This is a genomic window from Colwellia sp. BRX10-9, from assembly GCF_014077405.1.
GTDB lineage: Bacteria > Pseudomonadota > Gammaproteobacteria > Enterobacterales > Alteromonadaceae > Colwellia_A.
In genome coordinates, this window is sequence record NZ_JACGVV010000021.1 from 1 (window position 1) to 57,671 (window position 57,671).

47 protein-coding genes and 1 tRNA gene (1 of these 48 running past the window's edge) are annotated in these 57,671 nt (G+C 38.5%); 16 read left to right on the top strand and 32 right to left on the bottom strand.

Annotated elements, in window-relative coordinates; translation table 11 throughout:
- Nucleotides 1–210: 210 nt before the first annotated feature.
- Complete coding sequence (locus H4J69_RS12685; protein WP_182218264.1) at nt 211–900, top strand: hypothetical protein; 690 nt, start codon at nt 211–213, stop codon at nt 898–900.
- A gap of 78 nt (nt 901–978) precedes the next feature.
- The gene (locus H4J69_RS12690) at nt 979–1,593 is read left to right on the top strand and encodes a hypothetical protein (protein WP_182244577.1); all 615 of its coding nucleotides are present in this window, start codon (nt 979–981) and stop codon (nt 1,591–1,593) included.
- Between the two features lie 255 nt (nt 1,594–1,848).
- Here H4J69_RS12690 and ppiC read toward each other — a convergent pair whose 3' ends face one another.
- Nucleotides 1,849–2,127, bottom strand: coding sequence for a peptidylprolyl isomerase PpiC (gene ppiC, locus H4J69_RS12695; protein WP_070375841.1), 279 nt, complete (start codon nt 2,125–2,127; stop codon nt 1,849–1,851).
- Nucleotides 2,128–2,252: 125 nt separating this feature from the next.
- A tRNA-Leu gene (locus H4J69_RS12700) sits at nt 2,253–2,337 on the bottom strand.
- A gap of 443 nt (nt 2,338–2,780) precedes the next feature.
- On the opposite strand from H4J69_RS12700, the gene H4J69_RS12705 reads away from it, so the two are divergent.
- Together H4J69_RS12705 and H4J69_RS12710 are read left to right on the top strand one after the other, a co-directional pair.
- Nucleotides 2,781–3,542 carry an ice-binding family protein gene (locus H4J69_RS12705; RefSeq protein ID WP_182218267.1) on the top strand — a complete coding sequence of 254 codons (762 nt, stop codon included), beginning with the start codon at nt 2,781–2,783 and terminating at the stop codon, nt 3,540–3,542.
- Between the two features lie 186 nt (nt 3,543–3,728).
- On the top strand, nt 3,729–4,229 hold the full coding sequence (locus tag H4J69_RS12710; protein WP_182218268.1) for an RDD family protein: 501 nt from the start codon (nt 3,729–3,731) through the stop codon (nt 4,227–4,229).
- 100 nt (nt 4,230–4,329) lie between these two features.
- Here H4J69_RS12710 and lptG read toward each other — a convergent pair whose 3' ends face one another.
- Together lptG and lptF are read right to left on the bottom strand one after the other, a co-directional pair.
- Nucleotides 4,330–5,397 carry an LPS export ABC transporter permease LptG gene (gene lptG / locus H4J69_RS12715; RefSeq protein WP_220467880.1) on the bottom strand — a complete coding sequence of 356 codons (1,068 nt, stop codon included), beginning with the start codon at nt 5,395–5,397 and terminating at the stop codon, nt 4,330–4,332.
- Nucleotides 5,397–6,542, bottom strand: a complete 1,146-nt coding sequence (gene lptF / locus H4J69_RS12720; RefSeq protein ID WP_182218270.1) for an LPS export ABC transporter permease LptF — start codon at nt 6,540–6,542, stop codon at nt 5,397–5,399. Before lptF ends, lptG begins: the two co-directional genes overlap by 1 nt.
- A gap of 241 nt (nt 6,543–6,783) precedes the next feature.
- Between lptF and pepA the strand changes: the two genes are divergently transcribed.
- The 4 genes from pepA (at nt 6,784) to H4J69_RS12740 (ending at nt 12,287) form a co-directional block, all read left to right on the top strand.
- Nucleotides 6,784–8,292: a leucyl aminopeptidase gene (gene pepA / locus H4J69_RS12725; RefSeq protein WP_182218272.1), complete on the top strand. Its 1,509-nt coding sequence runs from the start codon at nt 6,784–6,786 to the stop codon at nt 8,290–8,292.
- Nucleotides 8,293–8,329: 37 nt separating this feature from the next.
- Nucleotides 8,330–8,800 carry a DNA polymerase III subunit chi gene (locus H4J69_RS12730; protein WP_182172566.1) on the top strand — a complete coding sequence of 157 codons (471 nt, stop codon included), beginning with the start codon at nt 8,330–8,332 and terminating at the stop codon, nt 8,798–8,800.
- Nucleotides 8,801–8,821: 21 nt separating this feature from the next.
- Nucleotides 8,822–11,704 (top strand): valine--tRNA ligase, encoded by a 2,883-nt coding sequence (locus tag H4J69_RS12735; protein WP_182244578.1) that lies wholly within the window; start codon nt 8,822–8,824, stop codon nt 11,702–11,704.
- A gap of 373 nt (nt 11,705–12,077) precedes the next feature.
- The gene (locus tag H4J69_RS12740; protein WP_070375833.1) at nt 12,078–12,287 is read left to right on the top strand and encodes a cold-shock protein; all 210 of its coding nucleotides are present in this window, start codon (nt 12,078–12,080) and stop codon (nt 12,285–12,287) included.
- 424 nt (nt 12,288–12,711) lie between these two features.
- On the opposite strand, the gene hemH is transcribed toward H4J69_RS12740, so the two are convergent.
- The 5 genes from hemH to H4J69_RS12765 all read right to left on the bottom strand — a co-directional run bounded on the left by hemH (nt 12,712) and on the right by H4J69_RS12765 (nt 18,192).
- Nucleotides 12,712–13,740 carry a ferrochelatase gene (gene hemH / locus H4J69_RS12745; RefSeq protein WP_182218280.1) on the bottom strand — a complete coding sequence of 343 codons (1,029 nt, stop codon included), beginning with the start codon at nt 13,738–13,740 and terminating at the stop codon, nt 12,712–12,714.
- Nucleotides 13,741–13,862: 122 nt separating this feature from the next.
- Entirely contained in the window at nt 13,863–15,128 is a 1,266-nt protein-coding gene (gene ccmI, locus H4J69_RS12750; protein ID WP_182244579.1) for a c-type cytochrome biogenesis protein CcmI, read from the bottom strand.
- 9 nt (nt 15,129–15,137) lie between these two features.
- Nucleotides 15,138–15,611, bottom strand: coding sequence for a cytochrome c-type biogenesis protein CcmH (locus tag H4J69_RS12755; protein WP_404842434.1), 474 nt, complete (start codon nt 15,609–15,611; stop codon nt 15,138–15,140).
- Nucleotides 15,611–16,177: a DsbE family thiol:disulfide interchange protein gene (locus H4J69_RS12760; RefSeq protein ID WP_182218284.1), complete on the bottom strand. Its 567-nt coding sequence runs from the start codon at nt 16,175–16,177 to the stop codon at nt 15,611–15,613. Before H4J69_RS12760 ends, H4J69_RS12755 begins: the two co-directional genes overlap by 1 nt.
- Nucleotides 16,177–18,192, bottom strand: a complete 2,016-nt coding sequence (locus tag H4J69_RS12765) for a heme lyase CcmF/NrfE family subunit (protein WP_182218292.1) — start codon at nt 18,190–18,192, stop codon at nt 16,177–16,179. The genes H4J69_RS12760 and H4J69_RS12765 overlap by 1 nt, the downstream gene beginning before the upstream one ends.
- A gap of 366 nt (nt 18,193–18,558) precedes the next feature.
- Between H4J69_RS12765 and ccmA the strand changes: the two genes are divergently transcribed.
- The 5 genes from ccmA to ccmE are packed head-to-tail and all read left to right on the top strand — an operon-like array spanning nt 18,559 to nt 21,469.
- Nucleotides 18,559–19,233, top strand: a complete 675-nt coding sequence (gene ccmA, locus H4J69_RS12770) for a cytochrome c biogenesis heme-transporting ATPase CcmA (RefSeq protein ID WP_404842433.1) — start codon at nt 18,559–18,561, stop codon at nt 19,231–19,233.
- Between the two features lie 10 nt (nt 19,234–19,243).
- Entirely contained in the window at nt 19,244–19,936 is a 693-nt protein-coding gene (gene ccmB, locus H4J69_RS12775; protein WP_070375829.1) for a heme exporter protein CcmB, read from the top strand.
- Nucleotides 19,936–20,682, top strand: coding sequence for a heme ABC transporter permease (locus H4J69_RS12780; protein WP_070375828.1), 747 nt, complete (start codon nt 19,936–19,938; stop codon nt 20,680–20,682). The genes ccmB and H4J69_RS12780 overlap by 1 nt, the downstream gene beginning before the upstream one ends.
- The gene (gene ccmD / locus H4J69_RS12785; RefSeq protein ID WP_182218286.1) at nt 20,682–20,957 is read left to right on the top strand and encodes a heme exporter protein CcmD; all 276 of its coding nucleotides are present in this window, start codon (nt 20,682–20,684) and stop codon (nt 20,955–20,957) included. Before H4J69_RS12780 ends, ccmD begins: the two co-directional genes overlap by 1 nt.
- On the top strand, nt 20,954–21,469 hold the full coding sequence (ccmE, locus tag H4J69_RS12790) for a cytochrome c maturation protein CcmE (protein ID WP_182244580.1): 516 nt from the start codon (nt 20,954–20,956) through the stop codon (nt 21,467–21,469). Before ccmD ends, ccmE begins: the two co-directional genes overlap by 4 nt.
- A gap of 90 nt (nt 21,470–21,559) precedes the next feature.
- Here ccmE and H4J69_RS12795 read toward each other — a convergent pair whose 3' ends face one another.
- The 10 genes from H4J69_RS12795 to pgi form a co-directional block, all read right to left on the bottom strand.
- Entirely contained in the window at nt 21,560–21,781 is a 222-nt protein-coding gene (locus H4J69_RS12795; protein WP_070375825.1) for a TIGR02922 family protein, read from the bottom strand.
- Nucleotides 21,782–22,143: 362 nt separating this feature from the next.
- On the bottom strand, nt 22,144–23,436 hold the full coding sequence (gene nagP, locus H4J69_RS12800) for an N-acetylglucosamine MFS transporter NagP (RefSeq protein ID WP_070377171.1): 1,293 nt from the start codon (nt 23,434–23,436) through the stop codon (nt 22,144–22,146).
- Between the two features lie 64 nt (nt 23,437–23,500).
- The gene (gene nagA, locus H4J69_RS12805) at nt 23,501–24,634 is read right to left on the bottom strand and encodes an N-acetylglucosamine-6-phosphate deacetylase (RefSeq protein WP_182244581.1); all 1,134 of its coding nucleotides are present in this window, start codon (nt 24,632–24,634) and stop codon (nt 23,501–23,503) included.
- 44 nt (nt 24,635–24,678) lie between these two features.
- A complete protein-coding gene (nagK, locus tag H4J69_RS12810; protein ID WP_182244582.1) occupies nt 24,679–25,572 on the bottom strand; it encodes an N-acetylglucosamine kinase in 894 nt (297 codons plus the stop codon).
- A gap of 219 nt (nt 25,573–25,791) precedes the next feature.
- On the bottom strand, nt 25,792–28,449 hold the full coding sequence (locus H4J69_RS12815) for a family 20 glycosylhydrolase (RefSeq protein WP_182213610.1): 2,658 nt from the start codon (nt 28,447–28,449) through the stop codon (nt 25,792–25,794).
- A gap of 90 nt (nt 28,450–28,539) precedes the next feature.
- Nucleotides 28,540–29,241, bottom strand: coding sequence for a SapC family protein (locus H4J69_RS12820; protein WP_182213612.1), 702 nt, complete (start codon nt 29,239–29,241; stop codon nt 28,540–28,542).
- 39 nt (nt 29,242–29,280) lie between these two features.
- Nucleotides 29,281–30,834, bottom strand: a complete 1,554-nt coding sequence (locus tag H4J69_RS12825; protein WP_083278020.1) for a tryptophan halogenase family protein — start codon at nt 30,832–30,834, stop codon at nt 29,281–29,283.
- Nucleotides 30,835–30,846: 12 nt separating this feature from the next.
- Nucleotides 30,847–32,418: a tryptophan halogenase family protein gene (locus H4J69_RS12830; RefSeq protein WP_070375820.1), complete on the bottom strand. Its 1,572-nt coding sequence runs from the start codon at nt 32,416–32,418 to the stop codon at nt 30,847–30,849.
- Nucleotides 32,419–32,564: 146 nt separating this feature from the next.
- Complete coding sequence (locus H4J69_RS12835; protein ID WP_182213613.1) at nt 32,565–35,114, bottom strand: TonB-dependent receptor; 2,550 nt, start codon at nt 35,112–35,114, stop codon at nt 32,565–32,567.
- A 434-nt stretch (nt 35,115–35,548) separates the two neighbouring features.
- Nucleotides 35,549–37,189, bottom strand: a complete 1,641-nt coding sequence (gene pgi, locus H4J69_RS12840) for a glucose-6-phosphate isomerase (protein WP_182244583.1) — start codon at nt 37,187–37,189, stop codon at nt 35,549–35,551.
- Between the two features lie 219 nt (nt 37,190–37,408).
- Here pgi and H4J69_RS12845 point away from each other — a divergent pair, with 219 nt between their 5' ends.
- Nucleotides 37,409–38,434 carry a LacI family DNA-binding transcriptional regulator gene (locus tag H4J69_RS12845; RefSeq protein ID WP_182244584.1) on the top strand — a complete coding sequence of 342 codons (1,026 nt, stop codon included), beginning with the start codon at nt 37,409–37,411 and terminating at the stop codon, nt 38,432–38,434.
- 339 nt (nt 38,435–38,773) lie between these two features.
- Here the strand turns inward: H4J69_RS12845 and H4J69_RS12850 are convergent, their stop codons facing one another.
- On the bottom strand, nt 38,774–39,877 hold the full coding sequence (locus H4J69_RS12850) for a YCF48-related protein (RefSeq protein WP_182242351.1): 1,104 nt from the start codon (nt 39,875–39,877) through the stop codon (nt 38,774–38,776).
- A gap of 203 nt (nt 39,878–40,080) precedes the next feature.
- On the opposite strand from H4J69_RS12850, the gene H4J69_RS12855 reads away from it, so the two are divergent.
- Complete coding sequence (locus H4J69_RS12855) at nt 40,081–40,932, top strand: HDOD domain-containing protein (RefSeq protein WP_182213620.1); 852 nt, start codon at nt 40,081–40,083, stop codon at nt 40,930–40,932.
- A 27-nt stretch (nt 40,933–40,959) separates the two neighbouring features.
- Here H4J69_RS12855 and H4J69_RS12860 read toward each other — a convergent pair whose 3' ends face one another.
- The 12 genes from H4J69_RS12860 to H4J69_RS12915 all read right to left on the bottom strand — a co-directional run bounded on the left by H4J69_RS12860 (nt 40,960) and on the right by H4J69_RS12915 (nt 56,641).
- On the bottom strand, nt 40,960–41,583 hold the full coding sequence (locus tag H4J69_RS12860) for a response regulator transcription factor (RefSeq protein WP_182213621.1): 624 nt from the start codon (nt 41,581–41,583) through the stop codon (nt 40,960–40,962).
- Entirely contained in the window at nt 41,576–42,706 is a 1,131-nt protein-coding gene (locus tag H4J69_RS12865; RefSeq protein WP_182213623.1) for a sensor histidine kinase, read from the bottom strand. Before H4J69_RS12865 ends, H4J69_RS12860 begins: the two co-directional genes overlap by 8 nt.
- Nucleotides 42,707–42,779: 73 nt before the next feature.
- Nucleotides 42,780–43,232, bottom strand: a complete 453-nt coding sequence (locus H4J69_RS12870; RefSeq protein ID WP_182213624.1) for a DUF2141 domain-containing protein — start codon at nt 43,230–43,232, stop codon at nt 42,780–42,782.
- 147 nt (nt 43,233–43,379) lie between these two features.
- Nucleotides 43,380–43,940, bottom strand: coding sequence for a hypothetical protein (locus H4J69_RS12875; protein WP_182213626.1), 561 nt, complete (start codon nt 43,938–43,940; stop codon nt 43,380–43,382).
- A 190-nt stretch (nt 43,941–44,130) separates the two neighbouring features.
- Nucleotides 44,131–45,372, bottom strand: coding sequence for an FtsX-like permease family protein (locus tag H4J69_RS12880; protein ID WP_182244585.1), 1,242 nt, complete (start codon nt 45,370–45,372; stop codon nt 44,131–44,133).
- Nucleotides 45,369–46,529 (bottom strand): ABC transporter permease, encoded by a 1,161-nt coding sequence (locus H4J69_RS12885; protein WP_182244586.1) that lies wholly within the window; start codon nt 46,527–46,529, stop codon nt 45,369–45,371. Before H4J69_RS12885 ends, H4J69_RS12880 begins: the two co-directional genes overlap by 4 nt.
- The gene (locus H4J69_RS12890; protein WP_182213632.1) at nt 46,526–47,233 is read right to left on the bottom strand and encodes an ABC transporter ATP-binding protein; all 708 of its coding nucleotides are present in this window, start codon (nt 47,231–47,233) and stop codon (nt 46,526–46,528) included. The genes H4J69_RS12885 and H4J69_RS12890 overlap by 4 nt, the downstream gene beginning before the upstream one ends.
- 33 nt (nt 47,234–47,266) lie before the next feature.
- Complete coding sequence (locus H4J69_RS12895; RefSeq protein ID WP_182213634.1) at nt 47,267–48,394, bottom strand: efflux RND transporter periplasmic adaptor subunit; 1,128 nt, start codon at nt 48,392–48,394, stop codon at nt 47,267–47,269.
- 166 nt (nt 48,395–48,560) lie between these two features.
- A complete protein-coding gene (locus tag H4J69_RS12900) occupies nt 48,561–48,938 on the bottom strand; it encodes a YacL family protein (RefSeq protein ID WP_070375813.1) in 378 nt (125 codons plus the stop codon).
- Nucleotides 48,939–49,045: 107 nt separating this feature from the next.
- Nucleotides 49,046–52,135, bottom strand: a complete 3,090-nt coding sequence (locus tag H4J69_RS12905) for an efflux RND transporter permease subunit (protein WP_182244587.1) — start codon at nt 52,133–52,135, stop codon at nt 49,046–49,048.
- A gap of 1 nt (nt 52,136) precedes the next feature.
- Nucleotides 52,137–55,457, bottom strand: a complete 3,321-nt coding sequence (locus H4J69_RS12910; RefSeq protein WP_182213637.1) for an efflux RND transporter permease subunit — start codon at nt 55,455–55,457, stop codon at nt 52,137–52,139.
- A 53-nt stretch (nt 55,458–55,510) separates the two neighbouring features.
- Nucleotides 55,511–56,641, bottom strand: coding sequence for an efflux RND transporter periplasmic adaptor subunit (locus H4J69_RS12915; RefSeq protein WP_182213639.1), 1,131 nt, complete (start codon nt 56,639–56,641; stop codon nt 55,511–55,513).
- Nucleotides 56,642–56,965: 324 nt separating this feature from the next.
- On the opposite strand from H4J69_RS12915, the gene H4J69_RS12920 reads away from it, so the two are divergent.
- On the top strand, nt 56,966–57,671 hold the 5' portion of the coding sequence (locus H4J69_RS12920) for a MipA/OmpV family protein (RefSeq protein ID WP_182213641.1). It continues 194 nt past the right edge of the window; only the first 706 of its 900 coding nucleotides appear in the window; its start codon is at nt 56,966–56,968; the stop codon falls past the right edge of the window.

The following is a 57,671-nucleotide window of genomic DNA, read 5'->3' on the forward strand; positions in this document are numbered from 1 at the left end:
ATTTTTATTTTTATTTTTATTTTATATGTAGATATATTTTTTATTAATTTTCGTTATTCACTAATCTTATATCCCAAGTTTATTTTTTATTCATGCTGAATAAAAAGTACGCTTATCATCACTCAATTTAGTTAAAATTTTTATCCAGTTAAAATTCAATAATAAAAGTACGTTATAATAAATATTTGTTATACAACTTAGGATCAAACCTTGAACAAATTTGCAGCCATAATTTTTGTTTTATTATTATCGTGTGGTGCTGCGCTATGGTTTTTAGCCAGTGACTCTTTAAATTTTCATATTAAAAATCAACTTCAAAATATTGGTTCGCAACTAAGCCAACAAAAAGTAACGGTTGAAAACGTAACAATCCATGGGTATCAGGGAACAGGAACCATTAGCAATTTTGTGTTGGCCCCGTCACAGTTATCAAATATTTCGACCGATGAAAAATCAACACTAAGCATTGCCGCCATTCATTTAGTGGTTGATCGTGATAGCTTAAAAGAAGATATTATTCTTATCGAGAGTATTACCATTGATGGTTTAAGTGCTTCAATTTATTACAGCGAAGATGGTGACAGCTTTAAACAACTACTATTAACCGTGCAAAAAAATATAGATCAATTCACCCTCAAAGACAGTAGTGTCAAAAATCAGCAACAAGTTACAACGACGCCACGTTTATTAAAGGTGGCTAAAATAACAGTAAATTCGCCAGTACTTAATTTAATAGGTCATAAAAACGCACCAATAATCACTAAAACATTACCTCGTTTTGAATTAGAAATTGTTGATAAAGAAACCGGTAACACTGGTGAAACCATAGGTATTGAGTTATTTGAAAAATTACTGAGCGCATTAAATAACCAAGCAACTATGCTTACAAAAACATTGTAAAGCTTGAAATAGTCTAATAACCCAGCTAATAATAGCTTTACTCTTTTATGTTTTTATCCGTATTGAAAAGGTCATAAAATGCGAACGTCATTAAAGTCAGCAAATCTCATTTGCATCCTACTTATTAATTCAGTTTTATTGTTATTACCTTTTACAAGTCATGCTCGAGATATAGAAATAACTCCCTTTATCGGGCAAATGTTCAGTTCTGATCTAATTAATAGCCAAAACGGCACAGACCTGGTTGTCACTGATGATAAAAATTATGGATTAGCAATCGCTTGGCAAGATTCACCTAATGGCCAAGGACAAATATTACTTAACACTGTTAGCCATGACTTTATCAGTAGTTCAGATCAACAAGAGCACTCCTTCGATATTACCTACTTGCATTTCAGTGGAGTTACTCAGCTTAAACAGCAAAATTATGTGACGACCATCTCGCTAGGTATCGGTGCCACTTATTTTGAAACTGACAGTAAAGACGAAATTTACCCCTCCCTCACTATGGCTTTTGGCACACGCTACGAACTATCAAAGAATATCGCTCTTGTTACAGAGCTTCGAGGTTATGCAAGTTATATAGAAGAAGATAATCAGTTATTTTGTCAAGAAACCATCTGCCACGCTTTGTTAGAAGATGGTCTGTGGCTTGATGGAAGTATTTCAGTTGGTTTAGCTATTAAGTTTTAGTCATCATTGATAAACCATTTTATTATCAAGGTCATTACTTATTTATTACCGATAGCAAAGATAGAGTAAACCTGCTGTTATAATCAAAACAGCGATCATTGTTAGACCTAGCTGATGTTGCAGACAAAATTTCCATAAATAGCTTCATCTAATGAAAAGCAGGGCTTTAAATTTGATACAGTCGTCGGGCTTGAACAAAAATTTCTTTGGCAGCGATTTTGAAAAGAAGTGGTATTAAAAATCACTCGTTGTAAATTAAGTCCGGTAAAGCACTTTAATTACATGCCAACCAAATTTAGTTTTAACAAGATGGGGCTCTAATATTGCACCGCTAAAAGCCACTTTATCAAACTGAGGTACCATTTGACCTCGTTTAAACTCGCCTAAATCGCCCCCTTTTTTACCCGATGGACATGACGAATGTTTTTTAGCTAATGTTTGAAACTTAGCTCCTTTAGCTAGCTGCTTAATAATATCTTCTGCAATTTCTTTATGCTTAACCAAGATGTGAAGTGCATGCGCTGTTGCTGCCATATTGAAACCTTTTTAATACTGTCTAATAAACACGCATATTATAGCGGATCATGACTAATCTATTTGAATATTATCTTTCGGAAAACAAAAAGCCCCGACTCTTTCGAATCAGGGCTTTCATATTATGGTACCGCAGGACGGACTTGAACCGTCACTTCTTTCGAAACCGGATTTTGAATCCGGCGTGTCTACCAATTCCACCACTGCGGCTTAAATATTTTTCGTAGTAACTACCAAAAATTCAAACTGTTTATCAATAACGCCAGTGCGTTAATGAATCTGTTCGGCATTATACGAAAATAACTTTATTAAGCAATAGTTTTTATCAATCGTTGGTGTGTATGTTTATTATTTGGTCGATTTGGAGGGATTTGAAAGTTTAGAGCATTAAACACCGACTTAATTAATGCTTAGGTGACGGTTCCCCTCCAACAATGCGATTATGTATAGCTCGCAACACTCAAGAAAAACCTTGCCTTCATCGGCTATTGTATCGAAATTTAAATAATTTTAATCAAAATACACGGGGCAATATATAAACAAGTCATTTGATGCCAATCTAAAATCATTCTTGTGTGATATAACATAACTATGGAAAAAGCTTAGTAACAATTTACTTACTGTAAATTGACAATTCCATATGGAGAAATATTATGAAAACCTTAATAAACAATTCTAAAAAAGTACTTATCCCCTTAATTATGGGAAGTATTTTTGCTGGAAATGTTATGGCCGCAGGCCCCTATGCGGTTGAACTTGGCGAAGCAGGTACTTTCACCATATTGAGTAAATCTGGAATTACTGATGTTTATCCGTCTGCTGTTACCGGTAATGTCGGCACTAGCCCAATTACAGGCGCTGCGCTTTTACTCAACTGTGATGAAGTAACTGGCGCTATGTATACGGTTGACTCTGCTGGTCCACTGCCCTGCTCAATAAATTCACCTTACCTTTTAGGATTAGCAGTCAGTGATATGGGCATTGCCTACAATGATGCTGCAGGCAGAGTTCCTGCTGATCATACCGAACTTGGTGCGGGTGAAATTGGTGGCCTAACACTAGCACCTGGTGTTTACAAATGGTCTTCAGACGTCAATATCAGTACAGATGTTACTTTTAATGGCACTATGGATGATGTTTGGATCATGCAAATATCAGGTAATTTAAATCAGGCAAATGCCAAGCGCGTTACTTTAACGGGTGGCGCTTTAGCCAAAAATATTTTCTGGCAAGTCGCAGGTTATACCGCACTCGGCACTTATGCATCCTTTGAAGGTATCGTGCTCAGTAAAACCTTGATTTCTGTTAATACTGGAACCACTGTTAACGGGAGACTATTGGCACAAACGGCTGTTACATTGCAAAAAAACACGATTAACGCGCCAACTGAGCAATATGAAGAAGCTCCTCAATAACAACGTAGTGACTACAGTCAAATAGCGTTAACGACATATAAAAGGTAGCAAGTTTCAATGCTACTATCATTTTTGTATGTCGTTTTTTAATACTATTTTAGCGATAAAAAACACAAATAATCATCTCTCTTATACTTTAGCTATTGTGTTTGATAAACTGTTAAAAATTTATTATTCACGTGACTTATGACTTTCATTTCATCTCAACATTTCCCCCGTGCTGGTTTTCGCCGCCGCTTAGCTTCCTGGGTATATGATCTTTTAATTGCCATTGCGGTATATATGACTGCTGGCGCAATGTCATTTCTATTGATGTACTTAGGTTTTCACTTTGGCTTATTCGGCTTACAGGGGTACGAACACTTTTCTGATGCTATTGCCAATACGGCTTGGTTAAAGTGGCCAAATGAGTTTTGGAAGCTTGCTTGGGTGTCGTTTTTCTTTATTTGGTTTTGGTCTAAAACCGGTCAAACCTTAGGGATGAAAGCGTGGCGTTTACGTGTTCAAAACCAAGATGGTACTTTGATCAATAAGGTTACTGGCCTAAAAAGATTACTGCCTACGCTATTAGGTTTAGGTAACTTTACGGTGATTTTTGATCGTAAAAACAAATTAAGCTTACAAGACAGGTTAACGGATACAGAAGTGGTGGTTTTAACGTTAGACGCTAACCGCGGTCGTTTGTAGAGTACTCCTGCTAATACGGGGCAATAAAAGTGAGGCATGATAAATGTGATTATCATGCCCTCTAATCACATTTATCGACTAAAAGGCGCGCAAGTAAAAGTTAACTGGGCCGTTTATTCATTAGATATAACGCTAATGATACAAAGATAAAGCTGGGCATTAACGCGCCAAAAGCCGCAGGCAACTGATACACTAAGCTTAACGACCCTAACACTTCGTTTGTAATAAAGAACAAGATTCCTGTTGCTACTCCCATCATAATTCTTGCCCCCATCGATACTGAACGCAAAGGTCCAAAAACAAAAGACAAGGCAAGTAACAGCATAACCGCAACGGTTAGTGGTTGAACGATTTTACGCCAAAAAGCTAAAACGTAACGACTTGAGTCTTGGTTGTTTTCTTCTAAATAACTTAAGTATTCAGATAAGCCCCGTAATGATAAAGCTTCGGGAGTAACCATAACGACGCCAAGTTTTTCAGGCGTCAAACTCGATGTCCACATTTTTACCTGCGATGACTCGGTAACCATTTTGTTTTCACTTAAATGGGTATCGACAACATCACGTAACTGCCAAGCATCTTTTTGATAAATAGCACTATCTGCAGATAACCAACTTGATAGTTTTAATGATTTATCAAAGCGGTATATTTGTACATCGTTTAATTTCCCTTTATCTTCTACTTCACCAATATGAACAAAATAATCGCCATCTTTCGCCCAAGTTCCATCAGCGGATGAAATTAAGCTTCCGCCTGATATCGCCTGTGCTTTAAGCTGTCTTGCGGCTAATTCACCAACCGGCGCTAACCACTCTCCAACAGCCATGCTGATAAAAACGAGAACAGTCGCTGACTTCATCACTGATTTTATAATGTCTACCCGCGACAAACCTGCCGCTTGCATAACCACAAGCTCACTGTTTGTTGCCAGCATGCCCATACCGATTAAACCACCAATTAGTGCTGACATCGGGAAAAACATTTCAATATCGGGTGGGATTTTATAAAGCACAAATAAAGCAGCATGCGCAATATCATAGTTACCCTTGCCCACGGTTTTCATTTCTTCAACAAACTTAATGATACCACTTAGGCTGACAAAAACTGATAACGTTAATAGCGTTGTAGATGCAATAATTCGACCAATGTACATGTCTAATATACGCATTATGATGATGTTCCTTTGCGGGTAAAATTGCGAAATAATAGCGGAAGCTTAGCTTTGATTTTCATCCCAAAACTGCGATCCTTTATAAGCAGACTTACGCCGAGCACCAGCACAAAAAAGTGTACTGGCCATAAACCTAAGTTTTTAGGTATTGTGCCCGACTCAACGCCAGAGCGCACCGCTGTCAGCATCAAGAAATAACCTAGAAACAGCAATAATGCCGGTAACATTTTAGCAAATTTACCTTGCCTAGGATTAACAACACTTAAAGGTACGGCAATTAATGTCATGATCAAACACGCAATAGGAAAAGCAATGCGCCAATGACTTTCCGCACTAAAAGCAGCGGTATCTTCCTCAAACAAATCTTGGGTGGGAATAGCCCTTAATTTTCTATTTTTGTGCGCCACTTTTTGATCTTGTATTTGGATATAATACTTATCAAAAAAGACTTCTTTGAATTCTTTACTCTTAGTATCGTTTTGATAACGTGTACCGTCACTCAAGACTAAACGCTGTGAGCCACTTTCTTCCTCAATCACTTGTCCGGTTTGTGCATAAACTAAACTGGCATTAATAATACTTTTATCCGTGGCTTTTTTATCAGGAAGTTGCGCAACAAACACTTTTTCAAAGGTGTTGTCATTACGATTTTTATCGTGAATAAAAATGACGGCTTTTTCATTACCTGTCGTTTGAAAACGACCAGCAATAAGCGAACTTAACCCCGAGTCTGCGGCTAATTGTTCTTTAACTTGATACTCATATTCTGAGGCCATAGGTGATAGGTATAGTGTAAAAATTCCGGTAAATATCGCTGTCACAAAACTTAAAATCAGTGTAACCCGCACTACGTACCATTCACTGACACCACAAGCATGCAATACTGTCATTTCGCTATCGGCATAAATACGCCCGTAAGCCAATAAAACCCCGAGAAATAAACTTAAGGGTAAAATCATTCCCGCTAAGTCAGGTATCTTTAAACCAATAAAGACCATAACCAAGTGTCCGGGGATCCCTCCTTCGGCAGCATCGTCAAGAATACGAACAAATTTATTACTAATAAAAATGGTCATCAGCACTAAGAAAACCGCTAATTGAGTTTTAGCGACTTCTTTAAGTAAATAACGAAAGATAATCATAAGAATTCCCTATAAAAACATCGTTTTTTTCTGACATCTGCTCTATTTTTAAGTAAACTTGTCGTTTTCATAAGTAATATTAATTTTTGCTCTGAGGGGAATTCGCTTGCACCAAGCTATAATTATAGCCTGTAGCTGAATACTTTTAAAAGTAAGCATAACGATTATTTATAGATTTAAACAAGTTTACTCGTAAATTTCATTTAAAAACAGCTTGTTTTTGTACGAATTAGGAGAGCTCATGGAGTTCAACGTAAAAAGTGGTAGTCCCGAAAAGCAACGTAGCGCCTGTATTGTCGTTGGCGTTTTTGAACCTCGCCGTCTTTCAGCGATTGCTGAACAACTTGACGAAATTAGTGAAGGCTATATCAGTAACTTATTGCGTCGCGGTGATTTAGAAGGTAAATCAGGGCAAATGTTACTGCTTCATCACGTGCCTAATATCTTAAGCGAACGTGTTTTACTGGTCGGTTGTGGTAAAGAACGTGAACTTGATGAACGTCAATACCGACAAATTATCAGTAAAACTATTAGTACGTTAAATGAAACGGGCTCGATGGAAGCTGTGTGCTTTTTATCAGAACTTCATGTTAAAGGTCGCGATACCTATTGGAAGGTACGCCAAGCCGTTGAAGCGACTCAAGACTGTTTATACAGCTTTGACGGATTAAAAACGCGTAAAGTTGAAGCACGCCGACCTCTACGTAAAATGGTTTTTAATGTACCAACACGTAGAGAGTTACCGATGGGCGAACGCGCTATTTCTCATGCGCTTGCTGTCTCTGAAGGTATAACAACCTGTAAAAATGTGGCTAATATGCCGCCAAATATCTGTAACCCTGCTTATTTAGCTGAACAAGCTAAAATTTTAGAGCACGATTACGACAATATCAGCACCGAAATAGTTGGCGAGAAAGAAATGGAAGAATTGGGTATGAATTCATACCTTGCCGTTGGCCGAGCTTCACGTAATGAATCAATTATGAGTATTATTAAATATAATGGTGCTGGTGATGATGTTAATCCGATAGTTTTAGTTGGTAAAGGTGTGACTTTTGATGCCGGTGGTATTTCTTTAAAGCCTGGCGAAGCCATGGATGAAATGAAATATGACATGGGTGGCGCAGCGGGTGTTTTAGGTGCTATGCACGCCCTAGCAGAATTACAGTTGCCGATTAACGTTATTGGTGTTTTAGCCGGTTGTGAAAATATGCCCGGTGGCGATGCTTATCGCCCTGGTGATATTTTAACGACGATGTCAGGACAAACAGTTGAAGTATTAAATACCGATGCAGAAGGTCGCTTGGTTTTATGTGACGCGCTGACGTATGTTGAACGCTTTGATCCTGAACTTGTTATCGATGTAGCAACCCTTACCGGTGCCTGTGTGGTTGCCTTAGGTAAACATGCATCAGGCCTGTTGAGTACGCACAACCCATTAGCACATGAGTTGTTAAATGCTTCTGAACAAAGTGGTGACCGCGCATGGCGTTTACCGTTATGGGAAGAATATCAAGAACAATTAGAAAGCCCATTTGCTGACTTTACCAATTTAGGTGGCAAAGGCGCAGGTACTATTACGGCTGCCTGCTTCTTAGCGCGTTTCACTAAAAAGTACCACTGGGCACATCTTGATATTGCTGGTACGGCCTGGCGCAGCGGTGGCAAAGATAAAGGCTCTACTGGTCGTCCGGTAAGCTTATTGACTCAATTTTTATTGAATCGTGCTGGCGCAGAGCAAAGCGAATAACTCTAGACTAAAAAGAAATAAAAGGAACAACGCAAACATGCAAACACAAGTAATGTTTTATTTGCTTGAAGAAGATGCAAAGCATGAAGCGGTGGCTGAACAGTCACATGCTCATGCTTGTTTGCAGGCTGCTAATTTTTATCGCCAAAATCAGCGGGTGTTTATTTACTGCGCTGATCAGCAAACAGCTCACCAGTTAGATGAACTGCTTTGGGCCTTTGAACCTGACAGTTTTGTTCCTCACAATTTACCGGGCGAAGGCCCTAAAAATGGCGCTGCCGTTGAAATTAGTTGGCAACCACCCACTAACCGACGCGCTATTTTAATAAATTTAACCAGCACAGTGCCTCACTTTGCTAATCAGTTTTCACACATTATTGACTTTGTACCCAGTGATGAAACCCTCAAACAACAAGCTCGAGAGCGCTATAAAGGCTATCGTCAATGGGGATTTCAAGTGGATAATCAAACCGCGCCACAACCGTCACAGTCAATTAATGCACTTTAATCAAGTTAAGTAGTCATCCCCATGGAAAAAACATTCAATCCTTCAGAAATCGAACAGTCTCTTTATCAAAGTTGGGAAGAGCAAGGTTATTTTAGCCCAACAGGTGAAGGAGATGGCTATAGCATCGCTATACCACCACCAAACGTTACCGGTAGTTTGCATATGGGACACGCGTTCCAACAAACTATTATGGATACCTTAATTCGTTATCAACGTATGCAAGGTAAAAATACTTTATGGCAAACCGGAATGGACCATGCGGGTATTGCCACACAAATGGTGGTAGAACGTAAAATTGCTGCCGAAGAAGATAAAACTCGTCACGATTACGGTCGTGAAGCTTTTATTGATAAAGTATGGGAATGGAAAGACGAGTCTGGAGGCACGATTGGCAAGCAAATGCGCCGTTTGGGTAACTCTATTGATTGGTCTCGCGAACGTTTTACTATGGATGATGGCATGTCTGAAGCGGTGCAAGAAGTTTTTGTTCGCTTATTTGAAGACGACTTAATTTATCGTGGTAAACGCTTAGTTAACTGGGATCCAAAATTCCATACCGCTATTTCTGATTTAGAAGTTGAGAACAAAGATAAAAAAGGTCACATGTGGTACTTACGCTATCCTTTGGCTGATGGCGTTAAAACCGCTGAAGGTAAAGACTACTTAGTGGTAGCGACAACTCGACCAGAAACTGTTTTAGGTGATACCGGTGTCGCGGTAAACCCTAAAGATGACCGTTATAAAGATCTGATCGGCAAACATATTTTATTACCTTTAGTTAATCGTTTAATCCCTATTGTTGGTGATGACCATGCTGATATGACCAAAGGTTCAGGTTGTGTGAAAATCACACCTGCACATGACTTTAACGATAATGAAGTCGGTAAACGTCATAATTTGCCATTAATCAATATTTTAGATAAAAATGCTGCTATTTTAGCAAGCGCTGAAGTTTATAAAAATAACGGCGAGCATTCTGATGCCTACAGCACTGAATTACCAAGTGAATTTGCAGGAATGGACCGTTTTGTTGCTCGCAAAGCCATTGTCGCTAAATTTGATGAGTTAGGTTTACTTGTTGAAGTAAAAGATCATGATTTGGTCGCGCCCTATGGTGATCGCTCAGGCGTGATTATTGAACCCTTATTAACCGACCAATGGTATGTTCGCACCGCACCTTTAGTGGGCCCTGCCGTTGACGCGGTAGCAACGGGTCAAATTGAATTTGTGCCTAAACAGTATGAAAATATGTACAACGCTTGGATGCGTGACATTCAAGACTGGTGTATTTCTCGTCAGCTTTGGTGGGGACATAGAATTCCAGCCTGGTACGATGAAGATGGTGGTGTTTATGTCGGTAGAACCGAAGCTGAAGTGCGTGCTAAATACACGTTAGCGGCAGATTTTGTTTTAAAGCAAGACGATGATGTACTCGACACTTGGTTTTCATCAGCATTATGGACGTTTTCTACCTTAGGCTGGCCAAGCAATATGGAAGATCTTAAAAAATTCCATTCAACTGATGTGCTTGTCACCGGCTTTGACATTATTTTCTTCTGGGTTGCCCGCATGATCATGATGACCATGCATTTCATTAAAGATGAAAATGGCCAACCACAAGTACCGTTCAAAAAAGTCTATGTTACCGGTCTTATTCGCGATGAAAATGGCGATAAGATGAGTAAATCAAAAGGCAACGTTGTCGATCCTCTTGATATGATTGATGGCATTGCCCTTGATGAGTTATTAGAAAAACGCACCGGCAACATGATGCAGCCAAAATTGGCGGCAAAAATAGCTAAGCTAACCAAGAAAGAATACCCAGCAGGTATTGAAGCTCATGGTACTGACGCATTACGCTTTACCTTAACCTCAGTTGCATCAACAGGCCGTGACATTACCTGGGACATGAAACGCTTAGACGGTTACCGTAATTTCTGTAATAAATTATGGAATGCGAGTCGTTACGTGTTAATGAATACCGAAGAGCAAGACTGCGGTAAAGTCGTTAATGGTCAACAAGGTGAAATGGAGTTTTCATTAGCTGACCGTTGGATATTAGGTCAATTCCAGCAAACCGTAAAAACTGTCCATGAATCTTTTGAAGCCTTTCGTTTCGATTTAGCTTCACAAGCACTATACGAGTTCACCTGGAACCAATTTTGTGATTGGTACTTAGAGTTAACAAAACCAGTATTGTTTAAAGGTAGCGAAGCACAGCAACGTGGTACTCGTCATACCTTAGTGACTGTGCTCGAAAGCTTATTACGCTTGATGCATCCTATTATGCCATTTATCACTGAAACAATTTGGCAACGTGTTGTGCCATTAAGTAACTTTGTTGCTGATAACAAAGGTAATGAAAACGCCAGTATTATGGTCCAGCGCTTTCCACAGTTTGATGCAAGCCAATGTGACCAGACGGCTATTGGTGATTTAGAGTGGGTTAAACAGTTTATTGTTGCTATACGTAATATTCGCGGCGAAATGGATATTTCACCCAGTAAAGAATTACCGGTACTACTTAAAAATGTTAATGCTAACGACCAACGTCGCTTAGATGAAAATCAACAGTTTTTAAGTGCCTTAGCTAAACTTGAAAGTATTACGGTATTAACAGACAAGGACAATGCACCCCTGTCTGCTACTGCTGTTGTTGGTGATTTATCAGTATTAATCCCAATGGCGGGATTAATTGATAAAGAAGCTGAGCTAGCCCGTTTAACAAAAGCGGTCGATAAACTAGAGAAAGACGCTGAGAGAACCCGTGGGAAATTAAGCAATGAAAAGTTTGTTGGTAAAGCTCCTGAAGAAGTTATCAACAAAGAAAAGACCAAGTTAGCTGATACCGAATCGGCCTTAGCCAAGCTTGCTGAACAAATAGTACAAATTTCGGCGTTGTAAGCGTTGTTTATCTTATGATTGATAATAATAATGATTCTCAATCATAAATATCTAATAAAGCCAGCATCTTAGCTGGCTTTTTTATGTCATAAAAAAGTCATCAAATCTTAAGATTTTTATAGGATTTCAAGAAAATATTGTGCTAACATACTTTCGCGTTGAGTTTTTGCGTTTCGGGAGAAGGATATTTCAACTATTTACCTTAATTTAACAAGGTCGATTATTGATTAACCTCAGACGCTACTAGTTTGTGTTATTGGAAACCTTTCTCTGTCTGTACTTTTATAGGTAGAGAGCATTTACTCCGTATATTTCATAGTGGATAATCCACTTATTACTATTTTTTAATTAATGACCTACGGGAAATGTTGACATGTCTGATTCAGTAACTGGTAAAGTAAAATTTTTTAACGAATCTAAAGGATTCGGTTTCATCGAGCAAGATAACGGACCTGACGTTTTTGTTCACTTCAGCGCTATCTCTGGTGACGGTTTCCGTACACTAACTGACGGCCAAGCTGTTACTTTTACTATCAAGCAAGGACAAAAAGGTCCTGAAGCTGAAAACGTAATTGCTTCTTAATAACGACTTATTGTAGTTATTAAAGGATCTTAGGATCCGAATAAAAAAAGCGGAACAATGAAAATTGTTGCGCTTTTTTTTATACTAAAATTCAACCCACCACGTTTTTTAAAGAACGCACATACCTTCAAACACCCCGTTGCTATCAAAGCCATTAACAAAGTCATTACTAAAGATCATCAAAAAACGCATCAGTGATTGAACAAGAGTATGTGTTCTTATTGCTATGAGTTTATTTGTACGGCTGGGCCGATGAATCGCGTTTTAAAAGAACTTATTGGCGCAGCCATAGTGTTTGTTAATTAATAAAAAGAAGTGAGCTAATGAAGGGAGGTTTACAATAGTGACACCGTTATTAAATAGCGCAGCGGAAACACCCGTGAAAGGTATCAGCAAGGCTATAAAATACGGTGCCTTATTTTAGTTAGTGAGTTATCTCTGCAGAAATGATATCTACAATCGCATCAATATGCATTTCATCGGTATTTAAAGCTGGAATATAATGATACGTTTCACCACCAGCACCAATAAACATATCTCGGTTTTCGTGCACTAACTCTTCTAAAGTTTCTAAACAATCAGCACTAAATGCTGGGCTAATAATAGCGACATGCTTATTATCAGCAGCAAGATCAACAAGCGTTACATCGGTATAAGGTTGTAACCACTCTGCTTTACCAAAGCGTGACTGAAAGGTCATCACAAAATCATCCTCGGTAAAGGCTAACGCTTCCATTAATAAACGCGTTGTCTTTGCACAACAACAATAATAAGGGTCACCCTGCTCTAAGAAATACTTAGGCATACCATGAAAAGATAATACTAACTTATCCGGCTTACCATGTTCGGCAATATGCTTATTTACACTTTGCGCAAGGGCCGCTATGTATTTAGGGTTGTCATGATAACCACTAATAAAACTTAGGCTTGGGATCCAACGCCACGATTTAATTTTATTAACGACCGCATCGAAAGTAGAACCAACCGTTGGACCTGCATACTGAGGATACAGAGGTAAAGTAATTATCTTACTGACTCCTGCAAGTTGTAATCTGTCTAAAGCATCATCGATTGTAGGCTTACCATAACGCATTGCCAGCTCAACTCTGACATCATCACCATATTTCTCAGTGAGCACTTTAGCGACTTCGTCTTTTTGCTGTTGGCTAATAACTAATAAAGGTGAGCCTGATGGTGTCCAAATACTTTCATAGAGCTTTGCTGATTTTTTAGGTCGAACCCTTAAAATAATGCCATGCAAGATCATTAACCAAATAAGTCGAGGTATTTCAACGACCCGAGGATCAGATAAAAACTCGCCTAAGTAGCGTCTCAAAGCTGATGCAGTAGGCGCTTCAGGTGTGCCAAGATTGGTGAGTAAAACACCAACTTTAGCCGTTTTATTATGTATTTCTTTGGTACGGCCGTGAAAACGTCCACTAAATTTAGGCATGAATTCGATACTCTATTTTTTAAATGACGACAAAAAGACAACGGGTAAGCTTACCCTAACACACCAAACAAGAATCAGTTCATCTGATGTGTTAAAAGGCTCAAACCCATACTATATTTAAATTATGGAACGATATTACTAATGACTAAATTTAATTGCTCTGTAGTCGTTACTGGCACATTATTAAGTTCAGCTTTGAAATCACCTGATTTAATACCAGCGCCGCCTGAAGCAGAAACGACTGCATAAATGTGTACCACATCGACATCACTCAACTTAGCTTGTGGCGTCATTGCACTTGCATCATTAAGTACTATGGTTATGGGCAAATCACTCGCGACTAATTTAACGGCGGCAAGAGGCATACGCCCCCGAGAAGTATCTGCAGATATAGCATAAATGAAAACCGTTTTATCATCACCCACTGACAGCAAGGTTAGTATTTCATCGCTTAATGTAACGTTAACCGTTAGCTTGGGACCAGCAATACTTGGTTCGATTTGACTGTTGGCATCGTCGGTCATATTGGGTTGGGCAATACGCTTTTTCGCTTCATCAATAACTTCAAGCAATGCTTGCTTATTGACATTCTTTTTATCTGAATCAACAACACGTTGCCAATGAGAAATAGCCACTTGATACTTACCAGCAGTAAAACTATGCATACCTAGTAATATATTTGTTGAAGGATCGTTAGGGTCTATCGCTAAAGCCTGATCAATAAATCCTTGCACCCTTGCATCAATTTTTTGCTCGTTCTTATAGTAAATCGCTTGGGCTTTAGCACCAAACACATCGGCTTGCGGGCCTTCAATACGTAAGACTTGGTCATAAGCTTTTACTGCACTGTCAAATTCACCGACGGTGACTAAAGATTGACCTAAAGCGTACCAAGCATCTGAGTTGTCTGGTTCGGTTTTAGTGACATCCATTAAGCGTTTTAATTGATTAATAGTTTGTTGTTCCGCATTAGCCGATTGCTGCATTGGCTCTTGAGGCGTCATTGTTGTCAATTTTTCATAAGTGCCTATTTCAGCATATAGATAAAAACTAAAAGCTAAAATAAAAACAGACAAGCCAACAGGCCAAGCCATAGCTAGTACTTTCGTGTCTTGTGGCGTTTTATCTGCAAGATCTTGATTTTCCATGTCTTGCAATAAAGTATTATCGAGCTCTGTTAATAAATATTGGTAATTTTCATCATCAATATTATTTTGCTGAAAGTCTTTTTCTATCTCAGCTTTATGTTCGTGATATAAGCGCACATTAGTTTCGTCACGCTGAGTATCATCAATCGAGATGTTGTTTTGGTGTTGTTTAATAAATGGTGCCCACACTACTGCTAAAACCAGCAATAAAAAGACAATAATGATAAAGATTAATTCCATGAGACAGCCTTATTTATGCTTTAGAATTTGATCAAGCTTATTTTTTTGATCATTGCTTAATGGTTGTTGGGCATTTTTAACTGGCTTTCGACGAAGAATAATAACGACGACTATCACACCAATAAATAATAGCCCTGCAGGGCCGTACCATAAAAGATAAGTTAAGCTAGAGACCCTAGGGCGATATAAAACAAACTCACCGTAGCGTGACACCATAAAATCAACAATTTCCATATCGGCCTTACCTTGTTGAAGCATGTCATAAACTTCACGGCGAAGATCTGCGGCAATAGGTGAATTAGAATCAGCCAAATTTTGATTCTGACATTTAGGGCAACGTAATTCTTTATTAAGGGCATTAAAACGAATTTCGGTGACCTTATCTTTAAAGACATAAGTATCAACCGGGCTGGCTAGAACAAATGAACTCAGCAAGGTAACAGTCGTTAAAAATACAGCAACTAACAATTTATTGAACATCATTACTGGCTTCCTTTGATCGTTGACGAAGCTAAAAATTCTGCTTCTATTTGAGTGATAAGTGGCTCAAATTCGTTTTGCCAAACTTGTGGAGTTAATGGACCCGCATAACGTTTGCGAATAATATTACTGTGGTCCACCACAAAAGTTTCTGGTGCTGCGTATACACCTAAATTAACACTTAATTTTCCCTCTTCGTCAAAGGCCGAGAATTGATAAGGATTACCTAACTCGGTTAACCATTTTGCCGCATCAACACGTTGATCATCATAATTTAAACCATAAATAGTAAAACGATTTGTTTTAGACAATTCGTTCAAGTATTCGTGCTCATAACGACACGATGGACACCAAGTTCCCCAAACATTCACCAGTTTTATACCCGGTTTAAAGTCAGCTGTCGTAACAGTTCGATCAGCGTTTAATACCGAGTGTAAACTGAACTCAGGGAATTTTTTGCCAATCAACGCAGAAGGTAGTTCAGTCGGATTAAGCGATAAACCGCGAAATAAAATAGCCCCTAAAGCAATAAACAATATCAGTGGAATTAAACGAATTAACTTACCCATTACGCATTTCCCTGATTATTTGTTGCTAGTTCATCAGCGCTAGCTGTGTTTATTGACTTTTTATTGGTGGTCTTACTGACTTTTTTACGACGGTAGCGCTTGTCTAATATCGCTAAAAACCCACCAAACGACATAAATATTGCACCCAACCATATCCAACGAACAAAGGGTTTGTAATGAACACGAACCGCCCAAGCATTTCCTTCTAAGGGATCACCTAATGCCACATAAATATCACGGAATAAACCTGGGTCAATACCCGCTTCAGTCATTCCCATGGTCTGTACTAAGTATGTGCGACGTTCAGGTTTCAAAAGCGTAACAAAATCACCATTATTGTACACTTCTATCTGACCTTGTTCGGCACTGTAGTTAGCACCTTTTACTTGCTTAATACCTTTAAAAGCGATTTCATAATCGGTATCAGAAATTTGAACTTTTTCATTAATGTGCATTTTTACGTTAGTTTCACTTTCATAAACAGAGACTATCGTTACACCAACGATAGTGATCGCTATCCCCATGTGAGCACAGGTCATGCCCCACTGGCTTAATGTCAGCTTAGAAAATTTCCCTTTGTCATTACCCGAGTTTATTTGATTCGTTAATTCTTTAAGAACGACCAGAAAAACCCAACAGGCTAAACCTATACCCATACTAACCAAGGGCACAAATTCACCACCGTATAAAAATGGGAAAGCAAGACCAACAATAACGCTGATCACTAGTGGACTCATCATTTGTTTGCGCAATTCACCTTGCTTAGCTTTTTTCCAGCGAATTAACGGACCAATTCCCATGACAACAAAAAGCAAACTCATGATCGGCACAAACACCGCATTGAAATACGGAGGCCCAACAGAAATTTTTCCTAAGCCCATAGAATCAACCAACAACGGATATAAGGTGCCCAATAAAACAGTAACCGTTGCCACAACTAAGATAATGTTACAAATAAGCAGTGCCGTTTCACGAGAATACAAGGCAAAACGACTAAACGTTTGTACTGTACTTGCTCTAAAGGCATAAAGTGTTAATGAACCACCGACCGCAATCGCCAGTAATAATAAAATAAATAAACCACGACCAGGATCTGCGGCAAATGAATGTACAGAAGTGATAACACCTGAACGTACTAAGAAAGTACCCAATAGGCTTAAACTAAAGGCAAATATTGCTAATAACACGGTCCAATTCCTGAACGTACCACGTTTTTCAGTCACGGCTAATGAATGAATAAGTGCTGTACCAACCAACCATGGCATAAAGGAAGCATTTTCTACGGGATCCCAAAACCACCATCCGCCCCAGCCAAGTTCGTAGTAAGCCCACCAACTACCTAAAGCGATACCTAAAGTTAAAAATATCCATGCGGCAACAGTCCAAGGTCTTGCCCATCGAGCCCAAGCAGCATCTAACTTGCCGCACATTAACGCAGCAACAGCAAAAGCAAAAGCAACAGAGAAACCGACGTAACCTAAATAAAGCATCGGCGGGTGAATAATTAAGCCAATGTCTTGCAGTAATGGGTTTAAATCGCGACCTTCTGTGGGGACCATTGGCCATAAGCGTTCAAAGGGGTTAGAAGTTAATAGCGTAAACAGCATAAAGCCAACGGCTACCATACCCAAGACAGCTAATACCCTAGCAATAAAGGCTTCGTCGATGCCTTTACTGAATTTAGCAACAGCGGCAGTCCAAGCGGTTAGTGAGAAAACCCACAATAACAGCGAACCTTCATGCCCCCCCCATACTGCACTTATTTTAAAATAATAAGGTAAATGAGAATTTGAATGACCTGCAATATATTTGACCGAAAAATCGTCAACGACAAAGCTCCAACCGAGAATAATAAGACTAATGGCTGTAAAGGCAAACATGCCAAAGGTTAAGGGTTTAGCATAGCCGACTAATCGCTCTTGATGACTTGCCAATCCTACTAATGGAATAATACTTAAACATATTGCAAAAGCTAAACCAATTATAAGGGCGAAATGTCCTAACTCAGGGAGCATTACTTCAGGGATCATTACTTTCTCCGATTCAGCGTATTTACTGAATACAAAAATTATCAATTAAAGACACCATTAATATGGCGTTTTAGTGAGTTTGTTGTTCAATTAACGGTAAATAGCAAGTTAAAGAAAAACAATTCAAACTAAAAATTTTGGTAATTCTAGCACTATATGGTGAGTAATTTCATTAATGTAATACGAAAATAAATGATTAATTTTCTCATTGCTAGGGCTAGCCTTTACCGACCGATATAGTATGATAATACTCAACTTGGTATTACGATCTAAATCAACTCTTTATGTAGCAAAATACGTTAATATTTGTTCCATAAATTTGGTATTTAAATTATTCAAAAAGTGATTCTTTTGGCAAACTCTCAAAATATTCAACCACCGAACGAACGAACGAATAAGCAAGTATTGCTCTGTGCTAACGAATTAACGTGTATTCGTGAAGATAGAATATTATTTGAAGCACTTAATTTTTCAGTATCTAGCGGTGATATTATACAGGTGGAAGGCCCAAATGGATCAGGTAAAACTAGCTTATTACGTATTTTAGCGGGTTTATCTCAACCCTATGACGGTAGCGTGTTATTCCAACAAGAAAATATTGTTGACCATGGAGATGCCTTTCATCAAAACTTACTCTATTTAGGACATTTACCGGGTGTAAAAGGTGAAATGACCGCTCAAGAGAACCTAGTATTTAATCTTGCCTTGCATGGCAATGACATTTCAACAGCAGAAGAAACGTTAGAAAAAGTAAACTTGTTAGGTTTTGAAGATGCCCTTGCTTCACATTTAAGTGCCGGGCAGCATCGCCGTATTGCACTTGCACGTTTATGGCAAAGTACCGCGCCTATTTGGATATTAGACGAACCTTTCACCGCCATCGATAAGCGTGGTGTCAATACATTAGAGCAATTGTTTCTCGCACATGCTCAGCGTGGTGGCTGTGTTATATTGACCACACACCAAGACTTATCATATCCTGAAGATAAGGTGAAAAAAATCACTTTAGATTACCGATTTTATTAGAGATAATAACATGACAACCGTTCATAATTTATCATATACGTCCGCTTTTAGCTTAATCATCAAAAGAGATCTTACAATTGCTTTTCGTCATCGCGACGATATTATTAATCCACTGTTATTTTTTATCATTGTCGTGACTTTATTCCCACTTGGTATTGGTCCTGAGTCGACAACTTTAGCGCGTATTGCACCTGGTATTATTTGGGTTGCGGCTTTACTTGCGACATTATTATCACTCGACCGCTTATTTAAATCTGATCACGAAGATGGTTCTTTAGAACAAATGATGCTGAGTCCTCATCCCATATTTATATTAGTACTGGCTAAAATTATTGCGCATTGGTTGGTTACTGGCTTACCCCTTATTTTTATTGCACCGTTACTTGCCGTATTATTACATTTAAATGAAAATAGCTATGGGGCATTAATGCTAACGTTATTACTCGGCACCCCTGTGCTCAGTTTATTAGGTGCTATTGGTGTTGCATTAACTGTCGGTATTAAAAAAGGTGGGGTCTTACTCAGTTTATTAGTCTTACCGCTTTATATTCCAATATTGATTTTTGCGACTAGTGCCATAGATACTGCGGCAATGAACTTACCTTACAGCGGACAACTTGCTATAATTGCCGCATTGTTTTTTGGCTCCTTAACCTTAGCCCCCTTTGCTGTTAGTGCAGCATTAAAAGTGAGTACTAACTAATGTGGAAATGGCTACATCCTTATGCAAATCCTGAAGTGTCGTATCGCTTTGTCGGTAAACTATTACCTTGGATTGCAAAGATTACGATCACTTTACTCACTATTGGCATTATCTGGGCGTTAGTTTTTGCGCCAGCTGATTATCAACAAGGTGACAGTTTTAGAATTTTTTATATCCATGTGCCAACAGCTATATTATCAATGAGTATATATTTAGCTATGGCATCAGCGGCTTTTTGTAGTTTAGTCTGGCAGTTCAGGCTGGCTGATGCATCGGCGGCAGCCATGGCACCCGTGGGAGCTGTTATTACCGCTATAGCATTATTTACCGGCGCCGCTTGGGGTAAACCTATGTGGGGAACTTGGTGGATATGGGATGCGCGCTTAACGTCTGAATTAGTGCTACTTTTTCTCTATTTAGGTGTTATTGCTTTACACAATGCCTTTGAGGATAAAAACCTTGCAGGTAAAGCCGCAGGCATTCTATCACTCGTTGGCGTTGTCAATATTCCTATTATTAAGTATTCTGTCGAATGGTGGAATACCCTTCATCAAGGAGCAACCGTAAGTAAAATGAGTGCTCCCTCAATGAGTATGGATATGTTCTGGCCATTTGTTATCTGCTTTTTAGGTATCGCCATGTTGGTAACATTTGTTATTTCTATCCGTTTTCGTACCGAAATATTAGCACGTAATAGTATGCGTCCTTGGGTACGTGAATTGATCACCGCAGAGGGCATTAAATAATGCAGTTTGATAGTATTTCAGCCTTTTTTGATATGGGCGGTTATGCTTTTTTTGTTTGGTTATCTTATGGCGTTAGTGCTTTTTTATTAGCCGCGTTAATTTATAGCAGTCTTAGCAACCATAAAAAGGTTAAACAAAAAATAGCACTTCGTTTACAGCGCGAAAAGAAGTTACGCAAAGCGGCTCAACAAAATTCAGCGCAAGCAGAGCAAACTGATAGCAAGACCGCAGTTTTAAAAAATTTACCCAAAAACTCTAATAAGGTTGTTTCATGAATCCACGTCGTAAGAAACGTTTAACCATCGTTATATCTATTTTAGTCGGCCTAAGTGTCGTTGCTGGATTTGTGCTTTATGCATTAAGTCAAAATATAGATCTTTTCTATAAACCCTCTGAAATATATCAGGGTAAAGATGATACCGGCATAAAACCTATTGAAGGCCAACGTCTTCGCATTGGTGGTTTAGTGGTACCTGGAAGTGTTAAGCGTGACCCATCAAGTTTAGACGTGACTTTTGAACTTGTAGATATGAGAATGCCAATAGTTTTTAATGATTCTGACCCTGTCATTAAAGTACATTATGACGGCATACTGCCTGATTTATTTCGTGAAGGCCAAGGTATAGTCGCAAATGGTATGTTAGTTAATGGCAATTTTATTGAAGCCTCTGAAGTATTAGCTAAACATGACGAGAACTACATACCGAAAGAATTAGCTGATGACATGGGTGAAAAGCATCAAAAACCCAGTTACAGTAAAGAACAGTTAGAAAAGAAAACCTACTAGTAAAAAACAAAAACGCTACACCAAGATAAATATTATATTTGTCTTGGTGTAGCGTTTTTTATTGTAAAATTTAAACGATTAATCGTTTAATTAAGCAACATCATAAGCCGAAATAATACGATCACCGATTTTATTAAGAATGTTAATCTCACCTTCACAAACAGCAATAATCGACTTACCTTTCTTAAAGCTTTCAGGAATAACCACACGCCCTTCTGCAGATTGTAAAAATGATTCAATCTTATGTAAAAGTTCTAGAGAGTCATCACTGTAATAAATCAAGGTTACTATCTTTTCTTGGTAGATTTGCATTATTCACTCTTATTATTGTTGAGTTATAAATTTATCAAGTTAAAGTCACTTATAAACTTTATTGTTCAGCAATGGCTAAAAATAAAAAATCAGTAAACCTTGTATCCAAACAAAGTAACACAGCAAAAAACACAAAGCTAATTATACAATTAAATCAATAAGTTAAGTTAACACTAAGTTAACTCGGAGTTATCTTTAAGCAATTGTTGTATCTTGCTGTAAATTTTAAGTAAAAAAAAACCCTAAGTATAAAACCCAGGGTCGATCAAATTAGATCGTTTAACGCATCCTCAACTAGTGAGATCGGATATCCATGTGGATAAATTTTTTAAAATATTTAGAAACTGTCCAGAGAATCTATATTATTTCCAACTTTTCATTTTATGGCCCTTAAGCGCATAAAATAGAATAAATAAATAACAAGGTAACATCACAATATAACCCCCTTGTTGACCGAGTGATGAACCGCTTGCCAAGCCCCAAAATAGTGGACCAAATGCCCCTCCTGAAATACCCATAACTAATAATGCCGAGCCCACGCTGGTTAATTTCCCCATTCCAGAGAGTGCTAATGGGAAAACAGCAGGCCAAACAATCGCATTAGCTAAACCAAGCAATGCAATAAGCATCAAGGTATCAGGTAGTTCTGCCCCTCCAAAAGGAACAAGAATTATATTAGCGATAGCGTATGAATTATTGTCACCAAAGACCACACCTAAACTTAACACCAACCCCAGCAGGGCTGAAACAGTTAAGGCTTTTTGTTGAGAAATAAAACGAGGAATTAAAAAGATACCTAATATGTAACCTACCACCATACATATCATAGTGTATGAGGTCATTATGCTGTAATTTTCAACGCCTAGAGACAAGGCAAACGTACCTATTGTGTCGCCGGCTATTACTTCAACCGCAACGTAGAAAAAGATAGTTAATACACCTAATGCTAGATTGGGGTGAGATAATGCTTCTTTAATATGTCCTTTGCTATTTGCTCCTTCTTCCTCATCTTCACTGGGTAATTCTGGAAGTGATGATTTTTTAACAGCAAAACCGAGTAAACCAATGAAAATCGCCATACCTAAATAAGGAAGTACCAACGAGTTAGCCATCTCATCAATACTGGCTTGGGTTAGTACTTCGGTTGAATGACCTTCAAAGCCACTCAAAATTAAGGCGGTAAAGACTAAAGGCGCAATAACACCGGCACCTTTGTTTAAAATTCCCATAACACTAATACGTGCTGCAGCAGATTCTTCAGGTCCTAAACGGACAACATAAGGATTAACAGCTGTTTGTAATAAAGTAATACCCGAGCCCATCACTAACTGAGCAAACAAAAACAAAGCAAAAATTTGGGTTTGAGCAGCAGGAATAAATAATAAGCCAGCTACCATCATGGTGGCCATTCCCAAGGCCATACCATTTTTATAGCCTACTTTACGAATAATCGTCGCCGACGGCAGTGCAGTAAAAGTAACGGCAATGTAAAAAGAGAATAATATTAGTGATGCTTGAAATGGTGTCAGCTGGAGTATTTGTTTAAGGTAGGGCATTAATGACCCATTAAGCCATGTCGCAAAGCCTAGTATAAAAAAGAGTACCGCGACAATTGCCATAGGCAGTGCATTACTTTTTGGTTTATCACTTGTTATTATCTGTTCCATATATTCCTCAATATTTATCTTGTTATTATTGTTTTATGATAGGTTAAGTTAGTTAGTTTCTATAAATAGCTTGCCCAGAGATCCATGTCGATTTCACGGTAAAATTATCGTTAAGCTCAACAAAGTCAGCTTGACTACCTATTGTTAAACTGCCACGAATATCACTTTGCTTAATATAATTGGCTGGGTATTTTGAGGCCATTCTAAGCGCTTCATCTAAAGGTAACCTCAGGCCTAAATGAGTATTAGCTACTGCTTGCGCCATATTCAGCACCGACCCTGCCAACTCCCCTGTTGTTGACGTTAACTTGCCATTTTTAAGCCGCACTTTTTTACCAACTAAAGCAAACTCAACATCGCTTGTACCTACCGGTGGCATTGCATCGGTTACTAAGAAAACCCTTCCTGCAGGTTTAGTTTTCAGCGCTAATTTACAGCTCTCGTAATTAACATGATGACCATCAACAATTAAGCCACAACTTGCTTGATCATTGAGCAAAGCACAACCCGTTACACCCGGCTCTCTGCCCTGTATTGCCGACATAGCATTATACAAATGAGTAAATCCGTCAGCACCCGCTTCTAACGCTTTTTGTGCGGTGTTAAAATCAGCATTGGTGTGGCCTAAGCACACCTTAATACCCAACGAAACCATGCGAGCAATGTCATCAACATTTACCGTTTCAGGGGCAAGTGTCACCAGTATTTGCCCGATATCTTTACGTTCAAGCACTTGCCATTCTTGTGGTGAAATGGCGCGAATGTGCTCTTCGATATGTGCCCCTTTTTTAGCAACAGATAAATGTGGGCCTTCAAAGTGAATACCAATAATACCTGGTGTTTTTTCTGCCATTGCTTCTGCCATTGCTTCTGCGGCCTGTTGCATCACTGATATTTTATCGGTTATAAGGGTAGGTAACATCGCTGTAGTACCAAACTTGGCATGAGCGGCCATGATAGTTTTAATGTTTTTTAATGATGGTGAGTCGTTAAATAGTGCACCTCCACCTCCGTTGACCTGTAGATCAATAAAGCCTGGGACCACTAAACCATCAAGCACATCATCAACGTCAGAGATATTATTATCAAATGCTGTGATTTTTCCATCGGTGATCGTTAACACTTGATGGTCAATAAAATTTTGCCCATTAAATAATTTTTTAACGTAAAGACGAAATATAGTCATAGCAATGCTTGTTCCTTAAATTCTATCAATTAATTGGCTAGGTTTTACTGTAAAGCAAGTTGTTGTTTAGCGTAAATTACTGAACCAACTTCTGGTGGATGCTTTGGCTCGATCAGTTGTCGTTTAATATCTTTATCTAACCAAGGCTTTATTCTTGGTGTTAAGCCACCAATTAATGCAATGGCAGGGGGATTTTTCTTTAATAACTGCCTGGCCACATGGCTAATATATTCAGCGCCTTGTGCAACAATATCTAACGCAATTTTGTCACCTTCTTCTGCAGAATCAAAAACCAAATTAGCCATACGGGCATAAAAAGCGGCTGGCTTACCAGCAATCACTTCGACTAATTCAACATCATCTTTGACATTTAATAACGCTAATACTTTGTCATTAATGGATGAATGAGGAATTAATCCATCGAGTGATAACAAAGATTGTTTTGCTGCCTGTAACCCAAACCATGCACCGCTACCTTTATCCCCATGAGGAAAACCATGAGCGCCAACAATATAAGGATGGCCATCAACATATGAAAAGCCACATGAACCAGTCCCCGTTATCATCACTGCACCGTCTTTACCATCGTGAGCTCCAAGACAAGCAATAAGTAAATCAGTGGCAAGATACATCTTTTTAAACGGATGCTGCCAGTTTGACATTTGCTCAAATAAAACCGGTAAATTCACCCCAGCAAGACCAACACCGGCAATTATATTACCGAGCTCACTTTCATCAATTCCGGCATTTTTAAGTGCTAATTTAGCCGACTCAGCAATTGAATTTATAGCTTGTTCATAACCGTGCAACGGGTTAGCAGGCCCCGCAATGCCAGTACCTAATATTTTATTATCATTCGACATTAGGATAGCTTTGCATTTGCTGCCACCGCCATCTATGCCTAAGAATATTTCGTTGTTGCCGCTGCTGCTCAGCATGTTGACCTCATGTCTCTATATTTATTATTTTAATCACAATGCTTAATAAACAGCCAGTGTCTAAAATGTAATCTGATTTTATCTTAACGACAAATGACAGCGTTGTCATTTGTTTTTTTAATAAAAATGCTTTTTTTATTTTTCTATTACAAAATAAATAATGAATAGTCTGATTAAGCGGGCTTTATTAACTAGCCCGCCAAGAGCGTAAACCATAAATTAGTGGTTATTAATCGTTACTGCCCGACCTTTACGTTGTCCATCAAAGCTAATGCTGCGAACGTTTACTGTGCCCTCGATAGCTACTGGCCCTTGGTAACGAGTCCAATTGCCCGCCGATACTTGATACTCAATAGCGATACCAGGAAAAGCAATATTGGCATAAAGTTTCCCTTCTTTTACGATGGCACCTACGGTAGGTAATCGATAAAAAATGTTATCATTTTCTAATTTAATTAAGGCTTTTTGACCGATAGTATTCGCAAATAATTGCCACTGTTGATCGCGCAGGGCTTTTTTCTCTGCAGTAAAAAATTTAGTTGCCTGACTGTATTTAGCCCCCTGATAATTATAAGGAACTGCCCAATCAGCTAAGTGCCATGCACGCTCGGCTAAAGCAAACAGTCGTGGAAATAATTTATATTGCGCCGTATGGTCAGTACGAGTATTTTCACTCCATAACTGCCCTTGGATACCGAGGAAACGATTACCTAACTTCATCGGGGTTTGGCTATCATCGGCTTGATAAGGATTGTCTTGACGGTCCAACCAAAACTCCGCATGAATAGGTAAATTGTCGGGTATGAATTGAAAGACTTTTTCGGTGTTAGTGTGGCGAGAGGCCCAATAATAACCATGTTCTTTGGGATCAGCTTCATAAGGGAAATCAAAATAAAGTACATCAGGTGATGACAGCACAACTTGCCAATCTCTATTGACTAATTGATGGGTTTTGTTATGACCTCCCCACGCTAACGTATCCCAAGCGTTCGACTGAACAATAGCCGGCATATTCTCTTTGCGGGTATGCTCCATACCATCGCTCCAACCTGCGGTTTCTATGTCTAATGCTGATAAAATACCAGCAACACGCTCAATAAAATAAGCACCAAGTTCACTCATTTTTTTAACACCTTTATCGTTATTGGCAATAAAGTCTTTACAGGCTTGAGACTCTATCCAAGCGCCCGCAGTTTCATCTGCGCCAATGTGATAACGCGTTAACGGTTGACCACCATCAGCATGAATTTTCTTAACTTGAGTCATCACTTCAGTCACAAAATCGTAAGAAGACTCTAAACAAACGTTGATGGTATTATCATTGTAAAATTGCACGGATGAATAGACCGTTGGGTCATTAGCATCATGGAGGATAAACTGTTTTGCTTTGTCATCTTGCTCAGCTATGGCGTATTTCTTGGTACGCGCTGCCATCGCTTTAATTGCAGCACGTGAATGCCCTGGCATATCTAAAGAGGGGATCACTTGAATATGGCGAGCCGTTGCTGCTTGTAATATCTCTTGATAGTCAGCCACAGAATAATAGCCATTGACTTCACTTTTAGGGTCAATACCCGCGCCCAGTTGTGGTAATAAACAATTTTTATCGTTTAAATCAAAACAGCGCCTGCTACTCACTTCGGTTAACTCGGGGAGCGAGGGGATTTCTAATCGCCAGCCTTCATCATCACCTAAGTGTAAATGTAGCTTATTAAGTTTATAAGCTGCCATTTGATCAAGCAGGGTTAAAATAAACGTCTTATCGTGAAAGTTACGCGCAACATCAATTAACAAACCGCGAAACTCATAATGAGGTTCATCATTAACCGTTAACACAGGTACTTGCGTTGAACCTAAGGTGATTAAGCTTGATAGTGATTGCAAGCCATTAAAAACACCAGCGCCGTCAACACCTGTGATCTTAATATCTGTTGTGGTGATGTCTAATTGGTAACTGCCAATCATTTTGCTGTTGTCTTCAAGCAGCCTTAACGTGACAGGCTTGCCTTGAGTATTATTAGCAATACCTAAGGTGTCTAAGCGAGTAATGGCTACGATAACATCATCTTTGTCGACATTGCCATAATCAAGATGAATACCAGAAGTAAGACTAAGCTGAGCATTATTCTTACTATAAATAACCGACTTCGGCGTAGGTATAATCACCTTGCTCACATCGAGCTTTTGCTCACCTAATTGAGTATTTCTTTGATATAAACTTGCCGCATCAAGCCACTGAGTAGAATCTTGGGCGGTGCGTTTAAACTGCTTTTCAACATCAGTGAACGGCACCACATAAGGGAGTACTTCTAATCCTGTTTCACTGTTTGAATATGGCTTGGTACTGGCTATAACGCGTGGCTGTAAATTATTTGAACTGACAATATAGTTAGGTAAAGCATCTGTTTCAGACAACGACCAAAACATAGCTCTAAACAATAAGGTTTTGGTTTCACCTGCAGTAAAGCCTTTAAACTTATCATTCAACAATATTTTATGTAAATCGCCATTAATATGAACAACAAAAAATTCATCACTTTCAAAGGATTGAATAGGCGCAATTTGGCTAAAGTGAATATGCCAATCATTACTAGTTATAGATTGAGTCGCGGTGAAACTTAGCTCAACTTCAAAGCAATTACCGTCGGCGATATTTATATCACACTTATCACTGGGTATATTGGTCAATACTTTATACTTAACATTGAGCGTTTCAGCAATCTTGTCAATATCAGTTTGAGTCGCTTTAACTAAGCGTTTAAGTAATACATCTTGCTGGGTCTTGTCATTGGTCGTAGCGGAATGAGTTGGTGATTTTTCACAGCCGAATAAATTTATGCTCGTTACCAAAAATAAGACAATGAGTTGTCTGTTCATGTTTTTCTTACTCACAAGTTTAGGTTAATCAATAGAATGCCAAAACTTCTTCGGGGTTCAGGCTCCATTGTAATTAGTCGATATTGATGTTTAGTTTTCGCTAAGGCTAATTAACTTCGCGATCCGCTGGGTAGAAAACAAACAACTATATATCGCAGCAAGAAACCCTTTGTCTTTTAATTCTTGGTAGTCTGAATCATTTAAATCTTTAAAGGCTTCTTCATCGATGGAATATAACCCCGTTACCGTGAACTCTTTAGCGTTAATAGGTTTAATCGTTAATGATTGAGAAGAGAGTAAACTTTTATCTACCATTGTATTGATAAAAAGTTGCGTTGCATTAAGCTGTGAATTAGCTCGAGCAAGATTTTCTGTGACTTGTACTAAATACTTTGTTTGCTCACCCGTATCAGTAAACAATGCTTCGCCATCGCTCTCTGATACCGTTTGACTGTCTAAATCAATACCCACAACAAAATTATTAGGTTGTTCAACAGACGACGATAATACAAAAGGGAAGTTAGTCAAATGCTGAGGAACATATAAAGCATTCCAGCCCTCTTTTTTATGAAACAAATTTTCCTGCGGCTTTAAGCCAAGTAACGCAACTAAGTGGAAACGTCCTGTTTCTGCATCCTTAATAAAAACAATAGGATATTCCGCCTGAACTTGCGGCAATTCAAAAACGGAAATAGGGGTAACATGGCTATTAGCACTATGTGCATAACTAGGGTCTACTTTTACTTTCAGTGCTTGATGCTGACTTTTATTGAGTGGCGATAAGTTAGCCATGTATTTCTCCAGTAATATTTATTTTATATTTTTATATTTTTATATTTTTTGAAAACCAAAAGCCCTTACCTTATTCAGTAAGTCTCTATTGGTTGGCAGATTATTTTGTAGCTGTTGTTTTAATTTAGCATTTTTCTTTAAAATGCTTTCAAGCATACGATGTTCATTAAACGTTGAAGCGTTATATTCTAATGCTTGTACGTAGCCCATGCCGTGCAAAACATATTGGTAGCTGTCTTGAATAAAAGGTTCAAAGGTATTTTGAAAATCATATTTACTCACCGGACGATGTTTCCAATTATCGAGTTGTTCTAATAAACTTTCTGGTACGGAATTTAGAGACTTATTTTCTAACCAAAAACTTTCTTGTCGTTGAGATAAAAAATAATGTAACTTAATAAAGTCTATCGTCCTTTTCCAACGGTAGTGAAATGAGTCATTAAATGTTTTTTCAACTGCAGGTAATTGTCGCTTATTACGAGGAAATAATTCACACAGCATATTGGCTGAAGCCTCAATAAGAAAAATAGCTGAAGCCTCTAAGGGCTCAACAAAAGCGGCAGACATGCCTACTGCCACACAGTTTTTTTCCCAAAATTTGTTTCTATACCCTGATGAGATTTTTAACCTTCGCGCTGACAGTTGTTCTGCTTGTGGACCAATATAATCACGTAATGTTTGCTCTGCTTGATCATGACTGACAAAATCAGAACAATAAACATAGCCAGTACCACGCCTATTTGACAACCCTATGTCCCATGTCCAACCCGCAGAATGTGCTGTTGAAATAGTAGAACTACTTATAGCATCCTCTTCATTTTGATAAGGTACTTGTATCGCTATCGCATTATCGGTAAATAAAACGTCATTAATTGGCGTAAACCCGACCCCTAAAGCTTCACCTAACAATAAGCAGCGCCCCCCCGTACAATCTACGAAAAAATCACCTTCAATACGCCCTAACTCTTTTGTCTCAATAGAGGATATTTCACCTAAAGCATTCAAATTTGCGGATAATACATTTGCCGCTAAATGCTTAACACCGAAACGTTCGCAGCTTATCTTTTTTAAAAAATCAGCAAATTTGCCTGCATCTAAATGATAAGCATAATTTAATAAACCATCGTAACCTCTATTAGCTATTGTTTTTGGTGCTAAACCACCTTCACAAATAAGCGCCTGAGGGCTAACAAAATTAGCGTAATCTATTTGCTGATCTGACAAAGACCAATAAGGACTGAGATTAAATTCATCTGCATGGGCAACAGAACTAAACAAGTGATAATAAACAGAGTCTTGACCATTTTTAGCAGGCGTTCGCCAATTAACAAATTTTGTTGCCTGCTTAAAAGAGGCATTACAATAATTAATAAAGTCATGTTCTTCGATATCTAAATCAGCCAATGTTTTTCGCATGGTTGGCCACGTACCTTCACCGACGCCCACGGTTGGAATATCAGGTGATTCAATAAGAGTAACCTGCACTGCATCTGACTTATTCGAGCCAAGATGCTTTGCAAGTTTAGCCGCTGTTAGCCAGCCAGCAGTGCCTCCCCCAACAATAACAACTTGATTAATCATTCCATCATCCATTCAATAACACCTTTATACTTTGTTAAATCCAAATTCTTTTACTTTTTCAATGAGATCGCGTTGTTTGGGTAATTGATTTTTCAATAATTCACTTTGTCGATCAACATTAGAAAATAATTTTTCAGCTTTTTTAACATCTGGATAAGCCGAAAGATTGCCTGATAAATCTGTTTGATAATGCATGCCATACAATACATACAAATAACTGTCTAAGTTAAAGGGTTCCCATGCATGGTCAAAGTCGAACTTTGTCGGTGGTTGATTTTTCCAGAATTCGAGTCTTTGTTTTAACTTATTTGGTATTGTGGTTGGCTCACAATTATCAATCCAATATTGCGAATCTCTGCGCGCTGAAATGCAATAATGTAACTTAATAAATTCAACCGTTCGTTCCATACGAATTTTAAAGTTTTGATTAAACTGTTGCTCCGCATAAAGCATTTGCTTTTTGTCACGAGGAAATTGCGCTGCAATCATGGTAGCTGCCGCATCAAACAAATAAATAGCGGAGGCTTCTAGTGGTTCAACAAAACCTGCAGACATGCCAATGGCAACACTATTTTTATGCCAAAATTTCTGGTGGTAGCCGAGCTTTATTGGAATTTTTCGAATAACCAGATCGTCGGTATAATCTTCGCCAATATAGTCGATGAGCTGTTGTTTAGCTTTTTCATCACTAATATATTTGCTACTAAAAACATGACCTACGCCGCGCCTTTCTTGTAGGCCAATATCCCAAATCCATCCAGCTTCTTGTGCTGTCGATAAGGTGTGTGTTTTGATTGGTTGCTTTTTATCTGCATAAGGAACTTGAACAGCAAAAGCCGTATCATTAAAAAGAACATCGCTAATATCATGCCATTCAATATTATAAGTTTGCTTAATAATAAGCCCTTTAGAGCCACTACAATCGATAAAAAAATCTGCGGATATTTGCTTTTCTTCACAATGATCTGTTTCAACATGTGTGATAAAGTCATTTTCATCCAAGACGATGTTCGTCACATTAGCACTAACAAATTTCACCCCTAAATTATCAATACAATGTTTTTTTAAAAAGTTAGAAAATTTATTGGCATTTAAATGGTATGCGTATTCTTGAGCAGCACTGTATTCGGGCATAACGATTTGCTTAGGCGCTAAACCTTGGTCACAAATTCTTGCCTGAGAAGCTACTGCTTGGTCATAAGGTAATCTAGTCGTTTTATTTTTTAACAACCAATAGGGAGCTAAATTAAAGTCATAAGAAGAGTGACTTACCGTGCCAAGTGGATGGTAATAACTTGATTTTTCATTCTGTTTAGGTGTTGTAGCCCAATTTATAAATTCAGCTCCTTGCTTGAAGGTTGCATCACACTCACGAATAAAGTCAGTTTCACTCACGCCTATTTTATGTAATGTAGCTCTTAAATTAGGCCATGTCCCCTCTCCAACACCAATAATAGGAATATCTGGTGATTCAACGACAGTGACCTTTATGCCATTTTCTGCTTTGCAATTTAAGCTTTTAGCCAAAATAGCAGCACTTAACCAACCAGCGGTTCCGCCGCCAATAATTAAAATATCATTATTAACTGTAGTCATTGTGAAAGCTCATCATGTAATGAAGGGTTGAAAGGAGTTCATGTATAAAATTGAGGCTCAATAGATATTTAGGAAAAATATATACTAAGCCTAGAATAACGATGAAAGGAAGTAAAACCTATCCTCTCATCGAAACAAATTACCCGTTATAAGCGGTAAGATACTTTTAAGAATACGTTGCGACCATTATCTGCCGCTAAACGCATAGCGGTGAAACCCTCACCAAATCGTTGAGTAGTCGTTTCTTCGAATAAGTTAGAACCTTCAACACTTACATCTAAGTTTTCAGTGGCATGCCAAGTAACATTCGCGTCAAAAAAACCATGGGCATCCCACGCAGTGTTACCACCGATACCGGTAGACGGAGCGATAAATTCGTCACGGTAGGTGTAAGCAACTCGAGCTGAAATAAGGTCAGTTTCATAGTAGGCACTTAAGTTATAACTAAGTTTAGACATCCCTGGTAATGGTCTTTCAACAATACCCCCGCCATCAGCGCCTAAATTCTGTAAACCAAAGCCTTCAGTATAAGTAATGTTAGCTGACCAGCCAAACTCACCCATTTGCTGTTGGTATTGACCTTCTATACCTTGAAGTTCACCACCTAAACCTTGACCGGGTTCACGTAGAATATAATCTACCCCATTGACATCAACAGTAGACTCGTTAGCACCGTTAATAATAAAAGAACGAATATCTTTAGAGAACAAGGTTGCTGATAATAAAGATTCTTCGTTAAAGTACCATTCTAAACCAATGTCATATTGGTTGGCACGATATGGGTCAAGCGCAATACTACCACGAGCAATGCTTCGAGTAGTCTCGTTAACGCTAGCCGCTGGATTTAAGAACGAATAATTAGGACGACTCATTACTTTAGCAGCAGACAAACGTAATATGACATCTTCATGAAGATTTAGTGCTAAGTTAAAACTAGGTAACCAATCTGAGTAATCACTGTCTTCTGTAACGATTGTAGCGGTATCTACATAACCGTAATAATCAGCAGAGGTATCAGTAGCCACATAGCGTAAACCGAAATTACCGCGATAATTATCGCCACTAAAATCAGCTTGTCCGTATAAAGCAAAAATATCTTCTTTAATAACACCGTAACTGTTTGTGTTTAATGATGAACCCGTTTTGTGAGCATCATAATGCGCTCTTAATTGTGCACCATCTGCACGCGCAATGTTTGTTGGAGTACCCGAAAGTAACCCTGCACCAGAGTGATTAAAATGACCATCCGCAAATGTGGCTTTAGTGATACCTGTAGTCAAGCTATCATCAAACGTCCATGCATCTGAGTAACTTGTAAATTGATGATCTCGTAACTTAACACCGGTTTTAAAGTTAGAAATTGGGCCCCACTCAACGTTAAAATCAACATCAAACTGTGCGAAAGTCTCTTCGTCTTTACGATAGCCAGCAGTAACAGCACCACTACTTAAAATGTATTCAGAATGGTTACTTGGATCTGTACCATTAGGAGAAAGCAACATCGCATTATCGCCGCTCATATCGAAATCAATAGAGGTATTACTGTTACTTGAAACCCAACCAGCATTGTAGTTACCACCGTCACCACCTGTTGCTTCAGTAGAACCAACTTTGGCATTGATTGAATAGGTATCAGCCGTATAATCAACTTCAAATGCGATGACTTCGGTATCCATTTCAGCATTACGGGTATTCTGATCATCAAGTGGTGCACCAGAATAGTTACCATTTAGCGCAAAACCATTAGTCGGAGAGAATTTAGTCGCTCCAGTAACTTGGTCATTAAAGCCGGTTGGATCTGTACCCGCAATAATTAAATAGTTTTGGTTACTGTTAGCAGAATCAAGATCAACTTGAAAGTAATGCACATTCATTGATAAATCTTCAGAGGGTGAATACTGAACAGTTAGATCAACCGCATCACGTTCACGAGTTTGCGCGAATTCTGAAATACCTGCACCCGCCCAACCATCATCCATATAGTTTTCTGCTTTGTGCGCACGCCCAACAGTTTCTAGCGTAGATAAACTCGCTAAAACACCGAAGTTTTCTTGATCGTTTTTCCAGCTATACATGCCCGTTAAGCCTTGACCATTTTCGTCAGAAAGGCTGTTATCTTGGTATTCAGCAGATAAAAACAAGGTGTTAGAGTCTAGTTCTAAAGGCTTACGAGTGCGCACAACGACAGTACCACCAACACCACCTTCATCAAGGCTTGCTGTTGGCGATTTATAAACATCAACACCAGCGACAAGTTCTGGTGGTAATAAATCCATATCAAAAGAACGCTTTGCTGCTGCTTGTGAAAACCATCCTGTTGAAGCAACATAGTTACCATTCATACTGATTTGGGTTAATTCTGAGTTAGTACCGCGGATAGAAACATCACCACCTTCACCAGCAAAACTTCTGGCAATCGTTACGCCAGGTATTCTTTGTAGTGACTCTGCAATGTTTCTATCGGGAAATTTACCAATATCTTCTGCAGAAATTGAATCAACAACCGCGTTAGAAAATCTCTTTTGATTTAATGCTTGTTTCAAAGAACCACGAATACCGCGAACTTCAATTACTTCAGTTTCTTGCTCGGCAGCTTTAACTTCTTCAGCAGCCATTGCGAATGGTGTAGCACCGCCCGCTAGCACTAGAGCGATTGAACTCGCTAACATGCCTTTTTTAAATTTTTGAATTGACATCGACTTTCCCTTACACACGTTTTTTTTAAATATAATAGTTATGTTTTTATAACCCTATCAAAGACAGCGCTGTCTTTTTAATTCATGACAGCGTTGTCATAGGTCGGGTAAAACATTACACAATAAATGACCATCTGGCTACACTTGATTACGATTTAATCAGCACCTTTAATGCAATGAACTGTAAACAATAGAGTTTTATTTTAGTTTTTTTGTAAACACCCTGTATTATTTTCGTACACACAAGCAATTATTATACGTTTTTAGCACTGCTTTATTCATTTAAAGTAACGTTTAATGAATAAAGAATTACTTTAGTGAATACTATAATTTAATGTCATTAATGAAGTCTAAAAAGGTAATTTTATTAATTTTCATTGTTTCAAAAATAGAAACGCTGACAATTTATCAGCGTTTTAAAGTAAAATTAAAGCTTATTTAGCTTTATTATAATAGTTCATCAAGTTAAGCGTAGAGCAATCATGACTCGGCGAAACATTACCGCTTTGCAGCTCTTTATGAATACTTTCTGCTAAGCCCTTACCTAATTCAACGCCCCATTGGTCAAAAGAGCATATTTTCAGCACAATACCCTGCACAAATATTTTATGTTCATAGAGTGCAATTAAGTTTCCTAACGTCTTAGGGTCTATACGTTTTAAAAGAATAGTGTTGGTTGGACGATTCCCTTTGTGCACTTTATGAGGAGCCACCTTATCGATGTAATCAGCTGTCCGTCCTTTTGCTTTTAAATCAGCACGAACTTGCTTTTCATTGACGCCGGTCATTAATGCTTGTGTCTGTGCAAAAAAGTTCGACATTAACGTTTCGTGATGACCAGACACCGGCGTAACACTGGCAACCGAACCAATAAAATCAGCTGGTACAACATTATTACTTTGATGCAGGTACTGATAAAAGGCATGTTGACCATTAATACCCAGTTCACCCCATATAGAAGGTACGGTGGCATAGTCAACTTCATCGCCATTCCACGAAACAGATTTTCCATTACTCTCCATTTCAGCTTGTTGTAAATAAGCAGAGAGCATATGTAAGGTTTGATCGTAAGGAAGGATCGCTTGAGATCTAGCTCCTAGAAAAGTGGTATTCCAAACGCTGAGTAAAGCCATTATTGCTGGCATATTTTTTTCTAGTGGTGCACTTTGAAAGTGTTCGTCCATTTCATTAGCGCCATCAAGCAATTCTATAAATTTATCAAAGCCCAGATCTAACGCTATTGCTAAACCGATTGCTGACCATAATGAGAAGCGCCCTCCGACCCAATCCCACATCCCGAAGATGTTTTCTTCTTTAATGCCAAACCCCATGGCATTTTCTTTATTCGCTGTTACTGCAACAAAGTGTTTACCGACCACATTATCATCAAACGACGATGCGGTAAGCCACCTTATTGCTGTTTTAGCATTTGTCATAGTTTCGGTCGTGGTAAAGGTTTTACTGGAAACAATAAATAGCACTCTTTCTGGGTCAAGCGGACGAAGTATTTCTACGATTTGCGCGCCATCTACATTAGAAACATAATGAACATTAATGCTTTTATCACTGTAGTGTTTTAACGCCTCGGTGACCATCTGTGGACCAAGGTTGGAACCACCAACACCAATATTAACCACATCAGTAATACGCTTTCCTGAATAACCTAACCACTTACCTTCACGAACATGATTAACAAAAGCTTCCATTTTCTGTAACTGCACTTGAACGCTGGTGGTGACATTCTCACCATCAACAATGAGAGGCTCTTTGCTTTTACGGCGTAAAGCTGTGTGAAGAACAGCACGGTCTTCTGTTTTATTGATTTTTGCACCAATAAACATTTTTTCGCGCCATTCAACGACTTTACATTCACTAGCCAGATTGAACAGTGTATCCATTGTTTCAGTATCAATGAGGTTCTTTGAATAATCTAACAGTAATTTAGGTAACTCTATAGAAAACTTGTCAAAGCGTTCACTGTCTTGAGCAAACAGATCATTCATGTGCTGAGATTGTTTCTGTTGAGCAAGCTGAGTCAGCTTTTTCCAACTACTGAGTGTTTGACGACTTGACATAAATATTCCTATAGTGCATTAATTTAACCCTTCAATGTTGTACCATATTTGATAATGACAGCGCTGTCAATTTGAATTTGTATCCTTTATTTCTATAGATTAGTATAAAGGTTTGAGTTATTTTAAAATAAGTAGTTGCCGCCGTGCCAAAGAAACAATATTCTGTTGCGCTGCAGTAGGGTTACATAACAAGAATAATACACAAGGCTGTTTTAACCGATGAAAGCTACAATAAACGATGTTGCCAAACAAGCGGGCGTTTCGATAAAAACCGTTTCAAGAGTAATGAACAATGAATCATCTGTACGACAATTGACTCGAGATAAAGTCATGGAAGCCGTAAATGATTTACATTATCAGCCCAACTTAGCGGCACGAAACTTAGCGGGTACTAAGGCATACAGCATTGCTTTTATCTATGATAACCCTAACGCATATTATGTCATTGATATGCAAAATGGTATTTTAGCGGCTTGTAAACAACAAGGTTTTGAATTACTTATTCATCCTTGCCAAGCAAAATCAGTACATGTACTTGATGAAATTGCCGACATGGTTAGAAAGACACGAGTCGCTGGTTTAGTGCTCACTCCACCTTTTTCTGAAATGCCTGAATTTGTCCAAAAAATTATCGACCTAAATGTTGATGTTGTTCGGATAATGTCTGGCGATGTAGCACCCGATGAATTAGCCCCCTGCATTATGGTAAATGACCATACGGCTTCGGTAAGTATTACTCAACACCTCATTGATTTAGGCCACAAACACATTGGTTTTATTGCCGGTGAAGCAGCACATATGTCAACGGTTGAACGTTTAAGAGGTTATAAACAAGCCTTGTCTGACAATGGCATTGCACTTGATGAGCGGTTAATTATTAATGGCGAGTATTCTTTTGAATCTGGCGTACTTGGCGCAAAGCAATTAATGTCTGAAGATATTCGCCCAACTGCTATTTTCTCATGTAACGATGAAATTGCGGCGGGTGCTTTGTTTGCCGCTCGGTTAATGGGGATATCAATACCTGATCAACTTTCTATTGCTGGTTTTGAAAACTCGCCCTTCTCTCGCCAAACATGGCCACGTTTAACGACAGCAAATCAGCCGAACCAAAAAATCGCTGAAGATGCAGCCAACTTATTGATTGCAAAATCGCGTAAACAAACCCCTCAAAATAGTGTTCATCATTACACACCAAGGTTGATTGTCCGTGATTCAACCGGTAAACATAGCTCATTGAGTTAAATCTTAGCGCAATATATAACCCGCAACAAACCGGCCTTTCAATGGATAGTGTTCATCATTACACACCAAGATTGATTGTCCGTGATTCAACCGCTAAACATAGCTCATTGATAATTGCTCATTGAGTTAAATCTTAGCGCAATATATAACCCGCAACAAACCGGCCTTTCAATGGATAGTGTTCATCATTACACACCAAGGTTGATTGTCCGTGATTCAACCGCTAAACAGAGTTAATTGTCAGAAAACACTAAACTTTATCGACTAGCGTAACGCTTTAACGATAAAGTTTAGTTTGATTATCACTTGCAGCCTATGTTGATAAGCAAGTATGAAATATTACTTTTGTCTAAATGAATAAACGCCAACTTTACCATCCGCGCCTGCCGCCAAAAACATCATCTTATCGCTCGCAAGGGTATAGAAGCCTTTATCGTCTTTTTTACCTTGTGGGTTTGCTAGTACTTGCCACGTTTTTCCTGCGTTAAGCGAAATATCACTACTGGTTTTTCCTGTAGCAAGACAAATATTTCCCTGACAACTCATTGCTGAGCGCAAGCCATATTGCCCAGCATTGACTGACTGCCATTGGTTATCGGTAAAAGTTGCCATATTAGGGTAACTTGCAGGACGCTGTTCATAGTCTCCGCCAACAACAAAAAGTTGTTGCTTGGCATTTAATGCTAAACCATAACCGCCGGCGGTTTGTGTTTTAGAGTACAGTGGCACACGATCACGTTGCCATGTTTCACCAAAATCGACGCTGCTATAAACTGATGCTGAAAATCCACCCGTAGTAAGCCAAGCTTTACCTTTGTCACCAACAATTAAGGTATTACCACTGGCCGCAAAAGCGGCTTCTTTTTCAACAAATTTCGGGATATTACTCTGCTCGATACGGCGCCACGTTTTGCCACCATCACTGGTTTTTTTTATAACATAAAAGCCATCGACAGGATCTCCCATCAACAAACCATTATCACCATCCCAAAAAGCGATGGAGTCAAAAAAGCCATCTTTATCTTCATTTTGATAAAGTAACTGCCAGCTATCGCCACCATCAATGGTTTTGTAAAGTACAGATTGTTCTCCACTGCCAACCCCCATAACAATAGCGGTATGCTTATCGAATAAGGCAATATCGCGAAAACCTGTTTTTATAGGGCTATCTACTGATTTATCCAACCAAGTTTTACCTCCATCTTGACTAACAAAAACAGTCTTATTACTACCACTAACCCACAATGAATTATCGATAACAGCACTTCCGCGCAAAGAAGGTGAACCTGGCAGCACCGTATGTTGCCAAGACGGCAAATCAACGATAGTAGTGCTACTGGCAATTACCGAGTAAAAGACAGTCGTGATACTAAGAGATTTTAAGATACGAATTAAGCGAGTGCTTACTTTAACTTCTGGTAATATTGAAAGAATTGATAGCATGATAATTATTATTTTAAGTGAACATAGCGCTACTATTCAATATTTTCAAATATTTAACAAGTGATAAACATCAAACACTGACAAAGAGGCAAAGCAACAAAATTGTCAGTCATTAAGTTGTAAATACCGCCAACTTCAGCGATAGTAGAATAATAAAAATAGCCGTGATAATACTTAATTGATTAATAAAACAGTAAATTCTTATGCTAGAAGTTGATGATAAAGTACTCGCTGATATACGCCGTGGATTTTCTATTCCGGCTCAGCCAAGTTTATTAATTAAACTACAAAAAATAATGGCCGAAGACGAGCCAGACGTAAATGCGTTAGCCGATATTATTTCACAAGATGTCGGTGTAGCTTCAATTATTCTGAAAACCATTAACTCGCCCCTTTATGGATTGTCGCGCTCAATATCTGACATTCACAAATCAGTACGTTATATCGGTTTGCAGGGAATAAACTCATTAGTAACCAACACCTTGATTAAACGTAGTTTTGACCAACAAGATTGTAGTATCGCTTTAGAAGAGTTTTGGGACAGTGCCACACATATTGCCAACACTTGTGTTCATATTGGCAAAACGATTAAAGAAAAAACCTCAAAAGATAAGCTCTTTTCTCTTGGTTTATTTCATGATTGCGGCATTCCGATTATGGCAATGAAGTATAGTGACTACAGCGATACTTACCAACTTGCTTACAGCACCCCAGATAAAACACTCCCCATCACTGAAGACCAGGCTTATGGTGTAAACCACGCAACCATTGGCTATTACGTTGCCTCTTCTTGGCGATTACCTAAAGATATTTGCGAATTAATTTTAATACATCACGACCGTGATTTTCTCAAAATGAATAATCCACGTGGTCAAGAAGTTTACTATGCAATATTAAAACTGGCAGAAAACCTAGTACACAATCATAAGCACTGTCGAGACTCTGCTGACTGGCCTTATGTACAAGAAATGATTTTCACCTTACTCGACATTGATGAAGACAACTATCAAGATTATCTTGAAGACAGCGAGTCATTCGATGTAAAAGCTGATTAACCCTTGAAGCTACCTTAAATAAGTTTGTCAAATAAGCCCTTGGTTAAGTGCAATCAATACCGCCCGTGTTCTGTCTCGGGTATTAAGTTTTGATAATATTGTTGATACATGATTTTTAATTGTGCCCTCAGCAAGAAAAATACTACTAGCAATTTCTTTATTAGAGAAACCACCCGCCACCAACTTTAAAATCTGTTGTTCTTTTTCAGACAAGGCTTCAATAACTTTAGATTCATTCAAGCCTTTATTTAATTGTTTCATCACCACGGGCTCAGCCACAAAACCACCATTGGCCAGTGTTTTAACGCCATTAACGAGTTTATCTAAGGAAACATCTTTAAGTAAAAAACCATTAGCACCTGCTTGTAAGCTTTGCATAAACAGTTCGCTATCATCAAAAGTTGTTAACATTAAAATAGGCAAGGTACTGCCTTGGCTTCTTAGAATTTTAACTAACTCAATACCATTCACTTTTGGCATTCTAATGTCGAGTAACAACACATCAGGCGTTGGTTCACTGGCCAACATTTGTTGAGCGTGTTCGCCGTTTTCGGCCTGCCAAATAATACTTATATCGTCACTTAACGAAAGTAGCCCTGCAATTCCCTGTCGAACTAACTGTTGGTCATCAACAAGCGCAACATTAATCATAACAATCCTCTACTTGTATTTTTAAGGTGAAACCACTGTCATTTACAATAAGATCTACCTTGCCAGAAAAATCAATCAATCGTTCATTCATGCCAGCTAAACCACTGCCAAAGTTTTCGTTATTCTTGTTGGTAACCGTGCCATTGTCAGACAAGTTAATGACTAAGCTACTGCCCATTTTTTCACAGGCTAAAGTAAATAGGTTCGCTTTGCCATGTCGAAGCGCATTACTCACACCTTCTTGTAAACAAAACATCAGCTGTTGCTTTAGTTGCAGTGAATTAATATCAATGGATGATTTCACAGTTAACTGACAATTAGGCAATTGATTAATGAGGTTTTCAAGCGACGAAACAAGATCTATTTGTTCTTCTTCACGCATTTCTTTTACCACTTGTCGAACGTTGCTTAGCAGTGTTTTAGCCAGTTGTAAGTTTTCTTGCAGTAAGGGTTTAAATTCTTCGGAAACTTTATGTTTAGCGACCTCTAAATTCAAAGACAACGCCGTTAGCTGATGACCAATAGCATCATGTAAGTCTCGAGATATTCGTAATCTTTCTTGCTTTTTCGATGAAGCTTTCAGCATAAATCGTGTTGCTAACAACTCTTGATTAATAGCTGCTAATTCTTCTTTAGCTTTTGCTTCACGCAAGATGGTTTCTATGGCAGAGAAACCAAAAACTTGTAGCATAAAATAGATAATGACCTGAAAAAATCCAGAAATAAAACTGCCATCATAAACAATAGTAAAATGAGCGACTGTAATAAAAAACATCAACAACAATGCTTTTTTTCGGGTAAACATTGATGGTAACTGCGTCGCAATCAACACTAACAAAATAGCGGCAACATTATAAGTATCTGATGAAATTAACAATAATACCGTAACTACTTCAACCACCAGTAGTCGTTTATTTATCTTCGACTCTGCCCTTTTATCAGAAAAAATAATCCATGCAAATGAAAGATAAAAAATAATAAATGCCAACAATTTCAATACAAATGTCTGACCAAAATCAAGATTGACTAAAGACAAATAGCAAATAACTGACCAAGTAATAAAGCCAGAAAAATGTAGTAGCCAGTCTTTGCGTAAGTGCTCTGGTAATGGTGACTTCAACATAAATAAATACCTAGATAAAATGTGCAGTCTAAACCGTTAACATGCACATTTAAAACTTCATAATCATATGATTTTAAAACAAATCAATCGTAATTGCTGTGTTTTCTTTCACCATAAATTTAGCTTCTTTATATTTCGGCGCACCAAACATGCCGACATTATTACTAAAGCCATAGCCTTCTTTTGGGATCCCCATCATATTAAAATCCATTTTGTTATTGTCGTTTTCGTCTTGATACATTTTTATCGCATAGTCGCCATCAGGTACATTTTCAAAAATAGCGATTTCCTTGCCATTTTGAGCTTTAACTTTTGCATAAAAACTAGCTTTATCTGTCTTATAATCTTCTTCTGAGGCATATAAAGCGATTAAAAGGTGGCCTTTCCCTTGCTCAATATCACTGATATTGACCGTTAAGTCAGCGGCAACGGCATGCTGGCTTAATAATAAAATCATCGATAATGCACTTATTACAGAAAGCGCTAAACTGGTTACTGACAAAGAGATTAATTTTTTAAAAATCATAATGATTCCTTTATTTATATAAATTGAAAGAGGATAAGTAAATTTGTTTATTAATTCATGATCAGTGTAAAGCTAAAGCTTTTGTTAAACAGGTGCCAAAAGTCATCATTTTCACAGCAATAAAACATGACTTCTGGCACCTAAAGGTTAAAGGACATTATAAGAATATTGTTGGTTATGAAGATGAACAAGGTAACGTTGAAAGAGTGCGAGAATCACAATAGGTGCGATAACAGAGAGTGCGATATTACCTTTAAACAACCAAGATAGAACGAGCGATATCAGTACGGCGATAAATAAGTAAGCTGATTTTTTATTAATGTTTATCCGATCTTTAGTTTCTTTAATCTGTGTTTTATTGATCCCAACAAAACCATGATTTGAAAAGAGCATGGTGGTAATACCAACAACAATCATCACAATAAAAATGGCCGACTCTTGCAACATGCTGTAAAACGATAAATACCACCATTGTTGAAAAAATGCCGCTAAACCACCTAAAATCAAATAAATATTCGCTGATAGTATTAAACGGCTCATCACTATTTTAAGTTTACTGATTAACACTAACTGACAAATTCCCACCAATGCAGCTATTTTAAAAGCCAATAACCAGCTTTCATTGGATGTTTCGGTTTGCCAAAAACCAATCATTGAAAAAAGTGAAAGTGGGAGAAATTGTAATAAAGCACTGAGTTTATTTAACATACGGGCTGCCTTGTCGTTGAGTGATTAACTATTTACTTATTTTAAATAATAACGTTTCACAAGCTAAAACAAAGGTGCCAAAAGTCATGGTTTGCTTATAAAAAAATGACTTTTGGCCGAAGAAGAAGGTATCAGCACCGATACAAAACACATTAATCATCAACACCGCTAATGTGTGCCTGAGGGGGGATTAGTCACGTAAAGCTTCGGTAACAGGTAAACGCATCGCCTTTATTGCTGGTAATATCCCGCCTGATAAACCAATCAATAACGCTAACGACATTGTTTTAATCATCAACAAAACCGTAATATCAAAATTGAACATCATTTGACTCAAATTACTGGCATTTTGCGTGGCAGCCGTCCAGCCATCAAAGACAAAATATAAAGGTAGTATGCCTAACACCCCACCAACAAAAGCAATGAGCAAGGCTTCACAAAGAATCGACATTGAAATTGCAAAAGGACTAAAACCTATCGCTTTATGCGTAGCTATTTCCTTAGAGCGACTTACTATGGCGGCATACATGGTATTAAGTGCAGCCACTATTGCGCCTAACGCCATAACAATAGCAATAGGAAAACCTAACCAACGAATTAAGCGTGTTAAGTTACTGGCTTGATCAGCAAAGAATTGTTTTTCTGTTAACACTCGAATGTTTAACCTAGGGTCGTCCTGCCACTCTTTTTCTAATTGTGGTAAATCGCTAATATCTTTTAATGCTAAGCGGATAGACTGTAGCGTATTTCCTCGACGATAATCACTCTGTACCATGCCAATATCAGCCCACAATTCTGATTCAAAAACACTATTACCATCAGAAAAAATCCCGCTGATTGTCCACGCTGCTCCACCTAAGGTGATAACTTTGCCAACAATTAACTCTGGCATTCTACGCGTTATTGCCTGACCAACAATTAGCTGACGCACACCCGTAGCGAACATTTCACCTTTGACTAAACGAAAATTAGGGCGAAATTGTTGAGTCGATTTGCTGATACCTCGCAACGCTAAACTTTTCGTTTTTGTTTCTTGAGCTACGGTATCTAGATTAGAAATATAAGTCACTTCAGCATTAACAAACATTTCAGCCGATACTTGCGCCAGCCCTTGTTCATCTTTAATAATTTTTTGATTATTCGCTAAAATATTAACTTCTACTGGAAACATCACACTTTGCAATTCTGAAGAGGCTCCCGCGCGCATCACTAATACGGTATTATCTAAACCAGTACGTTCCAGTGTTTTCATCATTCCCTCAGTCATTGCCAGAACACTTAAAATAACGCCAGCAACACAAGCAATGCTTAATATACTCACCATAGAAGCAATAATACGCTGCGGGAAACTTTTAAAATTAATAACCGTTAACGCTTGTGCTTGTTTTATATTGATAAACCATGAATGCTGCGCCTTTAATGAAATATTCATGCCTTGTCTCCTAACGTTTTGCTGATAACAAGTTGTTTAATCGCTACCGCCGGAAATACAGTGCAAAAAGCGGCAGCAATATTTACCCAGGCAAATACGGTTATATAATGACTTGGCGCAATCGATATACCCGGTAAAAAATCATTAAAACTCTGGCCGACCAATGCTAGAGATAAAGAGGCAAGAATGCTGCCCGCCAAAGCGCCTAAGCCAATTAATAACAAAGCTTCTAGGTAAACACCTTGAATTAAACGTGTCGCTGAAAACCCTAAAGCTTTCATCATTGCGCTTTCATTATTACGCTCACGAATAGTTTGGATCATGGTATTGCAAACAATCAGTAATAAAGTAGAGAATACCGCAATAACCACAAGGTTAATGACCATAGCCATATCAACAAACTGTTGTGCTTGTTCTTTAATAAAAACCTGTTCAGTCGTGGTACGGGTTGGATTGTTGGTATGTGAGAACAATAAATCGATAGCAACAATAACGTCATCTACGTTGACATTTTCAGTTATTTCAGTCGATAACCACCCCAAAGAATTATTAGCATAAGCACGGCCTTTATCAAAATAAGCATGTTGGAAAAACACTTTATTATCAGCAGATGAATACTGAGCTGTTTGGTAAATGGCAGAAACGGTAAACGACCAATTAAATGAACCACTTTTATTCATCCAAATAGAAGAGCTTAATGGCACGGTATCACCGATTTTCCAACCATATTTATCAGCAAGTCCCTGACCAATAACAATACCTGTGCGCGTTTTTTTCCATTGCGCTAGTTGCTCACTAGGGATTATATATTCATCAAATAAATTGAAATAATGATGGTGGTCAACCGCAGTTACGGGTAGTTGATTTTTTTCATTTTGAAAGTACCCACCAAACCAAGATGCATAACTCACTTGTTTTACGCCCGGTAATGCCGCAATCTTTTGTTGAGTGTTAATGGGGAGAGATTGTGTCATTGATATTTTATGACTGGTCATTAAACGGTATTGATTACTACTGCTTACATTAGCCGTAAGCGCCTGATCCACTCCAGACAAGGTCGTCAATAAGAAAAAAGCCACCATGACAGAAGTACAGGTTAACCAAAAACGTACTTTTTTACGAAAGCTGTTCCGCCAAACTAATATCAGTAGGTTCATCTGCTTTCCCTCATATGACAGTTATGCTCTTCGCCAATATAAGACTCTAAATTAATCACTCTACTTGCGTAGTCAGCTGCTTTTTTATCATGTGTAACCATAACAATGGTTTTACCAAAATCGCGATTAAGTTGGTCAAGTAATGCCAGAATTTCATTGGCTGTTTTTCGGTCTAAATTTCCCGTTGGCTCATCACATAATAATATATGTGGGTCACTGACAATAGCGCGTGCAATAGCAACTCGCTGCTCTTGCCCACCAGATAACTCTTTGGGGAAATGACTAGCACGCTCACTCATGCCAACGAGCTCTAGCGCATAACTAGCATGCTCTTGTCGTTGCTTTTTATTTAACGAGGTTAACGCGAGTGGCAGTTCAACATTACCCTGCGCGCTTAACACCGGTAATAAATGATGTGACTGAAAAACAAAGCCAATGTTTTCAGCGCGCCATTGGGTTAATGCCGATTGCTTTAAATGATCAATACGCTGTGTACCAATAATCACTTCACCTGATGTCGGTTGATCAAGGCCGCCCATTAAATGCAATAAGGTGCTTTTTCCTAAACCTGATGGTCCCATTAATGCGACAAACTCACCTGATTTAATCGTTAAGTTAAAATCGTGGTGAACGACTACCGTGTTTTTACCTTTCTGGTAACTTTTGTTAATATTTTTTAATGTAATGTTATAGCTATTTTTCATCATTTTTTCCTAAAATCTGCAGAGAGGCTTTCATTAAAGTGCGGCTATATCTACGTGGTTATTTGAGCTACTAGGGAAAACATCTAACGAGCGTTGATCGTTTTTCATAAAGCTAACCTTCACCCCCATATCAGGTAAAATCCGAGGATCTGCTGTTAACAATTTCACCCTGACTTTAATGCTCGCTTTTTGACGATCTGCGGTAGGTATAACAGCAACGACTTCACTGCTAATACTCCACTGCGGATATGCATCTAATCTAGCGAATACTTTTTGTCCAGGATAAACGCGATTGATATAGCTCTCACCTACTTCAACTTCAATTTCTAACGAGCTCATATCAACAATAGTGCCGACACCGGTACGAATAAAACCACCACCAGAAGATCCCGCTGAAATAAGCTCACCCACTTGGGCATTTTTACTGATCACGACACCATCAAATGGCGCGCGAATTTTATGCTGATTTAACTGATACTGCGCCAATTCAACTCGTTGCTTTGCGGAGTCAACCATGGCTTTTTTATGACGTATTTGGATGGCGAGTTGTGCATTTTTAAAGGCACTGTCTTCAAGTAATTGCTCACTGATCAGCTTTTTGCTGGCCAGCGTCTGATCACGCTTAAATCGCTGATTTTGCTGTTTGAAAAGTAAAGTGAACTCGTCAAAACCCGCTTGCTTTGCCGATAATTCCGTTAAAGCAAGTTGGTATGAAATCGATGCTTGCTTATCATCAAGTTCGGCGAGTATTTCTGATTTACTTACCGTTTGTCCTTCCTCAATATTTAAGCGGTTTAGCTTACCCGTTACACGAGAAGATACTGTGGCTATGCGCCTCGCAACCACATGGCCGCTCGCATCAAGTACGCTGTTATTTATGGGTTCTGCTGTATTTACATCATGGGTGGTAGGGAAATGTTGTTTAATATCGACGTTAACTGACTCATTTACTCGTTTGTTATCAGTTTCAAGGTGATTAATAATTTCAGCAGCACTTGTTGGAAAAAACAGTGTCTGACCGACAAAATATAAACTTGTGCTGAGTAACGTAACAATCAAGATACTAGTATAGTTACCTGATAGTCCCGCAGCTTTAGTTTGCGGAGATCTATCAATAGTCAGCTCAGAAAGTTCGAAAGGGGTTTTACGTGTTATCGGCATTTTATTCTCCTACAAAGTTTGTAAAAGAATAAAAAAAAGTGGCGTCAGACAACAGTGCCAAAAGTCATTGTTATCAGAAAAGCTATAAATAATAAAAGCGTAAATAGGATGAAAACGTTATTCATCTATCAATAATGAATGAATAACTTGAGGTTAACCGAGTGAGTTAACGTGTGGTGAATCTTGCCCAAGACAATAATAATTCGCGAAAGTCTTCTAGCCCACAACTTGCTGACTCTTGATCGTCAAAGTCTATATCATCAGCACTGAGTGCTTCAGGTAAAGCTTCAATACCATTTAAGCTCGCGTTAGCGGCAATCGAAACATCTTTTTCAATGATTCTAACCGTGTACTCACTGCCAACAATTTCCTGCTCTTGTGCACTTGCGTGCTCGGCTTTATCGATGAGCGTTAACAACGCGGTTAATTTTTGTGGATCGTTACCTACTTCAACTTCAAGCCAAGGGCCAAAAACTTCATGTTCAAAAGAGAACTTTGCTTTTGCATAGCGAGTAGTAGGGTCGTTTATAAATTCGTATTCCATGGGATAACTCGGAAATTTTTTGATATCTTTATTATAGAATATTTATCGCACAAGGGGGAGTTAACATTTACTCTTATCCCCCTCGATGAAACGATACGAGTGATAAACTATAATGGAATTTTTTTATCGGCAAAGGCTTTGGCGATAGAAAAACGCTTGCTTGACCGTTCGCCCAATTTAACCAGCATCAAATAACAAAACGGTACCAAAAACAAACTGGTAAAGGTTGAAAACAACAAACCTCCAATAATGGCAACCGCCATCGGGTAAGCTTGGCTATCACTTGATGCTAATGCTAACGGCACCATACCAATAATAGTTGTTGCAACTGTCATAAATATTGGCCGAATACGGCTAACACAAGCGTCGATAATCGGCGTCATTATATTCTCAGCGTCTACTTTTAACTTGTTGATTTGATCGATGAGGACAATACCGTTATTCACCACTATACCCATTAAAATCAACATACCGATCAGGCCTGTTTCACCCAACCCCATGCCTAAAATAGCAAAGGTCCAGTAAACACCAATAAAAGCTAAACCAATCGAAGACAAGATAGCGATTGGCATTAATAGTGATTCAAACAGCGCTGCCATAACAATAAAAATAAGCGCTAAAGCAAGCATCATGTTCATCATCATGTCTTTCGCTGCTTTTTCGTCTTGCGCAAATTGGCGTCCTAAGTTCCAATCATAACCCGAAGGAAAAACAATATTCTCCATCACTTCTTTAATTTTCATCGAGGCTTCAACACGGCTTAAGTCAGCTAAATTAATAGAAATTCCTAAGGTGGTTCTTCTGTTTGAGCGCGTAATTTGTTGCATTATCGGTTGCGTGTCAAAAACAACGAGTTGCTGTAAAGTAATAACTCTGCCGTTACTCTCATAAATAGGTAACTCTTTAATACGTTCGAGCGGCACAGCCTGTTCAGCGTGATAGACCAAGCGAATATCAACTTCACCTAGCTTAGCATCACGAAACGAACGCAAGTTAGTCCCACGCAGTGCACTCGAAATACGACTAGCGATATCTTGGGTGTTTAAACCTAAACGTGACACTTTTTCTCGGTCGATACGCAGTACTAACTCCATGTTTTTATCTTCGTTATCGATGCCAACTTCAGCAAAACCTTCAACATTACTCAACTGACTGATCACAGATTCGCTCAATTGTATTAAACGCTTGGTTGAGCTGCCGTTTAAAGTAAGTTTGACCAAATTTTCTTTTTGTTCTGACCAGTCAAATGATGGTTCTGCAATGGCCGTATCGGGGAAACCTTTTTTAATCTCTGCTTTTAAATCATAAAGTGTTTTTGAATAACCATCGTTAAGTTTTATGCGAGACATGGCAAAATCTGACCAAATCCGGCTATTGACTTGTGTAAACTCGAAGGCTTGTTGATTATCGTATAAGTACTGCTCCATCTCATCGACTAATTTACTGACATCAGCTAACTTTTGTTGCCCTTGGATATGATAGACAATATTGATTTCTTTGACAGTTTTACCCTTTTCGCCATTAATATTGACCATTTGCTTGGTTAACACACCACTAATGCAAAGTAATAAAATGAAAACCCCGGTTGTTTTAGGGTGAGTCAGTATTCTTGTTAAATTAGGACGATACCAGCGATCTAATTTTCCTTGGGTAACAACTGACGACAAGGCCTTTTTGTTAACACGACTAAGCATTAATGGAATGGCGGTTTTTGAAATAATTAATGATGCCAATAAAGGTAAACAAATCGCCACGGCTATTTGCTCAACTAAGATGGTAATAAAGTTTTTTTCACCCATCAGCAAAGGCATAAATACAATGGTGGTGGTGAGTGTGCCACTGATAATAGCAATACTGACATTATCAACACCATGAAAAATTTTGTCTATTGAGGTTAAGGCTTTATCTTGTTGTTGAAGGATACTCTCACAAATAACGACGGAGTTATCAATCAGTAAACCAACGGCAATAAAAAGCCCCGCCAGTGAGAGCATGTTTAAGGTGTAGCCCATAAAATACATGCCAGCTAAGGCAAAACTTAACGAAATAGGCACAGAAGCAACAACAATAAAAGTAATGTGGCTATTGCGCAAAAATATAAATAAAACAATAAAAGACAAGACAATACCTAAGGCGCCCGCCTTTAACAAATCACCTAATGATTCTTGAATTTCTTCACCGCTGTTATCTTTAATTCCAATGGTAATCGCTTTAAAGTCATCTTCTTGGCGAAGCACTTCAATTAAAGCAACAATGTTATTTGTCACCTCGACAACATTAGCATCAGACTCTTTAAAGACTTCTAAGCCAACTGACTTCTTTCTATCTGTTCTAATTTCGCTATTCTTAGGAGGAGCGGTTAAACTCACTGTCGCTACTTCACTTAACCGAACACCCACTTTAACTTGAAAGTTTTTAATGTCGTCTAAACTGTGATATTCACCGTCAGGAGAAACTCTGAACTTTCTACCTCCATTGAGAATAGAGCCTGACTTCACTAAAAAATTACTGTCACGTAGATCTTGCAATAACTTTGCTTGATCAACACGATTCATCGCGAGCTTAATACTGTCCAAATGAATTTCTATATGGGGTTGAACAACGCCACGCATTTCAACTTTACCGACACCTTGAAGCCTTTCTAGCGGGTTTTTCAGTTTTTTATCGATAAAGTCATAAGCGGTGGAGAGATCTTTATTACCCGATAACACCAAGCTCATGATGGGTAGATCTTCAGTAGAGAACTTTTGTACCATTACGTTTTGCACGTCTTCAGGTAAAAGATGGCGCACCATATCGACTTTTTCTCGTACCTCTAATATTTTACTATCGAGATCACTACTAAGATCCATCATTACCTGAATAGAAGCACCGTTGGCCCGACTTCTTGACTGCATTTCAGTAATACCGCCTAAAGTCGAAACGGCTTCTTCTATCGGCCGGGTAATTAAGCGTTCAACTTCTTCAGGTGTGGCGCCGTTATACGGCACATTAATAAAAGCCATCGGAATATTCAGTGATGGCCAGCTTTCTTGTGGCAATAATTTACTGGCGACAAGCCCAGTAACAAAAAGCGACAACATCAACATAGCCGTGGTAACAGGCCGCCTTATCGCTAAAGCGGTTAACCAAACAGTTACTGGTAAGTCAAAAATGCTTTGCTTAGCTGTTTTCTTTTTAGACGTTGAATTTGTCATCTTACGCCTCGGCTACATTATTAGACGATGCGCTATTAGCTTGCTGGCTTTCAAAACCATCATTGTCAAGTTCATCGCTTTCGACAATATAGGTTTTTCGGTCAAACAAGCTATACAAAACAGGAATTAAAAGTAACGTTAGCATTGTTGCAACCAGTAAGCCGCTCATTACCGTAATGGCAAGAGGTGCTCTTAATTCAGAGCCTTCTCCACTGCTAAATGCCAACGGCGCTAAACCTAAAATAGTGGTTAAAGATGTCATAATAATCGGGCGAAAACGTGAACGACTCGCTTCCATAATAGCAGCAAGTTTATCAACACCTTGATGACGTAACTGATTAATTCTATCGACTAAAACAATGGCATTATTCACCACAATACCCGTTAGCATAATAATACCTATGAGTACGATAACGCTGATATTGGTCCCAGTAACATATAAGCCTAATACCGAACCTAACACGGCTAATGGAATAGAGAATAAAATAATAAATGGATTTAATAACGACTCAAATTGTGAAGCCATCACTAAATAAACAAGGAATACCGCTAACGCTAACGCCATCATTAAGGAAGAAAAAGAGCTTTCCATTTCTTCATTTTGCCCTGCGACTCGTGCTTTAATATTAAAAGGTAAATAGAGTTCTTTCACTAGATTTTCGGCTTTGGCGGCCGCTGCAGATAAGTCGCCATAAGCCAGTGATGCCGAAATAATAGCAACACGACTTTGGTCAATACGGTTGATTTCATTAGGGCCAATACTTTCGGTAATATCGGCAACGGCGGCTAGTGGTAATGATTTGGCCTGCTGCGAGTTAACCGTTAATTGACGAATAGCTTGTGCTGAATTTCTCGCGTTTTCATCGGCGCGCACTAGGATATCAACTTGTCGGTCTTGTAAGTTGTATTTACTCGCCACCGAGCCAGCAATTTTAGTGACTAACTGATCGGCTATATCAGACGCTTTTAACCCTAAACTTGCTAAGCGCTCATTATCAAAGCTGATTTTTAACTCAGGTTGACCGGCGCGTAAACTATTGTTTAGGTCAATAAACTGATTATCCATCGACATTGTTTGCATTAATTGGTCGCTGTATTTTTTCAAAGCCACCAGATCGTATCCTGACAAAATAATTTGCAAAGGACGCTCTGTTGTAAACATTTCTGTTTGCGCTATTTCAGCGGTGACATCAGCCATTTGAGCAACTTTCGCGCGAACCACAGCTTTAACTGATTCAAGATCATCACTGCTGTAAAGTGCCACTAACAGTTGTCCCCAGTTTTCACCGCCTTTACTGGCTGAGCTCATCATTAAGCTACCGCTACCTGCTAACGAATAGCTGTGCTTGACTCGTTTATCTTCGGCAATAGTCGCAGCAAGGTCTTTTAGCCGTTGATCAGTAACATCTATGGGCGTTCCTTGTGGCAAGGTTAACTCGATAGTAAATTCCGACTTTGCCACTTCAGGAACAAGTTCAACCGCAATTTTTGGTAATAAACTGCTGACCGCCAGCGCAAACACTAAACTAAGTGCCACTAAAATAGCTCTATTTTGCAAGGCGACTTTTAATAACCGACTGTAGGCTGACGCTAGTTTTTCAAAATAATAACTAAAAGCTTTATGTGCCGGTTTAAAAATAAAGCTGACGACCTTAGTGATTAAATTAGTAATCAATAACAAGGTTTTGGTTAATAATAAAGGTAAGTAATTAAAAACCAATAAAAGCGGAAAGGCCAAAATGTGCACGACGATATTAACGACTTTCTTTCTTCTAGTTAGCGGCACTTTATCGGTTTGTTTTTCTAATGAGTCATCATTATTATCATTTGTAGGCATTTCTTTATTTTGGCTAAATTGACGTGATGCCAGCATAGGAATTAAGGTTAGCGCCACGATTAAAGAAGCGAGTAACGCAAAAGTCACCGTCATCGCTTGGTCACTGAATAATTGCCCGGCAAAACCGGTCACAAAAGCTAAAGGAAAAAACACCGCTAAAGTGGTCAGTGTAGAAGCAATAACAGCGCCCGAGACTTCATCGGTACCCTTTATTGCCGCTTCAATAATACTGGCGCCTTTTTCGCGATAGCGCGCAATATTTTCTAGCACGACAATCGCATTATCAACTAATAAGCCAACCGCTAAGGCAATGCCCCCTAACGACATAATATTAAGACTAATGTCATTAGCAAACATTAAATTAAAGGTCGCGATAATTGAAATAGGTATCGCTAGTGAAATAATAATCGTATTGAAAAAGTTACCCAAGAATAAATATAAAATCAACATGGCAAGTAATCCGCCAATAATAGCCGCACTTTTCACTTCGTCTACCGCATTGACAATAAATTCAGATTGGTCATAAATAACCGTAAAAGTCAGTGCTTCGGGTAAAGTTTCTTCAAGCTCGGCTAATTTTTTATTTACCGCTTTTGCTACGGTTACCGTATTAGCATCGCCTTCTTTATAAATGGCCAGTTCTATCGCTTCATTATTATTGATACGAGTAATATCGGTGCGTTCTTTTTCGCCATCAATAACTTGTGCTATGTCTTTAAGATAAATAGTTTTGCCATCGGCTTGCTTAACAATCATATTGCCAAGTTGCTCGAGTGAGACGAATTGGTTCACTGTTCGAACTAAATACTCTTGCTGACCATCGTAAACACGACCTGCCGACATATTAATATTTTCACTTTGGATACGTGCAACAATACTTTGTGCTGTTATACCTCGGCGCGCAGCTTTTTCTTGATCAAATACAACCTGTATTTCTTGCTGTAAACCGCCACCAAGCTGCACAGCGGCAACACCTGAAATAGTTTCCAGCTGTCGTTTTATTTCTTGCTCAGCAAAAGTACGTATCTTTTTTAATGCCCGAGGATGCTTATTTTCAGTGGACAGCCCTAAACGTATAATGGGGTCTAGTGCGGGGTTAAAACGTAAAATAATGGGTTTATTAACATCTTTTGGCAAGGCAATTATGTCAAGCTTTTCACGGACATTCTGCGTCGCAAAGTTCATCGCCACGCCCCATTCAAACTCAATAACAACATCGGACTGTCCAGCTTTTGAGATAGAATGAACCTTGCGTATCCCTTTAACAACACCAACTGACTCTTCAATGGGTTTACTGATCAATTGTTCTATTTCAGCAGGTGCGGCGCCGGCGTTATCGGTTCTTACGGTTAACGTTGGATAAGAAAGATCGGGCAACAAGGCAACAGAGAGTCGAGAAAAACCCACCATGCCAAATAACATCACAGCGAGGGTAAACATCGCTACTGTTACCGGGCGTTTAACCACAGTACTAACAATACTCATGAATAATAATTCCTTTAGATTTAATGATTAGGTAAAAGCTAGTTCACAACTTATTAGTCTTGTGTTGCTTGATTATCAGCATTTTCCTTAACGGCGTTATTATCAGTAGTTAGTTCAACGTTCTTCTTTTGGGTTTCTTCTTCACCTATTATTTTTACAGCACTATCAATTTTCAAACCTTGCTGACCGACAATCACTACCGGTTCAAGGGCATTTAGTGGCGTTAATATTTCAACAAAGCCATCTTGTTCAAAACCGGTAACCACTGTAACTTTCTTAGCTTTATTATCTTGAATAACGAATAAGCTGGTTTCAGTGTCGGTAACAAGCAAGGCATTTTGTGGCACAATTTGCGCGTTATCATGAACATCAAGTGTTAGTGACACTTTGGCAAACATCCCTGGTTTTAAGACATGGTTATCATTATTAACTTTTAAGGTCACTTTAAAAGTCCCCGACTCGGTATCAATGATTGGTGAGATTAAGCCAACCGTTGCAGGAACTTCTTTTGCATTTGCCGGAAAGTTTAAATACGCTTGTTGACCAACATGAACATTATTCATTTCAGATTCGGGTAAATAAACAACCCCTTGTAAGGTATCGAGCGCAACAATGGTAAACATTTCACCACCAACATTAGCGGTCATATTGCCTTCTTTCACCATTCTTGAAGCAATAACACCTGATATTGGCGCTCTTACCTTTGAATCACGTACTTGTATCGCCGCCACTTTTTGTTGGTTTTTTCTTGTTTTCACTAAAAACTCAAGCTTCTCTAGATCTTTAACCGATATCAGTTGTTCACCATCTATTGGTCTACTGCGGTTAAATTCGGCAACCGCAGAATCGACATCTATAGTGGTACGTTCAAGTTCTAATAAATAATTTTCAGAATCAATTTCAGCTAAAATTTGTCCTTTGGTAACCGACATTCCCTCTTCAACTAATATCTTGTTAATCATGCCTGTGACTTTATTGGTGACTTTGCTTTCAGCTTTTGCTTCAAGCACAGCAGTTGTTCGATAAGTATTAGTGATAGTTCTATTGTCAACAAGAGTAGTTTCTACGGGCACCTGATAAACTTTCTTTTCTTTGTCTGCTACTTTTTCTTCATTACAAGCGCTTAACACTGTGACTAAGAATAGTGATAATAATAATGAAGTTGCTAGTGAATTGAGGTGCATAACGGTCCGTTGTTTTATAATTATAATTAATGTCATTTTATCCGGATCGGCAAGTAAGATACAAATAGCTTTTGAGGGTTATTAAACATTCAATTGTAACGAGTTATGATTACTAGCAAGTATAAGAATTTTATCCGTAAAAAATATTTTGAATTATTTATTAAGTCGCCACAGAAACGCTATCTATCGAACGAACATTTTTTTTCAGTATCGACATTAAACACCTACCACTAAAATAATTAAAATAATTAAAATAGTTTTAATCACCGCACACTATGGTTTACGATTAATATATAAAGTTTTTATTACTAACAAGGTTGTTGAATGTCTTTTATAAAACTGTATTTTTTAGCGATTTTTACTGCTGTTATCTTCGTATCGCCCGTTATTGCTAATGACAAAGACGAGTCCCCTGTTCGCGGGCTAACTGGCTTTGAGAACATCAACGAAAGTCAGCCTTTATGGGAGTTTGGACTTGGTGGTGGCGCTATAGAAGTCGCTAATTACCCGGCATCAAGCGAGCGAAATTTTATTGCATTAGCCGCGCCCTATGTCGTTTATCGGGGCGATGTATTTCGGGTTGGGGGTGGTGATGGCATGCGTGCAGTTGTTGTTGAAACAAGTGATTTTGAATTAGACCTCTCCTTTGGCGGTGCATTCTCTGCCGACAGTGATGACAATACATCTCGAGCTGGTATGCCTGAATTAGACTTCTTATTTGAAATAGGGCCACAATTAATTTATCGCATTAAAGACTATAAATTTTCACAAGGTGGAGATGCAAGACTCAAAGCTCGCTTGCAAGCAAGAGCGGTATTTTCTACTGATTTTGATCGCATCGACGATCGTGGTTTTGTTATAGAGCCAACCATTTCATACCAACAGCGTGGTGCAATTTTTAAAGAAGTAGGCTTAAATATCGCTTTTAGCTTAACTTTTGCGACTGAAAAATTACAAGATTACTTTTATCAGGTTGATCGCAAATTCGCCAATAGCAATCGCCAACAATATAATGCCAAAGGAGGCTATT

What these genes read in the sequence shown, in the direction of transcription:
- H4J69_RS12890 (WP_182213632.1), bottom strand. Translation starts at nt 47,233, where the DNA reads ATGAAAAATAGCTATAACATTACATTAAAAAATATTAACAAAAGTTAC.
- H4J69_RS12815 (WP_182213610.1), bottom strand. Translation starts at nt 28,449, where the DNA reads ATGAACAGACAACTCATTGTCTTATTTTTGGTAACGAGCATAAATTTA.
- H4J69_RS12900 (WP_070375813.1), bottom strand. Translation starts at nt 48,938, where the DNA reads ATGGAATACGAATTTATAAACGACCCTACTACTCGCTATGCAAAAGCA.
- H4J69_RS12905 (WP_182244587.1), bottom strand. Translation starts at nt 52,135, where the DNA reads ATGACAAATTCAACGTCTAAAAAGAAAACAGCTAAGCAAAGCATTTTT.
- H4J69_RS12875 (WP_182213626.1), bottom strand. Translation starts at nt 43,940, where the DNA reads ATGTTAAATAAACTCAGTGCTTTATTACAATTTCTCCCACTTTCACTT.
- H4J69_RS12850 (WP_182242351.1), bottom strand. Translation starts at nt 39,877, where the DNA reads ATGCTATCAATTCTTTCAATATTACCAGAAGTTAAAGTAAGCACTCGC.
- lptF (WP_182218270.1), bottom strand. Translation starts at nt 6,542, where the DNA reads ATGATTATCTTTCGTTATTTACTTAAAGAAGTCGCTAAAACTCAATTA.
- ccmI (WP_182244579.1), bottom strand. Translation starts at nt 15,128, where the DNA reads ATGGAATTAATCTTTATCATTATTGTCTTTTTATTGCTGGTTTTAGCA.
- H4J69_RS12895 (WP_182213634.1), bottom strand. Translation starts at nt 48,394, where the DNA reads ATGCCGATAACACGTAAAACCCCTTTCGAACTTTCTGAGCTGACTATT.
- H4J69_RS12780 (WP_070375828.1), top strand. Translation starts at nt 19,936, where the DNA reads ATGTGGAAATGGCTACATCCTTATGCAAATCCTGAAGTGTCGTATCGC.
- H4J69_RS12830 (WP_070375820.1), bottom strand. Translation starts at nt 32,418, where the DNA reads ATGACTACAGTTAATAATGATATTTTAATTATTGGCGGCGGAACCGCT.
- H4J69_RS12730 (WP_182172566.1), top strand. Translation starts at nt 8,330, where the DNA reads ATGCAAACACAAGTAATGTTTTATTTGCTTGAAGAAGATGCAAAGCAT.
- ccmE (WP_182244580.1), top strand. Translation starts at nt 20,954, where the DNA reads ATGAATCCACGTCGTAAGAAACGTTTAACCATCGTTATATCTATTTTA.
- H4J69_RS12855 (WP_182213620.1), top strand. Translation starts at nt 40,081, where the DNA reads ATGCTAGAAGTTGATGATAAAGTACTCGCTGATATACGCCGTGGATTT.
- H4J69_RS12820 (WP_182213612.1), bottom strand. Translation starts at nt 29,241, where the DNA reads ATGGCTAACTTATCGCCACTCAATAAAAGTCAGCATCAAGCACTGAAA.
- H4J69_RS12705 (WP_182218267.1), top strand. Translation starts at nt 2,781, where the DNA reads ATGAAAACCTTAATAAACAATTCTAAAAAAGTACTTATCCCCTTAATT.
- H4J69_RS12880 (WP_182244585.1), bottom strand. Translation starts at nt 45,372, where the DNA reads ATGAATATTTCATTAAAGGCGCAGCATTCATGGTTTATCAATATAAAA.
- ccmB (WP_070375829.1), top strand. Translation starts at nt 19,244, where the DNA reads ATGACAACCGTTCATAATTTATCATATACGTCCGCTTTTAGCTTAATC.
- H4J69_RS12845 (WP_182244584.1), top strand. Translation starts at nt 37,409, where the DNA reads ATGAAAGCTACAATAAACGATGTTGCCAAACAAGCGGGCGTTTCGATA.
- H4J69_RS12915 (WP_182213639.1), bottom strand. Translation starts at nt 56,641, where the DNA reads ATGCACCTCAATTCACTAGCAACTTCATTATTATTATCACTATTCTTA.
- ccmD (WP_182218286.1), top strand. Translation starts at nt 20,682, where the DNA reads ATGCAGTTTGATAGTATTTCAGCCTTTTTTGATATGGGCGGTTATGCT.
- nagK (WP_182244582.1), bottom strand. Translation starts at nt 25,572, where the DNA reads ATGCTGAGCAGCAGCGGCAACAACGAAATATTCTTAGGCATAGATGGC.
- ppiC (WP_070375841.1), bottom strand. Translation starts at nt 2,127, where the DNA reads ATGGCAGCAACAGCGCATGCACTTCACATCTTGGTTAAGCATAAAGAA.
- hemH (WP_182218280.1), bottom strand. Translation starts at nt 13,740, where the DNA reads ATGCCTAAATTTAGTGGACGTTTTCACGGCCGTACCAAAGAAATACAT.
- H4J69_RS12690 (WP_182244577.1), top strand. Translation starts at nt 979, where the DNA reads ATGCGAACGTCATTAAAGTCAGCAAATCTCATTTGCATCCTACTTATT.
- H4J69_RS12825 (WP_083278020.1), bottom strand. Translation starts at nt 30,834, where the DNA reads ATGGATGATGGAATGATTAATCAAGTTGTTATTGTTGGGGGAGGCACT.
- H4J69_RS12765 (WP_182218292.1), bottom strand. Translation starts at nt 18,192, where the DNA reads ATGCTCCCTGAGTTAGGACATTTCGCCCTTATAATTGGTTTAGCTTTT.
- H4J69_RS12865 (WP_182213623.1), bottom strand. Translation starts at nt 42,706, where the DNA reads ATGTTGAAGTCACCATTACCAGAGCACTTACGCAAAGACTGGCTACTA.
- H4J69_RS12885 (WP_182244586.1), bottom strand. Translation starts at nt 46,529, where the DNA reads ATGAACCTACTGATATTAGTTTGGCGGAACAGCTTTCGTAAAAAAGTA.
- nagA (WP_182244581.1), bottom strand. Translation starts at nt 24,634, where the DNA reads ATGACTATATTTCGTCTTTACGTTAAAAAATTATTTAATGGGCAAAAT.
- H4J69_RS12795 (WP_070375825.1), bottom strand. Translation starts at nt 21,781, where the DNA reads ATGCAAATCTACCAAGAAAAGATAGTAACCTTGATTTATTACAGTGAT.
- H4J69_RS12870 (WP_182213624.1), bottom strand. Translation starts at nt 43,232, where the DNA reads ATGATTTTTAAAAAATTAATCTCTTTGTCAGTAACCAGTTTAGCGCTT.
- H4J69_RS12760 (WP_182218284.1), bottom strand. Translation starts at nt 16,177, where the DNA reads ATGGGTAAGTTAATTCGTTTAATTCCACTGATATTGTTTATTGCTTTA.
- H4J69_RS12910 (WP_182213637.1), bottom strand. Translation starts at nt 55,457, where the DNA reads ATGAGTATTGTTAGTACTGTGGTTAAACGCCCGGTAACAGTAGCGATG.
- H4J69_RS12735 (WP_182244578.1), top strand. Translation starts at nt 8,822, where the DNA reads ATGGAAAAAACATTCAATCCTTCAGAAATCGAACAGTCTCTTTATCAA.
- lptG (WP_220467880.1), bottom strand. Translation starts at nt 5,397, where the DNA reads ATGCGTATATTAGACATGTACATTGGTCGAATTATTGCATCTACAACG.
- pgi (WP_182244583.1), bottom strand. Translation starts at nt 37,189, where the DNA reads ATGTCAAGTCGTCAAACACTCAGTAGTTGGAAAAAGCTGACTCAGCTT.
- H4J69_RS12755 (WP_404842434.1), bottom strand. Translation starts at nt 15,611, where the DNA reads ATGATGTTCAATAAATTGTTAGTTGCTGTATTTTTAACGACTGTTACC.
- H4J69_RS12835 (WP_182213613.1), bottom strand. Translation starts at nt 35,114, where the DNA reads ATGTCAATTCAAAAATTTAAAAAAGGCATGTTAGCGAGTTCAATCGCT.
- H4J69_RS12740 (WP_070375833.1), top strand. Translation starts at nt 12,078, where the DNA reads ATGTCTGATTCAGTAACTGGTAAAGTAAAATTTTTTAACGAATCTAAA.
- pepA (WP_182218272.1), top strand. Translation starts at nt 6,784, where the DNA reads ATGGAGTTCAACGTAAAAAGTGGTAGTCCCGAAAAGCAACGTAGCGCC.
- H4J69_RS12710 (WP_182218268.1), top strand. Translation starts at nt 3,729, where the DNA reads ATGACTTTCATTTCATCTCAACATTTCCCCCGTGCTGGTTTTCGCCGC.
- H4J69_RS12860 (WP_182213621.1), bottom strand. Translation starts at nt 41,583, where the DNA reads ATGATTAATGTTGCGCTTGTTGATGACCAACAGTTAGTTCGACAGGGA.